General features: G+C 59.9%; 47 protein-coding genes (1 of these 47 cut by a window edge). 15 read left to right on the forward strand and 32 right to left on the reverse strand.

Annotation, left to right across the window (positions count from 1 at the left end):
* The 4 genes in view from Tel_05900 to Tel_05915 are tightly spaced (each overlapping or abutting the next) and all read right to left on the reverse strand, a layout consistent with a single transcriptional unit that may run on beyond the window.
* A protein-coding gene (locus Tel_05900) for a BatB protein (GenBank protein ID ALP52720.1) crosses the window boundary here: on the reverse strand, positions 1-764 show its 5' portion. Its footprint begins 238 nt before the window's first position; only the first 764 of its 1,002 coding nucleotides appear in the window; it begins with the start codon at positions 762-764; its stop codon lies off the left edge, out of view.
* Positions 761-1,234, reverse strand: coding sequence for a hypothetical protein (locus tag Tel_05905; protein ID ALP52721.1), 474 nt, complete (start codon positions 1,232-1,234; stop codon positions 761-763). Before Tel_05905 ends, Tel_05900 begins: the two co-directional genes overlap by 4 nt.
* Positions 1,231-2,166, reverse strand: a complete 936-nt coding sequence (locus Tel_05910; GenBank protein ID ALP52722.1) for a hypothetical protein — start codon at positions 2,164-2,166, stop codon at positions 1,231-1,233. The genes Tel_05905 and Tel_05910 overlap by 4 nt, the downstream gene beginning before the upstream one ends.
* Positions 2,163-3,128, reverse strand: a complete 966-nt coding sequence (locus tag Tel_05915) for an AAA family ATPase (GenBank protein ID ALP52723.1) — start codon at positions 3,126-3,128, stop codon at positions 2,163-2,165. The genes Tel_05910 and Tel_05915 overlap by 4 nt, the downstream gene beginning before the upstream one ends.
* Positions 3,129-3,387: 259 nt before the next feature.
* Between Tel_05915 and Tel_05920 the strand changes: the two genes are divergently transcribed.
* Positions 3,388-5,883 (forward strand): maltodextrin phosphorylase, encoded by a 2,496-nt coding sequence (locus Tel_05920; GenBank protein ID ALP52724.1) that lies wholly within the window; start codon positions 3,388-3,390, stop codon positions 5,881-5,883.
* 178 nt (positions 5,884-6,061) lie between these two features.
* On the opposite strand, the gene Tel_05925 is transcribed toward Tel_05920, so the two are convergent.
* The 4 genes from Tel_05925 to Tel_05940 all read right to left on the reverse strand — a co-directional run bounded on the left by Tel_05925 (position 6,062) and on the right by Tel_05940 (position 11,252).
* The gene (locus tag Tel_05925; protein ALP52725.1) at positions 6,062-8,074 is read right to left on the reverse strand and encodes an asparagine synthetase B; all 2,013 of its coding nucleotides are present in this window, start codon (positions 8,072-8,074) and stop codon (positions 6,062-6,064) included.
* 34 nt (positions 8,075-8,108) lie between these two features.
* Positions 8,109-9,194 carry an aspartate carbamoyltransferase gene (locus Tel_05930; GenBank protein ALP52726.1) on the reverse strand — a complete coding sequence of 362 codons (1,086 nt, stop codon included), beginning with the start codon at positions 9,192-9,194 and terminating at the stop codon, positions 8,109-8,111.
* Between the two features lie 88 nt (positions 9,195-9,282).
* Positions 9,283-10,014: an N-carbamoylsarcosine amidase gene (locus Tel_05935; protein ALP52727.1), complete on the reverse strand. Its 732-nt coding sequence runs from the start codon at positions 10,012-10,014 to the stop codon at positions 9,283-9,285.
* Entirely contained in the window at positions 10,011-11,252 is a 1,242-nt protein-coding gene (locus tag Tel_05940) for a Zn-dependent hydrolase (GenBank protein ALP52728.1), read from the reverse strand. Before Tel_05940 ends, Tel_05935 begins: the two co-directional genes overlap by 4 nt.
* Before the next feature lie 295 nt (positions 11,253-11,547).
* Here Tel_05940 and Tel_05945 point away from each other — a divergent pair, with 295 nt between their 5' ends.
* From Tel_05945 to Tel_05965, 5 genes are all read left to right on the forward strand, one after another.
* On the forward strand, positions 11,548-11,799 hold the full coding sequence (locus Tel_05945; GenBank protein ALP52729.1) for a hypothetical protein: 252 nt from the start codon (positions 11,548-11,550) through the stop codon (positions 11,797-11,799).
* A gap of 414 nt (positions 11,800-12,213) precedes the next feature.
* The gene (locus Tel_05950; GenBank protein ID ALP52730.1) at positions 12,214-13,266 is read left to right on the forward strand and encodes a cytochrome C peroxidase; all 1,053 of its coding nucleotides are present in this window, start codon (positions 12,214-12,216) and stop codon (positions 13,264-13,266) included.
* Between the two features lie 299 nt (positions 13,267-13,565).
* Complete coding sequence (locus Tel_05955) at positions 13,566-14,582, forward strand: metallophosphoesterase (GenBank protein ALP52731.1); 1,017 nt, start codon at positions 13,566-13,568, stop codon at positions 14,580-14,582.
* 16 nt (positions 14,583-14,598) lie between these two features.
* Positions 14,599-15,078 (forward strand): hypothetical protein, encoded by a 480-nt coding sequence (locus Tel_05960; GenBank protein ALP52732.1) that lies wholly within the window; start codon positions 14,599-14,601, stop codon positions 15,076-15,078.
* A gap of 38 nt (positions 15,079-15,116) precedes the next feature.
* Positions 15,117-15,662, forward strand: coding sequence for a hypothetical protein (locus Tel_05965; GenBank protein ALP52733.1), 546 nt, complete (start codon positions 15,117-15,119; stop codon positions 15,660-15,662).
* A 49-nt stretch (positions 15,663-15,711) separates the two neighbouring features.
* Here the strand turns inward: Tel_05965 and Tel_05970 are convergent, their stop codons facing one another.
* From Tel_05970 to Tel_05980, 3 genes are all read right to left on the reverse strand, one after another.
* Positions 15,712-16,860 (reverse strand): hypothetical protein, encoded by a 1,149-nt coding sequence (locus Tel_05970; GenBank protein ID ALP52734.1) that lies wholly within the window; start codon positions 16,858-16,860, stop codon positions 15,712-15,714.
* 132 nt (positions 16,861-16,992) lie between these two features.
* Positions 16,993-18,432, reverse strand: coding sequence for a deoxyribodipyrimidine photolyase (locus Tel_05975; GenBank protein ALP52735.1), 1,440 nt, complete (start codon positions 18,430-18,432; stop codon positions 16,993-16,995).
* Between the two features lie 25 nt (positions 18,433-18,457).
* Positions 18,458-19,372: a hypothetical protein gene (locus tag Tel_05980; protein ID ALP52736.1), complete on the reverse strand. Its 915-nt coding sequence runs from the start codon at positions 19,370-19,372 to the stop codon at positions 18,458-18,460.
* Between the two features lie 132 nt (positions 19,373-19,504).
* On the opposite strand from Tel_05980, the gene Tel_05985 reads away from it, so the two are divergent.
* The 8 genes from Tel_05985 (at position 19,505) to Tel_06020 (ending at position 27,437) form a co-directional block, all read left to right on the forward strand.
* Positions 19,505-20,062: a glutathione peroxidase gene (locus Tel_05985; GenBank protein ALP52737.1), complete on the forward strand. Its 558-nt coding sequence runs from the start codon at positions 19,505-19,507 to the stop codon at positions 20,060-20,062.
* Between the two features lie 2 nt (positions 20,063-20,064).
* A complete protein-coding gene (locus Tel_05990) occupies positions 20,065-21,009 on the forward strand; it encodes a hypothetical protein (protein ALP52738.1) in 945 nt (314 codons plus the stop codon).
* A 134-nt stretch (positions 21,010-21,143) separates the two neighbouring features.
* Complete coding sequence (locus tag Tel_05995) at positions 21,144-21,821, forward strand: hypothetical protein (GenBank protein ALP52739.1); 678 nt, start codon at positions 21,144-21,146, stop codon at positions 21,819-21,821.
* A gap of 175 nt (positions 21,822-21,996) precedes the next feature.
* Complete coding sequence (locus Tel_06000) at positions 21,997-22,284, forward strand: molecular chaperone GroES (GenBank protein ID ALP52740.1); 288 nt, start codon at positions 21,997-21,999, stop codon at positions 22,282-22,284.
* A gap of 33 nt (positions 22,285-22,317) precedes the next feature.
* The gene (groEL, locus tag Tel_06005; GenBank protein ALP52741.1) at positions 22,318-23,961 is read left to right on the forward strand and encodes a molecular chaperone GroEL; all 1,644 of its coding nucleotides are present in this window, start codon (positions 22,318-22,320) and stop codon (positions 23,959-23,961) included.
* A gap of 148 nt (positions 23,962-24,109) precedes the next feature.
* Positions 24,110-24,847: a hypothetical protein gene (locus Tel_06010; protein ID ALP52742.1), complete on the forward strand. Its 738-nt coding sequence runs from the start codon at positions 24,110-24,112 to the stop codon at positions 24,845-24,847.
* Between the two features lie 271 nt (positions 24,848-25,118).
* Positions 25,119-26,978: a phosphatase gene (locus tag Tel_06015; protein ALP52743.1), complete on the forward strand. Its 1,860-nt coding sequence runs from the start codon at positions 25,119-25,121 to the stop codon at positions 26,976-26,978.
* 240 nt (positions 26,979-27,218) lie between these two features.
* Positions 27,219-27,437: a hypothetical protein gene (locus Tel_06020; protein ID ALP52744.1), complete on the forward strand. Its 219-nt coding sequence runs from the start codon at positions 27,219-27,221 to the stop codon at positions 27,435-27,437.
* Here Tel_06020 and Tel_06025 read toward each other — a convergent pair.
* From Tel_06025 to Tel_06055, 7 genes are all read right to left on the reverse strand, one after another.
* Positions 27,434-28,279: a haloacid dehalogenase gene (locus Tel_06025; GenBank protein ALP52745.1), complete on the reverse strand. Its 846-nt coding sequence runs from the start codon at positions 28,277-28,279 to the stop codon at positions 27,434-27,436. The two genes, Tel_06020 and Tel_06025, sit on opposite strands and share 4 nt — an antisense overlap.
* A gap of 57 nt (positions 28,280-28,336) precedes the next feature.
* A complete protein-coding gene (locus tag Tel_06030) occupies positions 28,337-28,918 on the reverse strand; it encodes a hypothetical protein (GenBank protein ID ALP52746.1) in 582 nt (193 codons plus the stop codon).
* Positions 28,919-29,073: 155 nt separating this feature from the next.
* The gene (locus tag Tel_06035) at positions 29,074-30,255 is read right to left on the reverse strand and encodes an alanine--glyoxylate aminotransferase (GenBank protein ID ALP52747.1); all 1,182 of its coding nucleotides are present in this window, start codon (positions 30,253-30,255) and stop codon (positions 29,074-29,076) included.
* A gap of 29 nt (positions 30,256-30,284) precedes the next feature.
* Positions 30,285-31,496 carry a glycolate oxidase iron-sulfur subunit gene (glcF, locus tag Tel_06040; protein ID ALP52748.1) on the reverse strand — a complete coding sequence of 404 codons (1,212 nt, stop codon included), beginning with the start codon at positions 31,494-31,496 and terminating at the stop codon, positions 30,285-30,287.
* A 2-nt stretch (positions 31,497-31,498) separates the two neighbouring features.
* A complete protein-coding gene (gene glcE / locus Tel_06045; GenBank protein ALP52749.1) occupies positions 31,499-32,566 on the reverse strand; it encodes a glycolate oxidase in 1,068 nt (355 codons plus the stop codon).
* Positions 32,563-34,038 (reverse strand): glycolate oxidase subunit GlcD, encoded by a 1,476-nt coding sequence (locus Tel_06050; protein ALP52750.1) that lies wholly within the window; start codon positions 34,036-34,038, stop codon positions 32,563-32,565. Before Tel_06050 ends, glcE begins: the two co-directional genes overlap by 4 nt.
* 155 nt (positions 34,039-34,193) lie before the next feature.
* The gene (locus Tel_06055) at positions 34,194-34,622 is read right to left on the reverse strand and encodes a hypothetical protein (protein ALP52751.1); all 429 of its coding nucleotides are present in this window, start codon (positions 34,620-34,622) and stop codon (positions 34,194-34,196) included.
* Positions 34,623-34,810: 188 nt separating this feature from the next.
* Between Tel_06055 and Tel_06060 the strand changes: the two genes are divergently transcribed.
* Positions 34,811-35,608: a peptidase gene (locus tag Tel_06060; GenBank protein ALP52752.1), complete on the forward strand. Its 798-nt coding sequence runs from the start codon at positions 34,811-34,813 to the stop codon at positions 35,606-35,608.
* 1 nt (position 35,609) lies between these two features.
* Here Tel_06060 and Tel_06065 read toward each other — a convergent pair whose 3' ends face one another.
* From Tel_06065 to Tel_06130, 14 genes are all read right to left on the reverse strand, one after another.
* On the reverse strand, positions 35,610-38,051 hold the full coding sequence (locus tag Tel_06065) for a hypothetical protein (protein ALP52753.1): 2,442 nt from the start codon (positions 38,049-38,051) through the stop codon (positions 35,610-35,612).
* A 289-nt stretch (positions 38,052-38,340) separates the two neighbouring features.
* Positions 38,341-41,619 (reverse strand): hypothetical protein, encoded by a 3,279-nt coding sequence (locus Tel_06070; protein ALP52754.1) that lies wholly within the window; start codon positions 41,617-41,619, stop codon positions 38,341-38,343.
* A 288-nt stretch (positions 41,620-41,907) separates the two neighbouring features.
* A complete protein-coding gene (locus Tel_06075; protein ALP52755.1) occupies positions 41,908-43,077 on the reverse strand; it encodes a cell filamentation protein Fic in 1,170 nt (389 codons plus the stop codon).
* A 398-nt stretch (positions 43,078-43,475) separates the two neighbouring features.
* Positions 43,476-44,453, reverse strand: a complete 978-nt coding sequence (locus Tel_06080; GenBank protein ALP52756.1) for a calcium:proton antiporter — start codon at positions 44,451-44,453, stop codon at positions 43,476-43,478.
* 147 nt (positions 44,454-44,600) lie between these two features.
* Positions 44,601-45,617 carry a cell filamentation protein Fic gene (locus Tel_06085; protein ID ALP52757.1) on the reverse strand — a complete coding sequence of 339 codons (1,017 nt, stop codon included), beginning with the start codon at positions 45,615-45,617 and terminating at the stop codon, positions 44,601-44,603.
* Positions 45,618-45,836: 219 nt separating this feature from the next.
* Positions 45,837-48,791 (reverse strand): DEAD/DEAH box helicase, encoded by a 2,955-nt coding sequence (locus Tel_06090; GenBank protein ALP52758.1) that lies wholly within the window; start codon positions 48,789-48,791, stop codon positions 45,837-45,839.
* A complete protein-coding gene (locus tag Tel_06095) occupies positions 48,784-49,941 on the reverse strand; it encodes a hypothetical protein (GenBank protein ALP52759.1) in 1,158 nt (385 codons plus the stop codon). The genes Tel_06090 and Tel_06095 overlap by 8 nt, the downstream gene beginning before the upstream one ends.
* A complete protein-coding gene (locus Tel_06100) occupies positions 49,938-52,286 on the reverse strand; it encodes a serine protease (GenBank protein ID ALP52760.1) in 2,349 nt (782 codons plus the stop codon). Before Tel_06100 ends, Tel_06095 begins: the two co-directional genes overlap by 4 nt.
* Positions 52,287-52,292: 6 nt before the next feature.
* Positions 52,293-53,288 carry an AAA family ATPase gene (locus tag Tel_06105; protein ID ALP52761.1) on the reverse strand — a complete coding sequence of 332 codons (996 nt, stop codon included), beginning with the start codon at positions 53,286-53,288 and terminating at the stop codon, positions 52,293-52,295.
* 45 nt (positions 53,289-53,333) lie between these two features.
* Positions 53,334-54,872 (reverse strand): DNA methyltransferase, encoded by a 1,539-nt coding sequence (locus Tel_06110; GenBank protein ALP52762.1) that lies wholly within the window; start codon positions 54,870-54,872, stop codon positions 53,334-53,336.
* Positions 54,869-55,096 carry a hypothetical protein gene (locus Tel_06115; GenBank protein ID ALP52763.1) on the reverse strand — a complete coding sequence of 76 codons (228 nt, stop codon included), beginning with the start codon at positions 55,094-55,096 and terminating at the stop codon, positions 54,869-54,871. The genes Tel_06110 and Tel_06115 overlap by 4 nt, the downstream gene beginning before the upstream one ends.
* Complete coding sequence (locus tag Tel_06120; GenBank protein ID ALP52764.1) at positions 55,093-56,610, reverse strand: DNA methylase; 1,518 nt, start codon at positions 56,608-56,610, stop codon at positions 55,093-55,095. The genes Tel_06115 and Tel_06120 overlap by 4 nt, the downstream gene beginning before the upstream one ends.
* Entirely contained in the window at positions 56,607-56,816 is a 210-nt protein-coding gene (locus tag Tel_06125; GenBank protein ALP52765.1) for a transcriptional regulator, read from the reverse strand. The genes Tel_06120 and Tel_06125 overlap by 4 nt, the downstream gene beginning before the upstream one ends.
* 211 nt (positions 56,817-57,027) lie before the next feature.
* Positions 57,028-57,207, reverse strand: a complete 180-nt coding sequence (locus tag Tel_06130; protein ALP52766.1) for a hypothetical protein — start codon at positions 57,205-57,207, stop codon at positions 57,028-57,030.
* Positions 57,208-57,671: the final 464 nt, after the last annotated feature.

Below are 57,671 nucleotides of genomic sequence, written 5' to 3' on the forward strand. Positions count from 1 at the left end.
TCATCCAGGTCGGCCGAGGGATTGACGCGCTGCCGGCCGAACAGGGATTGCACCACCATCTCATCGGCGCCGATGCCGATGGTGTAGATCTTCAGGCCTTTGTCCGCCGCGAGTTCGGCGGCCTTGAGCGGTGACACCTCGCCGGCGGTGTTGGCGCCGTCGGTGAGCAGGATCATCACCTGGTCCGTGGCGTGTTCATCCCCCAAGCGTTTCACCATCAGGCCGATGGCGTCGCCGATGGCGGTGGCCTGACCCGCCAGGCCGATGACGGCCTCGTAGAGCAGGGTGCGCACCGTTTGGCGATCGAAGGTAAGGGGTGTCTGTAGATAAGCCTGTGCGCCGAACAGGATCAGGCCCACCCGGTCGCCGACGCGGCGCTGGATGAATTCACCGGCGATGGCCTGGGTCGCCTCCAGGCGGTTGACCACCCGGCCGCTGAGCTGGAAGTCGAGGGTGTCCATACTGCCGGACAGGTCCACCGCCAGCATCAGATCGCGGCCCGTGGTGGGCAGTTCGATGGGCTCGCCGAGCCATTGCGGCCGCGCCGCCGCCGTCACCAGAAATAGCCAGGCCAGGCTCGCCAGCAACAGCGGCCAGCGCCGTTGCTTGAAATGCACGGAGCGTTCGCCGATGACCTGAAAGTCTTCAATGAAGGGCACGCGCAGGGCGGCGTCCTGACGTGATTGGGCCGCCGGCAACAGCAGGCGCAGCAACAAGGGTAAAGGCACGAGTGCAAAGGCCCAGAGCCATTCGAACTGGATCATGCCGAGCCCCCGGGCAGTTGCTGCAGCCAACGGCGGCAGGCGTTCAACAAGGCCTGCGGGTTGCCGGTGATGTCTTTTTCATAAGGCGCGTGCAGTAGGGTGGCGGCGGCCGCGTCGTCGAACGGACGCGTCTTGCCGTGGCGGTTGAGAAAGTCCAGCCAGGCCCGGCCGGTGAGCCCCGCCACCTCTTGGCGCGGATAGCGGCTGATGGCGACACGGCGCAGTAGCACCGAGCACGCCCCCGCCAGTTGCTGAGTGTTCGCATGCTCGGCAAAGGCCTGTTCGATGCGTTGCAGTTCGTCTAGGGCCTGTCTGCGCAGGCGTTGGCGTTGCCGGGCGTGGCGCACGGCCCAGAGGATCATGCCGATCACGATCAATAATACCAGCAGCAGCCACCAGCCCGCTGCCGGCGGCCACCAGGGTACGCCCGCGGGCAGGTGGATGTCGCGCAGCGGTAACTCGCCGTTCATGGCCGCCCGCCGTATTGCAGCGTGGCCACGAGATCGGCATCGGTGGCGCAGCTGAGATAATGGATGCCGGGAAAACGGCAAAGTTGTTTGAGCATAGCGCTATGCTCACGGAAGTGCTCGCGGTGTTGGCGCTGAGTCGTTTTGTCGTCGCCGCTGAAGCGGCTGCTGCGTTCGCCCCAGGCGACACGATAGATGCCGTGCCGCGGCAGTTCGGCCTCCAAGGGGTCATAGATATGAAACAACACCACATCGTTGTGGCGCGCCAGCTGCGCCAGGTGGGATTCGGCCTGGGCGCCCAGCTTGCGGAAATCGCTCAATAGAAAGATCAGGCTGCCGGGTTTGGCGACGCGGCGCAGCCGCGCCAGGGCCTTGTCGGCGTCGGGTTCAGTTTCGTTGTATCGGCTTTGCCACCGGGACGTCTGACTCAGTTGGCGCAGCAGATTCAACACAGCCGACTTGCCGCGCTTGGGACGCAGTTCGTGATGCACATCGGCTGTGAACACCAAGCCGCCGAGGCGGTCGCCCTGCCGGTTGGCACTCCAGGCGATGAGGGCGGCGGCGCGGGCGGCGATCACCGATTTGAAGGCGCCGCGGGTGGCGAAGAACATGGTGGGGCGCATATCGACCCAGGCCAGTACGGCGCGTTCGCGCTCTTCGCGAAACAGTTTGGTATGCAGGGTGCCGCTGCGCGCGGTGACGCGCCAGTCCACATTGCGCACGTCGTCGCCGGGCTGGTAGAGGCGTGCCTCGTCGAACTCCATGCCGCGGCCCTTGAAGCGGGATAGATAGCCGCCGCTTTGTTGTGCCTTGATACGCAGGGTCTTGAGTGACAGCTTCTCGCCGGCGCCGCGCAGGGCGATCAGGGCCTCGCTGGACACCCGCACCAGGTTGTCGCCGGCGTCAGTGGGTTCAGGCGCGTGGAACAACGTCATGGTACGGCAACGGTGCGGATCAAGGCGTCGATGAATGTGTCGCTGGTGACGCCGTCGGCCTCGGCCTCGTAACTGAGGATGATGCGATGGCGCAGCACATCGTGGGCCAGCGCCTGGATATCTTCCGGCGCCACATAGTCGCGTCCCTGCAGCCAGGCAAGGGCGCGGGCGCAGCGGTCCAGGGCGATGGTGGCGCGCGGACTGGCGCCGAATTCGATCCATTGACTCAGCTCGCTGCCGTAGCCTTCCGGTTTGCGCGTCGCCAATACCAGTTGCAGCAGGTACTCCTCCAAGGGGTCGGCCATGTGGATCTGCAGCACCTCCTGGCGCGCGCCGAACAGGGCCTGCTGGGTGATCATGGTGGCGGGGGCGTGGTGCGCGTGTTGCGCCTCGCCGCGTACCAGGTGCAGGATGTCGCGCTCGGCGGCGGCGTCGGGATAGTCGACGGTCACATGCAGGAGAAAGCGATCCAGCTGCGCCTCGGGCAGCGGGTAGGTCCCTTCCTGCTCGATGGGGTTTTGGGTCGCCATCACCAGGAACAGCTCGGGGAGTTTGTGGGTCACAGCGCCGACGGTGATCTGGCGTTCGGCCATGGCCTCCAGCAGGGCGGACTGCACCTTGGCCGGGGCGCGATTGATCTCGTCGGCCAGCACCATGTTGTGAAACAGCGGGCCGGGCTGAAATTCGAAGCGGGCCTCCTGGGGCCGGAACACCTCGGTGCCGGTGAGGTCGGCGGGCAGCAGGTCGGGGGTGAACTGGATGCGTTGGAAATCGCCCTCGATGGCCTCGCTCAGGGTCTTGATGGCGCGGGTCTTGGCCAGCCCCGGCGCGCCTTCCACCAGCAGGTGGCCGTCGCACAGCAGGGCCACCAAGAGGCGCTCCACCAGGGCCTCTTGGCCGATGATCTGGCGGCTGATCTGTTGTTTGAGTTGTTGGATTTCGTTTTGATACGGCATGGGCATCCTTGACGTCGATTAACTGCATGAACCGGGGAATCTTAGCAAGCGTCGCGATGCGGCGAAAACACCTCATTGCAGAGTGAAGATATGACTCGACTGAAGCACGGGAGTTCATCCATAGCGGGTCCCGCTAACCGGATTAGCGTATAATTATTCAAATAACAAACAATTCATCGCTGCCGCCCCCCTGTCGAGTTGGAAACCGGGTGGCCCTGAACTTGCACGCCATATTCGTTAATCGAACAACAACAGAGTCTTTATCATGATCTTCGAACGCCTAAAAAACAGCGACCCCCTGCCGGAGTTGACCGAGGTCGCCGAGCTGGGAATGAGCACCGAGGACCTGGCGGAGGATTTTCGCCGCCATTTCAGCACCACTTTGGGGCGCGACCGTTTTTGCCGCTCTACCCATTATCCTTACACCGCCCTGGCGCTGGTGCTGCGCGACCGCTTGATGGAGCGCTGGAAGAACACCCGCTACGCCTACCAGGAGACCGATACCCGCCGGGTGCATTACCTGTCGCTGGAATTCCTGATGGGGCGCGCCCTGGGCAATGCCATGCTCAACCTCGGTGTCACCGATGAGGCCTCGGCGGCACTGGAGCGTTACGGTATCGAGCTGGAGGAAATCGCCGAGGCGGAGCACGACGCCGGGTTGGGCAACGGCGGTTTGGGACGTCTGGCGGCCTGTTTTCTCGACAGCTGCGCCACCCTGCAACTGCCGGTGATCGGCTACGGCATTCGTTACGAGTACGGCATGTTCCGTCAGGAGATCCTCAACGGTTATCAGGCCGAGGAGCCGGACCACTGGCTGCGCAATGGCAATCCCTGGGAGCTGGAGCGACCCGAGTTCACCCAGCGGGTGCACTTCGGCGGCCGCACGGAATCCTATCGTGACGCTCACGGCATCAACCGCATGCGTTGGGTCGATACCCAGGATGTGCTGGCCGTACCCTATGATGTGCCGGTGCCCGGCTATCGCAACGGTACGGTCAACACCCTGCGGCTGTGGAGCGCGGCGGCCACCGACGAGTTCAGCCTCGACGAGTTTAACGCCGGCGACTATACCGGTTCGGTGGCGAGTAAGAACGACGCCGAGCAAATCACCATGGTGCTGTATCCCAACGACGCCAGCGAGAGCGGTAAGGAGCTGCGCCTGAAACAACAGTATTTTCTCGCCTCCGCCAGTTTGCGCGACACCTTTCGTCGTTGGATTCGCGACCACGGCGCCGAATTCGAGCAGTTCGCCGAGAAGAATTGCTTTCAGCTCAACGATACCCATCCCACCATCGCCATCGCCGAACTGATGCGCCAGTTGATGGACAATCACTGCCTGGCCTGGGAAGAGGCCTGGCGCATTACCAGCAGCACCATGGCCTATACCAACCACACCCTGCTGCCCGAGGCATTGGAAAAATGGCCGGTGCGCGTGTTTCAACAATTGTTGCCGCGCCACTTGGAGATCATTTACGAAATCAACGCGCGCTTTCTCGGCCAAGTGGCGCGGCGTTGGCCCGGCGATACGCAGCGCCTGACGCGCATGTCCATTATCGAAGAGGGCGACGATCCCCAAGTGCGCATGGCCTATCTGGCCATTGTCGGCAGTTATTCCGTCAACGGTGTGGCGGCGCTGCATTCCCAGTTGTTGCAGGAAGGCCTGTTCCATGACTTCTACGAATTCTGGCCGGACAAATTCAACAACAAGACCAACGGCGTCACCCAGCGCCGTTGGCTGGCCTGGTGTAATCCGGACCAGAGCCAATTAATCAGCGATACTATCGGCGATGAATGGGTTACACGGCTGGAACACCTGGAGAAACTCAAACCCTATGCCGAAGATGCCGCCTTCCGCAAACAATGGCGCGAGGTAAAACAGGCTAATAAGCAGCGCCTGGCGGATCTGGTGAAAAAGGATTGCGGCGTGGATTTCAGCACCGATGCCATGTTCGATGTGCAGGTCAAGCGCATGCACGAATACAAACGCCAGTTATTGAATGTGCTGCATGTAATCCATCTCTACGACCGCATCAAGCGCGGCGATACCGATAACTGGACGCCGCGCTGCGTGCTCATCGGCGGCAAGGCCGCCCCCGGTTATGCCATGGCCAAACGCATCATTAAGCTGGTCAATAATGTCGCCTTTATGATCAACAATGACCCGACGGTGGGGGACCTGCTCAAGCTGGTGTTTTTGCCCAACTACCGGGTCACGGCCATGGAGATCATCGCCCCGGGCACCGACCTGTCGGAGCAGATTTCCACGGCCGGTAAAGAGGCCTCGGGCACCGGTAATATGAAATTCATGATGAACGGCGCCATCACCATCGGCACCCTGGACGGGGCCAATATCGAGATTCGCGAAGAGGTGGGTGACGATCACTTCTTCCTCTTCGGTATGAGCGCGCAGGAGGTGGTCGAGACGCGTGGCTATTACGATCCCGGCGCCATCATCCGCGACGACGCGGACCTGCTGCGGGTGATGAAATTACTGGAATGCGGCCACTTCAATCAGTTCGAGCCGGGTCTGTTCGATGACATCATCCAGTCCATTCGTAATCCGCTTGATCCCTGGCTGGTGGCGGCCGACTTCCGCAGTTTCGTCGATACTCAGCGGCGCGTTGCCGAGGCCTATCGGGATGAGGAGCGTTGGACGCGTATGAGCATTCTTAATGCCGCCAGCAGCGGCAAATTCTCCACCGACCGCACCATGCGCGAATACAACGAGGGGATTTGGAAGTTGGCGTCGGTGTCGCCGTGATTGATTATTGAGTCCGTAAATGAACGCAAATTAAGGCTCCCCTCTTCAATTAAAGAGGGGCTGGGGGAGATTTAAAGCTAAGCGTTTCAAATCTTTAAATCCCCCTCAGTCCCCCTTTAAGAAAGGGGGAGGCTGGGACGTGTATTTAATGTGTGTTCATTGGCCGGACTGATATCGATCAGGCCGCCCAGCCCAGTTCCTCGGCACGCGTACGCGCCATCTCGGGTACGTCGGTGGCGACGAAGTGGCTGTGCAACACCTGGATGCCGATCATATGATTGATGACGGCGTCGAGTTGGATCTTGGTGGAGGCGCTGGTGTCTTGCGCTTCGTGCAGATCAAACACCGCTTTCACGCCGTCCTTGTCCAACACGCCGGCGGCGTCGATGGCCTGGTCCGACAGATATTCATCGGCCAGTGCCTTCATCGCGTCCCATTTTTTGGGATCGGTGTGGGCCGGCGGCGCCATAAAGGCGAATTTTTCACGCTCATACAAGGTTTTGGGCAGGATGCCCTTCATCGCCTCACGCAGCACGTATTTCTCGGTGCGGCCCTTGATGCGCATGGTCGGCGGCAGCTTGGTGGCCGCTTCAGCCAGGTGGTGATCGAGGAAGGGCGGGCGTGCCTCCATGGAGTTGGCCATGTCGACGCGGTCGCCGCCCCAGGTGAGGATCTGGCCTTCGAGCATGGTCTTGATCCAGACGTACTGGGCCTTGTCCAGCGGGTGGCGATCCTTGAGCATGTCGCCGTCCAGGGCCTCGGCGATGGCCTTGCCCGGCTGGTAGCCTTCGGTTTGCTTGCGCAATTCGGGGTGCAGCAGGCCGGGCACGTGCTCGGCCGCGGCCAGCCACGGCTGCAGGCAGCTGGGCGTGAAGCCGACCAACGCATCCAGGGCCGGATCATGAAGTTCGTTTTCCGCCAGCATAGCACCCTGGAACAGCTTGTTGCTCTCATCCAGCAGTGCCTGCCACTCCTTGCGCTCCTCCGGCGGCAGGGTGTCCAGGCCGTGCAGGAACATGTCGCGGCGGAAGGCGGGATAGCCGGCGAACAATTCGTCCGAGCCCTCACCGGTCACCACCACCTTGTAGCCCGCCTGGTTGACGTGGCGACTCATCAACAACTTGGCCACGCCCAGGGTGTTGTAGATGGTGCGTTCGGTGTGCCACAGGGTCTCGACGAAGTTGTCGTAGAGGTGGTCGGCCTTGAGGCGCATGATGTCCTGATCGGCGCCCACCGATTCGGCCATCTCGGTGGCGATGACGCTTTCGTCGTAGTCGGCGTCGTCGAAGCCGATGGTAAAGGCCTTCACCGGTGACTGCTGACTGGCGGCGGCCAGGCCCAGGGTGGCGCAGGAGTCGATGCCGCCGGAGAGGTAGCAGGCCACCGGCACGTCGGCCTCCAGGCGCAATTGCACCGCCTCGAGCAGCTTTTCGCGAATGGCCTCGATATAGAATTCCTCCGGCTGCGACTCGTCGCGCTCGCCCATGAGCGGGAAGTCCATGTCCCAATAGCGCTCATCCTTGATCTCGAACTTGCCGTTGTTGCGCTCGATGATCACCACGTGACCGGGCTTGACCTGATGCACGCCTTCGAAGGCGGTAGTGCCGGGCACGATGGTTTGCATCAACTGGTGATAGACGCCTTGGGCACTGAACTGGCGCGGCACCTCGGGATGGGCGAATAACACCTTCAGTTCCGAGCCAAACACCAGCGTCCCATTGTGCTCGGTCCAGTAGAGCGGCTTGACGCCGAAGCGGTCGCGCACCAGCATCAGGCGGTCGTGTTCGCGGTCATAGAGGGCGAAGGCGTATTCGCCGCGGCAGGTCTTGAGCATTTCCTCGAGGCCGAAGCGCTCGTAGAGGTGCAGGACCAGCTCCGAGTCGCTCTTGGTTTTGAAGCGCGCGCCGCGCGAGGTGAGATCGGCACGGATGCGTTTGTAATCGTAGAGTTCGCCGTTCTGGGTCAGCATCAGATTGCCGTCGTTGGAGAAGAACGGCTGGCGGCCGCGGTCCTCGTTCAGGTCGATGATGGAGAGCCGGGCGTGGCTGAAACCGATGCCGCGGTCGTTCATGGTCTTGTAGCCGAAGCCGTCCGGTCCGCGATGGTGTTGGATGGCGGCCATGTTGACCAGGGTCTGTGGGTCTACCGGCCGGGCCGGGTCTGCATGTAGGTAGCCTGCAATTCCGCACATAATATTGTAGTTCCTCTGGAGTCTTGGTGATTGATTAAGATAATAGTTCGTCGGGTGTGTCGATGACATGCTGGACGCGCTGCACCACGCTGGTGAGCAGGGCCATGCGGATGTAAACGGCGCCGCGGGCCTGGGCGAAGTACCAGTTGTGCTCGGTGTTGTCCAGGTCGGTCGACAGCTCCTTGCCGCGCGCCAGCGGGTGCATGATGATGGAGCCGGGCTTGAGCGGTGACTTGGCGTTGAGCTTCAGGTCTTCACCCATTCGTTCGAAAGTATCGCCCACCCAGGCAATGGAGTTGATGTAGACCACGTCCAGCTGCGGCAGTTCTTTGTTCAGGGATTGGCTGACACGGATGTTGAGTCCCTCTTGCTGCAGTTCTTCCAATTGCCCTTGATCGTACGGATGGTCATCCTCGCAGATCACCACCACCTCTTCGAAGGCGTGGGCATAGAGCGACAGCATGATCAATAGGGAGCGCACCGTGCGCATCTTGTTGGGCACGCCGATGATGCCGATGCGCGCCTTGTCGCCGTCGGCCACGTGCTCGGCCAGCAATTGAGGGCGCCATTTGAAGATGGCGAACATGTCGGTCAGCGCCTGGGTGGGGTGCTCATCGACGCCGTTACCGGCATTGATGATGGGGATGCGCAGTCCGTCCAACATCTCATAGACGGCGTCTTCGTTGCGGTCGCGCAGCACCACCACATCACCGTAGTGATTGAACATCTCGGCCACGTCGCCGAGCGATTCACCCTTGGCGATGCCGGTGGTGGCGGGGTCCGTGATGCTCATTACGTCGCCGCCGAGGCGATGCCAGGCGCTTTCGAAGGATAGCCGCGTGCGCGTGCTGGGTTCGTAAAAGGCATTGATCAGGATCTTGCCCTTCAGCGGTGGGAACAGGTTGGGCGAGGTCTCGTATAGGGCCGCCAGGCGACACACCTGGGCGATCCTGTCACGCGTGAATTGGCGCGCCGAGACGATGGGCATGCCGGCCAGGTCGACCAGGTATCGCGGATCTTCCTCCACCTGATCGAGCAGGCGCTGCGGCCGCTCGATGCCGTCGCGCCATTTGGCGGGGATGACCGGGTTCCTGAGTAGGGGGTGAAGCGGTTTCACCAGACGTCTCCTTTTGTTCCAGCAATGAATCTACAGGTGAGTGATGACAACGCCGTCGGGCGTGTCGTCGTCAGTAATTCGCGAGTCTTGCTCATTGGCTTCTGGCCTTTACATCCGCCAGTTCCGCCAGCGCCTCTTGCGTGGAAATGACGCGGGCATAGCGGTCCTTCATAGTGGTGATGGTGGCCTGTTGCAGCTCGGGTGTCACGGTTGCGCAACCGTCTTCTATCAGTGTCACATAAAAGCCCAAATCGCAGGCGTCGCGGATGGCGGTGGAGACACATTCGTTGCTATACACACCGACCATGTACAGGCCGGTGATCTCCATATTGCGCAGGATGTACTCCACATTGGTGGCATTGAATACGCCGCTGGCAGTCTTGTTGATAATGATCTCGTCGCCCTGGGGCGCCACTTGGGGCAGGAATTCGGCCTCTTTCGAGCCGGGCGGCGCGTGCAGGTTGAGGCGCTTATGGCCGGGGCCGCGGTCGCGACCGTCCTGGGTCAATGACTGGATGCGGGTGTGAATCACCTCCAGTCCTTTGCGCCTGAAGCCGTCCTGCAGTTTGCGTACGTTGGGTAATACGGTCTCTTCCAGCCGATTGAAATAATATTCCTGCGCCTCTACCGGCACCCCCGATTTCTGCACGTCGGCGAACACGCCGTAACCGGGTGCGGCGTCGAGGAATTGCAGGTCGATGGTGAGCAGGGCGGTGTGGTATTGCTCCAGCGACTTGTGTACCGCCGGGGCGTCGGTGATCGATTCGCGATAGGTCTCGCGTAAGGGGTCGACATTGACATATTCTTCGTACTTTATCGTCATTTTTCGCTAGCCAGCTTGTGGAGGGTATTCAGTAATATATTAGCTCCGTTTTCGATGTCCTCCCAGGCGGTCCATTCGGCCGGTGAATGGCTGCGACCGTCCTTGCTGGGGACGAAGATCAAACCGGCGCGCGTCATGCGTGACATGATCTGGGTGTCATGCGCGGCGCCGCTGGGCATTTGCAGCATGGACAGGCCGTCGGCCTGGGCCGCCTCGCTGATCAACTGCATGACGCCGGGGTCGCATTTCACCGGGGCGATATCGCTCAGTACTTCGAATTCGAACATCAGGTCGCGGCGTCGGGCGATGGCGGAGATGGCACGGCGAAAGGCGCTGGCCAGCTGTTCCAGTTTTTCGTGATTGGTTTCGCGCACGTCGAGGGAGAATTCCACCATGCCGGGCACCACGTTGGCCGCGCCCGGCGACAACTCGACCCGGCCGACGGTGGCGACGCTGCTGGGGCTGCCGTGTTCCTCCAGGATGCGCGGGATCTCGCCGGAGAATTCCGCCAGGCCCTGAAACGCGTCCTGGCGCATGTCCATGGGCGTGGAGCCGGCGTGGGCGGCCATGCCGGCGAGCCTGACGTTCCATTTGAACAGGCCGGCGATGGCATCCACCACGCCGATCTTGATATGGCGGCGATCCAGCACCGGCCCCTGTTCGATATGCAACTCGATAAAGGCGTGAATGCTCTCCGCCGGCCGCGCGGCGTTCAGGGCGTCCATGGCGTTCATGCCCCAGTGCGCCATGGCGTCACTGATGGAGACGCCCTCCAAATCACGTGCGTGATGAATGCTCTCAGGTGTCAGGCGGCCGCATATGGCGCTGGAGCCGAAGATGCCGCCGAAGCGTCCCTCCTCATCGGAAAAGGCCACCGCTTCCAGCGGCCGGGCAAGATCGATCTCTTGTTCCTTGAGACAACGTAGGCACTCCAGGCCGGCGACCACGCCCAGGGCGCCGTCCAGCTGTCCGCCGCCGGGCACCGAGTCGATATGGGAGCCTGTCATGATGCTGGCCTTGCCTTCGCGCCAATTGAGCCGGGCGTGAACGTTGGCCGCACCGTCTATATAGTGCTCCAGCCCGGCGCTCTCGATACGTTGACGCAACCAGTCCCTGGCCTGCATGTCGGCGGCGCTGAAGGCCATGCGGTAAATACCTTGGTCTTCGGCTTTGCCGATTTCCGCAAGTGAGGCGAGATCGTCGCGCAGACGTGTGGCATTGACTTTGAGGTTACTCATAATCGACGGCTCCGATAGTGCTAAGGGGATAAAGCGGCGCGTCTGACGCGGCGCCGCCACGGCAGGGGCGGGGCTTTGCAGTTTGATGGTCGTGTATGCAAATTCGTTTCGGCTGTAAAGCGGCGACTGGGCGGCTTGTTGTGGGGTTGATCCATCCCGTCTCGGGATCGCTGGCAGAGAGCATATTGTCCTGTATCGAGTTTTCCGTCATCTGACACGGGGTGGCTTATCTCAACTCCGTTCACGGTACAATTATGAACGCCAACTATCATGTGCGAGTCAGGAGATTAGATTAATGGCGGCGGGGCATTCATCACGCAGTCACGCTGGCGCCGTCGCCGCGCCGTTCGGGTGTCTGGGTCGTATGCACATGTCGATGCGCGCCGGCATTTTTTCGTCTCATATCCAGGCCGGGGCCGAAAGCGAAAGCATGCTCCCGTGTCGGACGATATTCGCTAAGCTCTTATTCATTCAAAAGGTTTTGGCCCTGAATGTCAAATCAGGCGCGGCTTGTGCAGGCCCGTTGAGCGGTGCAAAGGGGCTTTGAAACAGTCGCTTATGCTGATGCGAACGGCACGTGATATTTCCAATGTTTGTGGCATGTGTGCGCGCGGCTCGGCCGCCACCCCGGTGAAAGACGCTTGGCGCACGTGCCGCGATCAAGCAGCCTTACCTCGTTGGGCCCGGATTGAAGTGCTAAATTATTCGGTTTTTCATTGCCTGCGCGCCGTGGCGCGCGTGGGATTGACACGTGTCGTCGCGGGCGTCTATTAAATCTTCGGTGAGATGAATCACCTTCTCCGTGTCGCGGTCGACGGCAGGCGGAAAGTGGGTATTGATAATTATCATACTCGAAACCTTGTTGCCCCGGTATGATAATCACTGATGCCCTGGACGAGGGAAAATAACAATCGTCAACCGGAAAAGACGTTTATTCACTGTTAAGAAAAAGGAGAGTCAGATGAGAGTGATGGCTGTTTTAATGCTGCTGGTCTTCGCTGCCGCGCCGGCTATGGCCGCTGAAGACCTTATGGACAGGGCGAAACAAGTATTCGAACCCATTCCGACCACGCCGCCCAAGGATAAAATCATATCGCCGCAATCGGTGGAGCTGGGCAAGATGCTCTATTTCGATCCGCGCCTGTCCAGCAGCTGGCTGGTCAGTTGCAACACCTGCCATAACCTTGGCACCGCCGGGGTGGATTTGCAGGAGACATCGGTTGGCCACGGCTGGAAGCGCGGCCCGCGCAACGCACCGACGGTGCTCAACTCCGTCTACAACATTGCCCAGTTCTGGGACGGCCGGGCATCGGATCTGAAGGAACAAGCCAAAGGCCCGGTGCAGGCGGCGGTGGAAATGAACAACACGCCGGATAGGGTCGTCAAGACGCTCAAGAGTATGCCGGAATACGTCAAGCGCTTTGGTGAGGTCTTCCCGGATCAAAAAGATCCGGTCACCTTCGAAAATATGGCCCGCGTCATTGCCGACTACGAAGTTACCTTGCTGACACCCAATGCGCCCATCGACAAATTTATCAAGGGCGATGACAACGCCTTGTCGAAGGCGGAAAAGGAAGGTTTGCGCTTGTTCATGGATAAGGGCTGCGCTACTTGTCACAGCGGCATCAATATCGGTGGCGGTATGTATCAGCCCTTCGGTGTCGTGGAAAAGCCGGGCTCCGACATTCTGCCGCGCGATGATAAGGGGCGTTTTGCCGTGACCGAAACGCCCAGCGACGAGTATGTATTCAAAGTACCGTCATTGCGCAATGTAGCCCTGACGCCACCCTATTTCCATTCAGGCAAGGTCTGGAGCCTGAGGCAGGCGGTGGGAGTGATGGGGACGGCCCAATTGGGTGTCGACCTTACGGACAGTGAAGCGAGCAAGATCGTTACCTTTTTGCATGCCCTGACGGGTGATCAGCCCGATGTGGATTACCCGATTCTGCCGCCTATCACAGATAGCACACCGAAGCCGGAGCTGGCGGTAACCCAGCAGGGGGGTGGGCACTAGCCACCGCCGGGTCAAGGTGAATGCGTCCAAGGCAAAGTCTGACTTTGCCTTGGATTTTTTTTATGTAAGGACGACGCTTGGGTTGACGTCTTTAGTGGCTTGATGGTTGGGCCGCAATGACTTCATACTTGGCAGTGTGTACATGCCCGGCAGTAACCGTTCCAGCGGATACGCCGCCGTTCTTGACAGTGTATGGCCCCCCGTCTACTTTTTGAAGGTGTCTTGGTTAAAGTCTCGAATAACAATGTGGTCTTTTGGCGGCCGTCGTCCGCAGCTTGATCCAGGGAGGGGGCAATGAAATGAAAAGAATCACCCGGCGTGAGTTTCTCGGCATGTCTCTAAAGACCGGTGCAGCGACAATGTTTGCAGGGATGTTCGCGCCATCGGCAACCAGCCTGATGGGCTTGGGCGGAGTGGCGCAAGCCACCACCAAAACCATTTCACCGTTTACCTTTGCCGTAATCACCGATTCACACCTTTACGATATTCCCGACCACAAGTTCGACGCCATTCTGGAAAAGGCCGTGGCCGATGTGAACGGCCTCAGGCCACAGCCTGACTTCGTGCTCTATTCAGGTGACCTGGCACAGTTCGGCAAGGAGGCCGAATTTGTCAAAGGAAAGCGCATTCTCGACAAGTTGAAGGTGCCTTATAAGATCATCCCCGGCGAGCATGACTGGTACCTGGATATGGGGAAGGCCTGGCGCAAGATGTTCGGTGATGAGTATTGGTCCTTCGATCATAAAGGCACACACATCATCGGTATGAACTCTATTCTCGTCGATGATTTCTGGACGCTGCGTGAACTGACCCCGGCCGAGCGCATGGGTTACATGGCGGAGCTGGAGTGCCATCAATGCGGCCTCTGGGGCGTGCATGATAAACAGCTCGATTGGCTGGAAAAGGATATCAAAAACCTGAGTCCGGATACGCCGGTGATTATCATGACGCATTCGCCGCTGTGGGATTACTACCCGCGCTGGAACTTTCAAACCATCGACGCGCCGGAGATCCGTCTGCTGCTGCGCAAATTCGAAAAGGTAATGGCGATTCACGGGCATATCCACCAGGTGGTTTACAACTCCATCGGCAATATCAGGTCGGCCGGGCTGCTGTCCACCTCCTGGCCCTGGCCTTATCCGCCGGTGGAGCTGCCTTATCCTCATATCAAGATGAACCGTGTCGATCCAGGCGATTTCGAAGACGGTTTGGGTACCCACGCCATCGATCTTGCCAAAAATTTTGACGGCGTCTTGAACTACCGCGCGTTTTCCGACTTGTTGCCGGACAACGTCAAACGCGGTGTCAAACTCTGATTCGGGGGACGGGACGATGAAGACGCACCAGCATCACGCCAACGCCATTTATATTCTGCTTGTGTTGCTTAGTATGACGACGCTTCAGGCCAAGGAGCCGCTTAGCAGCGCGGCAGCGGAAGATCAAAGAAATATGCTGATCGATTTCGTCGCGCGCGGCGATGCCCTTTGGCACAGTGAAGACTTGGGTACCAATGGTTTGGCCTGCGGTAATTGCCATCCGGACGCGAGCGCGACCAACCCCCATACCTGGCCCAAATATCAGACCAACCTGGGCAAGGTGGGAACCCTGCGCGAGATGATCAACTGGTGCATTGCGGTGCCCATGCTCGGCAAACCCTTGGCGCTGGACAGCGACGACATGATTGCCATGGAGGCTTATGCCACTTATATGCATCGCGGTGTCGCTATCGCGCCGGCCAAGGATGAGCAGCACGGCGGGATTCCCGTCATCAGTGGGCCGGGATATCCCACCGCCGTCGGCGGCAATCGTTAGTCGCCCTGGGCGAGCCAGAATCCATACGGAGTGTTGTCATGCTGAAGCGCATATTCGTGTTGCTGTTCATTGTTTCCTGCTGCTCATCGGCCTGGGCGGAGAGTTGCCGCGATGACCGGTCGGCCTCGACACCCAGTAGTCGTTTCACCACCCACGGCGATACGGTCACGGATCAGGACACTAAGCTGTCATGGATGCGCTGCGCCGTGGGGCAGCGTTGGAATGGCACAAGCTGTATCGGCACTGTGCAACACCTCGATTGGCAGCAGGCCATGGCGCACGTAGAGCGCATCAACGCCCTGCGGCTCGGCGGCCACAGCGACTGGCGCATGCCGGTGGTCCCGGAACTGGCCTCCATCGTCGAACGCAAATGCTTTAATCCGCGCATGAATACCGAGGTGTTCGCCGGTGCGCCGTCAGTGATTTTCTGGACCGCCATGGAAAAGATGGGGCGGCCGGACTATGCCTATACCCTGGATTTCGGCGCGGGCGCGGCGCGGGCAACGGATAAGCATCATGCCGCCGCCGTGCGCTTGGTGCGTGGCGGGCCGTGGTGGGAGCCGCCGCGAATGTCGCAGCGCTGATACCGGTGCCGTGCCCGGCGGTACAGGCCTTTAGGCGCCGCTTTCAGGATTATCGCAGCTCCCAGACATTGTTGTAATTGACGTGTAGTCTGCGTCGTCTGACGGTGTCGTCGTCATGACCGATGCCGTCGATGCTGTAACGTATGTCGCTGTTGACCGGACCCCAAAGGTAATAGCTGTGTTCCACCAGCCCACCGACTAGGACGGCGCAATCCACTTGGTGCGCCTTGCGGTGCAGTTGCGCCGGGCGAGCAGCGCCTTCATGGCCGAGCCGGTCCGGGTGGCCCTTGGTGTAGTCGGAAACATACATGGCCATGTCACCCTTGTTGTGATAAACCGTCACGCTGCGGGCAATCTCGTGCAGGTCGCACATCTCCTTGCCGGCCTCGAGCACATCATCATCCACGTCCGGTGCACACAAGAAGATATGGGAAAACAAGCGCGGAAGATTCTTGCCGTTGGCGAAGTCGCGCAGTCGCACCAGCGTGTTTTGTAATACATAATTGCCCATGGAATGACACAATAGGTGTAGATCCTGATCGCACAGCGGACTGCCGCTGCGGGCGCCGTCGGTCTTGAGCTCGGCGAGAAAATCGCGCAGCTTTAGTAAACCGCGACCGAAGGCATACCCCGATCCTTTGGCCTCGGAACGGTCGGATTTGTATGAAACAAAGGGTAGAGCCTGGCCGTCCGAGGGCCAGGTGAATAGCACCACCAGAACGTCTTTACCGCCTTGATATTTTTGCCGGTTGAGCATCAGCTGCAGGGACAAGGCCCCTCCCACAGCCTGATACCAGTCGACATTGAAGCCGTGGATATAGACCAGTACATCGGATCGCTTGAGCATGACCTTGCGCAGGTCGTCGAACATGGAGTTTGAGCCGAACTTGGCATTGGGTTGATGGGCGTCGGCGATATCGGACCTGATGCGTTCGTGGTAGGCCTTGATGGTGGAGGATTTCAAACAGCACTTGGCCAGATAGTCAGCGAGTTTCTCGCCGTCGCCTACATCGGTTTGGGCGCCCTTTTTGCGCTTTAAATGACGCTCGACGAGCGCAGAGTCGGCCTCCAGCGTGACTTGGCCGAAGCGCAGATTCTCCATGCCATCGCTGCTAAATTCGGCGCCGTATTCGTCCGGCGCCCAGCGGTTGTCGCCCCGATGCCGCCGATTGGTGGCATAAAACAGTCTCAATTTCATCCCCTCTCCTCCCAGTAGCACGTTGTGTTCCGTTACGCTCGATGTTGATTGTCTGCGGTCGCTGAAGCGCGGTCAGTCTGCCAATCCTTGTGGAAGTGTCGGGATGTGTCAATCGCGAAATGCCGCCGCGGGCTAAGCGTTGGTGACGCAGGGCAATTGCCTGGACAAGTTCAGTGCGCGCTTGCGGCTGCTGTTGAGGTCCAATATCGGTGCCGGATAGTCGCGGCCGATGCGCACATTGCAGGCGTGCTGAACATCGGCGGGCGTCAGCCAGGGGCGGTGCAGCCAAGGCAGCGGCAGCTGCGCCAATTCCGGCAGCCATTGACGTAGATAGTCGCCATGGGGATCGAAGCGCTCGCTTTGTCTGACCGGGTTGAAGATGCGGAAATACGGTGCGGCGTCGAGCCCGCAGCCAGCCACCCATTGCCAGTTGAAGCTGTTGCTGGCCAGATCGGCATCCACCAAGGTGTCCCAGAACCAGCGGGCCCCCGTCTGCCAGGGCTGCAGACCGTTCTTGGTCAAAAACGAGGCGACGATCATGCGTACGCGGTTGTGCATCCAGCCGCTATGCCAGAGTTGGCGCATGCCGGCATCGATGATGGGAAAGCCGGTCTTGCCTTGTTGCCAGGCCCGCAGCAGCGCTTTGTCGTCACGCCAGGGAAAGGCTTCAAAACGGGGGTTGAGCGGTGTGTCGGTGGCATAGGGGAAATGATGCAGGGTGTGATAGGCGAACTCGCGCCAGCCGAGTTCGCTGAGAAAACGATCCATGCTGTCGCCCTGAGTGGCGTGGTCCATAAATGCGTTAAGCACGGCGCTGACCACCTGGCGCGGGCTGATTTCGCCAAACGCCAGATGCGGCGACAGACGTGAGGTGTCGAGCCGGTCCGGGCGGTCGCGACCCGCGTCATAATGCGCCAGCGCCGCGTCGCAAAAACCTTGGAGCTGTTCCAGGGCATTGTCCTCTCCCGGTCGCCAGCTTGATGCCAGGCCGTGGTGCCAGGGAATATCGGGCAGCAATGCCAAGGCCTCGACGGCTTCGGACGCCAGTCTGCATTCGCCCAGCCGTTGCGGCACCGGCAACGGCGGCGCGCCTAGACCTTGTTGTCGGCAGGCGCGCCAGAACGGGGTAAAGACGCGAAACGGTTTGTGTTCTTTGGTGAGCACGCTGCCCGGCGTGTAAAGCAGGTTGCCGTGGTAGGTATGGACCTCGATGTCGTGCGCTCTGAGCCAGGCCGCGATATGCGCGTCGCGCCTGGCCGCCTGCGGCGCGTAGCGATGATTCCAGTAGACCGCACCGGCGCCGGTTTCGCGGATCAGGCGTTGCAGGACGTCCTGGCTGGCGCCGCGCCGGATGATCAGACGGCTGCCGCGGGCATGCAGCGCCTGCTGCAGTGTGCTGAGGCTGTGATGGCACCACCAGCGGCTGGCTGCGCCCGGCGCCCAGGGTTCCAATTCTTGCGGGGCATGGATGTATACCGGGATGAGGGTATCCGCCGCCTCGGCGGCGTGGTAGAGCGCAGGGTTGTCACTCAGGCGTAGATCCTGGTGCAACCATACAAGGCAGGTCTTCATCGATGCGACTCCTTCATCGGTTTGTTTATCGCGCGCTTGAATGGGTGACGAGTTCGGCTTCGATACGCTTCAGCGCCGTCGGAATATCGGTGCCGAGTGGAATAGCCCCGGCGGCGACAATGGCGTCGTTGAATTGCAAGGCCGTCTGGCCGCCGATAAAAACCGGCACCGTGACATCCTGCACCAAGGCCGGCAACTGGCGGTGCAACACCTCATCCGTCGGTATCATCGAGCCGGACAACAGCACGCCGCACGCCTCGGTACGCCGGCAGGGGTCGCGCAGTTCCGCCAGCGGTGTGTCGGCGCCCAGCAGTACGACGCGGTAACCCCTGGCCATGACCGACAGGCTGGCCAGTAGAATGCCGGTCTCGTGCTGTTCGCCGGGCAGGCACGCCGCGACCAAACGCGGCCCGCGGGCGCGGCTGGCCTCATGGTGAAAGCGGGCGCCCAGCTTGTTGCGCATGTAGGCGCCGAAAAAGTGTTCCTCGGCGATGCTGCCAGCGCGGCTGGCCCAGCGCTTGCCCAGGGTCTGCAGCAGCGGCACCACCAGGCGGGCGGTCACCATATCGATCGGGTGCAGGGATAAGGCCTCGTTGTAGGCGCCCTCCAGGGACTGATCGTCAAAGCGTACTACCGCATTGAGCATGCGCCGCTGGTAGTCCGGCCAGGGGCCCTCAAGCGCTTCCTGGGGTGCCTGCTGATTTAAATAGGACTTTGTCTGGCTGATGGGTACACCCTTGTGCAAAAGTTCTACAACCTGGTTGATCAGGTCGATGTCCTTGTGCGTGTAGAGGCGGTGTCCTTTGTCGCTGCGTAGCGGCGTGAGCAGGCCGTAACGGCGTTCCCAGGCGCGCAGGGTGATGGGATTGACGCCGGTGAGGCTGGCGACCGTGCGGATGGGGTAAAGTCCGGACTCGGGTAGTCCTTCTGCGCTATCCATGATATTCGTACCTAATTGATTTGTACATAAATTGTATAGTTGAATTTTATAAAAAACATCCGATAATTGCTAGTGAATGTTATGATGTATAATGTTTGTATAAGTTCATTTTGAGTTTCGAGGAGCGCGCAAATGAAGCACAGCAGCAAAATATTTTTCACCTGGGTGGCTGGCTTGGTGTTGGCCGGCACGGTCAGTGCCGCCGATACGGTCTGTTCTGAGGTTCTGGATTTCGAGCGTAAGCCGCTGGCGGGCGAGGGCAGTATCAATCTTTGTGAGCACTATCGGGGCAAGGTGATCGTGGTGGTCAACACCGCCAGTAAGTGTGGGTACACCTATCAATACGAGGGACTGGAACAGCTGTACAGCCGCTACGAGGCGCAGGGTCTGGTGGTGCTCGGGTTTCCGTCCAATGATTTCGCCAATCAAGAACCCGGTTCGGCCGACCAGATCAAAACCTTTTGCCGCCTGACCTACGGCGTGAAATTCCCCATGTTTGCCAAGACCCGCGTCGCGCGCGGCACCGATGACCCGCTGTTCCGCGCCTTGGCCCGGCATGCGGGCGAGTACCCGCAGTGGAACTTTCACAAATACCTCATAGATCGGCAAGGCCGCGTGGCGGCCAGTTATGCCAGCAAGGTGGAACCCTTGGGCGGTGAATTGGAAGCCGCCGTCAAGGGCTTGTTGTAGTCATGGAGAAGATCCGTCTGGGCGTCAGCAGCTGCCTGTTAGGTCATCCGGTCCGCTTCGATGGCGGGCACAAGCACCAGCCCTTTATTACCGCCACCTTGGCGCAGTACTTCGACGTGGTGCCGCTATGCCCCGAACTGGCCATCGGCCTGGGCGTTCCGCGCCAGTCTTTACGGCTGGTGGGGCGGCCCGAGCGGCCGCGCGTGATCGGCAACAAAGATCCTGGTCTGGATGTCACCGATACCCTGGCGGACTACGGCCGTGAGGTGGCGGCGCAGCAGGATGACATCTGCGGCTACATCGTCAAAAAAGATTCCCCCAGTTGCGGCATGGCCCGGGTGCGTGTTTACGTGGACGGGCAGATGCCGCAACGCGCGGGGGTGGGCGCCTTTACCCGTGCCCTGATGGCGGCCAAGCCCTGGCTGCCGGTGGAAGAGGAAGGGCGTCTCAATGACGCCGTGCTGCGCGAGAACTTTTTCGAGCGGGTCTATGTTTGCCATCGCTGGCAGAGGCTGCTGCGGGTGGGCCTGACACCGGCGGCGCTGGTGCGCTTTCACACGGCACATAAATACCTGTTGATGTCGCGCGCTCAGGACCCATATCGGCAATTAGGGCGCATGGTGGCGCGCGCCGGTTGCGCCGACATACAGCGCCTTGGCGAGGACTATTTTCTCGCCGTGATGACGGCCCTGAAGCGCCCGGCCAATCGCAAGCGTCATTCCAACGTGCTGTATCACCTGCTGGGTTATTTCAAACGTCAGTTGCCGGGGCGGGACCGGCAGGAGCTGGCCGGGCTGATCGAGGCCTATCGTCGGGGGCGGGTGCCCTTGGTGGTGCCGGTGACCCTGCTCAAGCATCATCTCGGCCGCAACGGTGACCGCTATCTGGCCGGGCAATACTATTTTGATCCCTATCCCCCGGAGTTGAGCCTGCGCAACTCTATCTAGCCGGGATTTCTCCCCGGGATCGCGGCAGCAGAAAATAATCACCCGCCGGTACGAAACCATACCCTTCAGTGAACTATAATCCAGGCTGAGACTCGACCGTACCTATTCTTTAATTTTCAAGAGGAGCTTTTGTAATGACCCAGGGTGATCCGCTAAATAAATCGACATACGAGTCCGCCAGGGCGTATCTCAAAGATGCGCTGGAGCAAATGCTTGCCGCCGGTCGCAGTACGCGCGAGTTCGGTGAGTTCGCACTGGAAAAGTTCGGCGACAAGTTCATACCCTATTTGCAGGAGTTTTCGCAGGATGTCAGTAAGGGAAAAATCAAGATAAAGGGGCTCGGCCAATCCGCCAAGACCGCGGTGTTTGGACGGCACGTCACCCTTGAAGAACGTAACCAGCTGATACGCGAGGCCGCCTATCTGCGCGCCGAGCGGCGCGGTTTCGTCGGCGGTTCGCCGGAGCAGGACTGGTGTCTGGCCGAGCAGGACGTGGATCAACGCTTGGCACAGGAGACGGGGTTGGTGGAGAAAGGGCGTCAGGCCTTGCATTCGGCGAGCGCGGTCATGGAACGGGAGTTTGATGATATCAAGCACGTGGTCGGCCGCTGGCTGGAGGGCCGCCCTGCGGCCCCTGACGACACGCCGGCGAAGAATAAGGCCGGCGCCAAGAAAAAGGCCGTGAAGAAGGCCGTGAAGAAAAAGGCGGCAAAGACAGCCGAAACAAAGGTCGTAAAAAAGAAAGCGGCAAAGAAAAAGGCGAGCAAGAACAAGAAAAAGCCGGCAAGCGGCACGGCGGCGCCCCCGGCCTGATGGCGCGCCCCGGCCTCCGGCCGCTGTAAAAAAATCACACTCGTCCCCCTTGAAATCCTGAAAAGCGTCCCAAATATCACTCTCGGCGCTCGCCCGTGCATCGGCCGCGAGCGCCCCCTAACAATTATCGGTAACAATAACTTTATTAATTTGTTTCTTTAGGAGGAACGCAACAGTGAATATTCGTCCTTTGCATGATCGCGTTGTGGTAAAACGCCTGGAAAGCGAAGAGAAGACCTCCGGCGGCATCGTGCTGCCGGGGTCGGCTCAGGAAAAACCCATCATGGGTGAAGTCGTGGCCGCAGGTGCGGGTCGTGTGCTGGATAACGGCGACAAGGCAGCCCTGGATGTCAAAACCGGCGACAAGATATTGTTCGGCAAATTCGCCGGCACCGAGGTCAAGGTCGAAGGTGAAGACTATCTGGTGATGCGTGAAGACGACATCTTCGCTATCGTCGAATAACTACTTATTTAAAGTATTTGGAGGAATCAAGTAATGGCTGCTAAGGAAATCAATTTTTCTTCAAAGGCACGTCGCAAAATGCTGGACGGGGTCAACGTCCTGGCCAATGCGGTCAGAGTGACCCTCGGTCCCAAGGGCCGCAACGTGGTGTTGGAAAAGAGCTTCGGCGCGCCCACCGTCACCAAGGACGGTGTTTCCGTCGCCAAGGAGATCGAACTGGAAGACAAGTTCGAAAACATGGGCGTGCAGATGGTCAAGGAAGTGGCCTCTAAGACCGCCGACATTGCCGGGGACGGCACCACCACCGCCACCGTGCTGGCCCAGAGTATTTTGAACGAGGGTATGAAAGCCGTCGCCGCCGGTATGAATCCCATGGATCTGAAACGCGGCATCGACAAGGCCGTCATCGCTGCTGTGGAAGAGCTGCAGAAGCTCTCCAAGCCGTGCACCGACAACAAGTCCATCACCCAGGTGGGCACGATCTCCGCCAACTCCGACACCGTGATCGGCGAGCTGATCGCCCAGGCCATGGACAAGGTCGGCAAGGAAGGCGTGATCACCGTCGAAGAGGGCACCGGTCTGCAGGACGAGCTGGAGGTGGTCGAGGGGATGCAGTTCGACCGTGGCTATCTGTCGCCTTACTTTGTCAGCAACGCCGAGAAGATGCAGGTCGAGCTGGATGATCCCTACATCCTGATCTGCGACAAGAAGGTCTCCAACATCCGCGAACTGCTGCCGCTGCTGGAAGGCGCCGCCAAGGCCGGCAAGCCGCTGATGATCATCGCCGAAGACGTAGAAGGCGAAGCCCTGGCCACTCTGGTGGTCAACAACATGCGCGGCATCCTCAAGGTGGCCGCGGTCAAGGCCCCGGGCTTCGGCGACCGCCGCAAGGCCATGCTGCAGGACATCGCCATTCTTACCGGCGGCCAGGTGATCTCGGAAGAGGTCGGCCTGTCCCTGGAGAGTGCCACCCTGGAGCAGATGGGGAGCGCCAAGAAGATCGTCATCAGCAAGGACAACACCGTGGTGGTCGACGGCGCCGGTACCAAGTCGGAGATCGACGCCCGTGTGGGCCAGATCCGCGCCCAACTGGAAGAGACCAGCTCCGAGTACGACCGTGAAAAACTGCAGGAACGCGTCGCCAAGCTGGCCGGCGGCGTGGCGGTGATCAAGGTCGGTGCCGCCACCGAAGTGGAAATGAAGGAGAAGAAGGACCGCATCGATGACGCCCTGCACGCCACCCGTGCCGCGGTGGAAGAGGGCGTGGTGCCCGGCGGCGGTGTCGCCCTGATCCGTGCCCTGCAAGGCATCAAGGATCTGAGCGGCGCCAACCACGATCAGGACATCGGTATCAAGATCGCGCGCCGCGCCATGGAAGAGCCGCTGCGTCAGATCGTTGCTAACGCCGGTGAAGAACCCTCCGTCATCGTCAACAAGGTGGCCGAAGGCACAGGTAACTTTGGTTACAACGCTGCCACCGGTGAATACGGCGACATGTTCGAAATGGGTATCCTGGATCCCACCAAGGTGGCCCGTTCGGCGCTGCAGAATGCCGGCTCCATCGCCGGCCTGATGCTGACCACCGAAGCCATGGTGGCCGATAAGCCGCAAAAGGATGGCGGCGCACCGGCCATGCCCGATATGGGCGGCATGGGGGGCATGGGCGGCATGATGTAACGCCGCCAAAATGCCGCAAAACAAAGGCCCCGCCGGCAACGGCGGGGCCTTTTGTTTTTGACCGGCTTCGTCGCAGCCACATGGGCGGGGTTTGGCTGGCGCATGGGCGGTGATAAAGTGACGGCTCTACACCGAACAGGAGGCGGCGGTGAGCAGCGCCCAGGCAGGTTTGATCATTATCGGCGATGAAATCCTTTATGGCAGCCGTCGCGACCGCCATTTCGACCATGTGCGCGAGACCCTGCGGCCCATCGGCTGGCAATTGACCTGGGTGAGTATTCTCCCTGACGAGGAGGACGCCTTGATTGCGCAGCTCAGCCGAACCCTGGCGGCCCAGCAGCCGGTGTTCTGTTTCGGCGGCATCGGTGCCACCCCCGATGATGTCACCCGCCGCTGCGCGGCCCTGGCCGCGGGCGTCGAGCTCCATGCCCATGCCGGGGCGCTGGCTGAAATCGAAGCGCGCTTCGGCGCCGCGGCCTATCCCCACCGCGTCAAGATGGCGGACCTGCCCGTCGGCAGTCGCCTGATCCCCAATCCGATCAATCGCGTGCCCGGTTTCAGCCTGCGGCGGCATCACTTCTTCCCCGGGTTTCCCGAGATGGCCTGGCCCATGCTGGAGTGGGTGTTGCAGCACGAGTACCGCGCCGAACTTGAACCGCTGCAGGAATTGTCGCTCAAGGTCTTCGACGTGGGCGAGAGCGAGCTGGTGGAACTCATGGAGAGGCTGATCGACCGCCATCCCGGGGTCAAACTGTTCAGCCTGCCCCATCTCGGCAGGGGCCGGCATATCGAGCTGGGTTTTCGTGGTCGGCGCGGTGTTGAGCAGGCCATGGCGGACCTGACCGCGGGCCTGCGACAGGCGGGCTTGACGTTCGAAGCGCCGTAGTGCGCGGAGTCACATCTTGCCAAACCTCACCCATATTCCACCGTGTTTTCATTCGTCGTCTGAGTCCGCGCTCAAGCGTGTCTTCAAGCATGAGATTGAAGCGCGTCGCCAAGACAGAGTCCAGGGTGAAGATGGGGCGATGACTGTAATTTCCAGCCTGTTCTTGTGCAAGTTAATCGTTGTTTAATGTCACCGAGTCGCAATATTTTGCTGCTAACTTCGTCCTTGATCTTATACCCACCCATGCGATATCAAGGAGCGGAGGAACACCATGAATCACGACGACGGCATTAGTAACAAATCAAACAACCGGCCTTTCGCCGACGTGCTCAACGTCCATATCTCGCGGCGCAAAGTGCTGGCCGGTGGTCTGGCCATGGCGGCCAGCAGCTTCTTTGCCGGCTCGGGGCTGGCATTTGCAGCGCCGCCGCCGTGGGCGGGCAGACCGGAGCGTGGCGGACCGCATGCGCAAGGGGGGCCATTGATGGATTTCACCCCGGTTCCCGTCGCCGAGGGCAGCGGCCCCTGGCCCAGTATTTCGCCGGATTATGAATTCGATGTCCTGATTCCCTGGGGCGAGCCCCTGGAGCCCGGTGGCCCGGCCTTCAGCTATCCGCCCACCGCCGCCGACCAGGCGCAACAGATCGGCATCGGCCATGACGGCATGAGCTATTTTCCCCTGCGGCACGGCAAATTCGGCCGCGGCGGTGACGATCACGGCCTGCTCTGTATCAATCATGAGTTCGGCGGCAACCGGCATGTGCTCGGCAAGCCGGCACCCACCAGCCTGGAGGATGTGCGCGTCTCCCAGCACGCTCACGGTGTGTCCGTGGTTGAGATCAAAAAAATCGGCGCCAAGTGGCGCCAGCTGCGCAGCCACCGCGCGCGCCGTATCCACGTCAACACCCCGGTGAGTTTCAGCGGCCCGGTGGCCGGCCATGGCTTGCTCCAGACCCCTAACGGCAATGTCCCGCTGGGTACGGTCAACAACTGCGCCAACGGTGAAACCCCCTGGGGCACCTATCTTACCTGCGAGGAAAACTTCAACGGTTACTTTGGCGCGACCAATCAACAGACCACTTGGGTGCCCAGCGAGGCGCAGGCGCGTTACGGTTTCAGCGCCGGCGGGTTCGGCTACGGCTGGGAGACCTTCGACCGCCGCTTTGATCTGTCCGATGCCGATTACATCAACGAGGAAAACCGTTTCGGCTGGATCGTGGAAATCGATCCCATGGACGCCACGCGAACCCCCGTCAAGCGCACCGCTCTGGGCCGTTTCAAGCACGAGGGCATCGCCCTGACGCTGGGGCGCGGCGGCCGCGTGGTCGGTTACATGGGCGATGACGAACGCTTCGACTATATCTACAAATTTGTTTCCGACGATAATTGGCGCGCCATGCGCGCCCAGGGCCAGAGTCCGCTGGACCATGGCCGACTCTATGTCGCCAAATTCCACGACGACGGCAGCGGCGAATGGCTGGAACTGAGCATTGACAATCCGGCCCTGGCAGCGAAATTCGCCGATCAGGCCGAGGTATTGACCTTCGCCCGCCTGGCCGCCGATATCGTCGGCGCCACTCCCATGGATCGTCCCGAGTGGACCACGGTAGCCCCCAACGGCGATGTCTATTGCACACTGACCAACAACAGCCGGCGCGATACGGCCACCGGTCCCAATCCGCAGGCGCCCAATCCCGACGGTCATATCATCAAGTGGCATGACAGCGACGACCACCTGGGCACCACCTTCCAATGGGAGATCTTCCTGATCGCCAGCGACAGCCACGGAACGGAAGACAGTTACAGCGATCCCGACGGCCTGTGGGCCGATCCCGACGGCCGCCTGTTTATCCAGACCGACGGCGGTCAGAAGGACGGTTTGAACAATCAGATGTTGGTGGCCGATACCGCCACCGGCGAGCTGCGCCGACTGCTGACCGGGGTCAGCGGCGACGAAATCACGGGCATTGCGGTCACCCCGGACCGCCGCACCATGTTCGTCAACACCCAACACCCAGGCAACGGTGATCCGAGCTTGACGAATTTCCCGGCGCCGTTCGACGGGGTGACGGTCCCCCGCGACTCAACGCTGGTCATCACCCGCAAGGACGGCGGCGTTATCGGTTCGTAAGCAGCGGCCCGCCGCGATACCCCACGCCCCGGTCAGCGCCGGGGCGTTTTCGTTTGACTCGCCCCATCCAGGCCGCCACGCGCCTGTTTTCCTAAAAGTCAGGTGGCTGCGGCGTTGAAAACATATTGTAATAATCCGCGTTCTACCTTATAAAACTTCCGCCGAGACCGGCCAGGTGCCGGGGAACCACCCTGTCACGGCAAGGGTCTGAGATTTATCTCGCAGAGTAAGGAGAGAAGTATGCGTGATGACGACGACGATGAAGAGGGTCTGGTCTCTGACGAGGATGACGACATGTTCGATGACGACGACGCGAGTGAAGCGGCGGTCACCGCTGCGGAGAGTAACCTGACCAAGCTTGAGGTGCGCCGCAGACTGGAGCGTTTGTCCGAGCTCAAGCGCCTGCGCCAGCAATTGGGTGACGACTGGTCAGACGACCTGTTCGACGACGATCTTTAGTCGGCCGCAAGCCAAGCCCTGGTCCACGGCATAAAGTGGACCAAGCCTTCCACAATCCCGGCGCTGTAGTTGCCGTTCATCCCGAGAAAATCCCCCCGCGCCACGTAGAGATGATCCGTGTTGCCGTGTTGCGCCGCCTGTTCGCGGGCCTGTTGCCGCACGTCTGCGCGGGCATTGGCGACCAGGACTGAATTCACCTCACTGGCCATCACCGCCAGGTCATTGCCGCTGTCGCCGGCGAACAGGGTTTTGTCGTGGGCGTAGCCCTTGCGCTGCATTAGAAACTCGACGGCGTGCAGTTTGGTGGCGTTCTGCGGCAGCAGATCCAGCAGGCCCACGTGTTCCAAGTCGTCGACGCTCCAGATCAGGCTGGCGCGAATGTTGTTTCGCTGTAGGCGTTGCTGCATGTCCTGCAACAGGGCGTCCACGTCGGTTGTTTCGGGTACGTAATAGCTGAGTTTGAAGGTGTTCTGTTTTTCGGGCTCCTGTTGGGTGAGCAGTTCCATGTCCTCGAACAGCGCGGCCAGGCGATCATGGGTATAGCCGGCCCAGCAGGGGGCGATTTCGTCCTGCCACTCCTGCCAGAGACGCCATTCGCCTGATTGAATTTCGTAGATGGTGCTGCCCACGTCGCCCAGGACGTAATCGGGTGTGGGGAGTCGGTATTCTTCGATGGCGGCGAGCACCAGCGCCTGGTGGCGGCCGGTGACATAGGCCACATCCACATCGGGACGTTGCACCAGCGCGGCGAAGTGCGCTCTGGCGGCGGCGGACTCGGGTGCTTCGCCATTGGGCAGCAGGGTACGGTCCAGGTCGGTGCAGATCAGGAGTTTGTCAGACACGGCGGATTCCCTTGGTCAGCGGTCGATCGCCACAGTGTAAAGAAAAAGCGGGGCTGGTTAAAACTTGGCACCGATATACAGCCCCAGGCTGTCGGCGTCGATCTGGGTATTCCCCGTTTCGTAGTCCATGGCGCGCAGCTTGACCGCGATATAGGTATCGGTGGTATAGCTGGCGGTTTCCGCCCGGGAAAAGATGTAGTGGTATGCCAGAAACACGCCGGTGGCGTTATCAAAATCGACTTCGCCATTCAGGAGCGGACTGCTGGATGAGATCTGGTAGGTGGGGTTGATGTGGATGCTGGGGCCGACACCGAATTCGTGCCGGTCCCAGGTCTTGAACAGCCCCAGCTCTAGCGGAAAACTGTCGGCCTCGGCGTCACCGTCGGGTGAGTTGAACTCGACGCTATTAAACAAGTAGTGCAGTACCACCCGCAGGCTCATGGTCGAATGGTCGGGTGTGAAGCTGAGTCCGGCACCGAAGCTGATGCCGCCGCCGGCATTCAAATCGGTGGTGGTGGTTTGCACCAGCTCGTCGCCGCCGAATTCATAGCCGGTGGTCAGGATGGGTTCGACCGCGGCATGGGCGCTAGCGCTGGCAAGAGTGAGGAGGGCGAGGATAGAAGCCTTGCGTAACAGCATAAATAATGACCCCTTATAATTTTTTTAGATAGGCGCGCAAATTATAGCATTGATCGGCGTGTTCCCTGCAGGCACAAAAAAGCGGACCTTGTCGCCAAGGTCCGCTATATCAGAGCGGCGTAGGTGTAGGGTGCGCACTGCGCACCATGACCGGCTTAACCGGCCAGCACCTGCTGCGCCGCTGCGAGCGCCACGCCGTGTTCCACCGGCGCCTTTACGCGGCCCAGCACGTCGTCCAGGGCGCCCAGGCAGAGGTAGACATTGCGCGCGTTGCAGGCATGACCCATGAGGCCGATGCGCCACACCTTGCCGGCCATGACGCCGAGCCCGGCGCCGATCTCCAAGGAATAATCCTTGAGCAGGGTGGTGCGCACCGCCGCATCGTCAACGCCCTCGGGAATGGTGACGGCGTTGAGCTGGGGCAGGCGCTCCTCTGCGTGGACCACGAAGTTGAGGCCCATGGCCTCCAGCCCGGCGCGCAGGGCCTGGTGATGTTTGGCGTGGCGCGCCCAGGCGTTTTCCAGGCCTTCCTCTTTGAGGATCACCAGTGCCTCGTGCAGCCCGTACAGGGCGTTGATGGGCGCGGTGTGATGGTAGGCGCGCTTGCCTGCGCCGCCCCAGTAGCCCATGACCAGATTCAGGTCGAGGAACCAGCTCTGCACTTTCGAAGAGCGCTTGCGGATCTTCTCCAGGGCGCGTTCGCTGAAGCTCACCGGTGACAGGCCGGGGGTGCAGGAGAGACACTTCTGGGTGCCGGAGTAGATGGCGTCGATGGCCCAATCGTCCACCCGCAGCGGCGTACCGCCCAATGAAGTCACGGCATCGACGATGGTGAGGCAGTCGTGCCGGTGGGCAATCTCGGTGAGGGTCTTGGCATCAGATTGTGCCCCGGTGGAGGTTTCGGCGTGGACAAAGGCGACGATCTTGGCATCGGGATTGGCCTTGAGCGCCTCCTCCACTTTGTTGGGATCCACCGCCTTGCCCCAGTCGTCCTCGACCATGACGGCGGTGCCGCCGCAGCGTTCCACGTTTTCCTTCATGCGGCCGCCGAAGACGCCGTTTTGGCACACGATCACTTTGTCGCCCGGCTCGACCAGATTGACGAAGCAGGTCTCCATGCCGGCGGAGCCCGGCGCCGAGACCGGCATGGTGAGTTCGTTCTGGGTCTGAAAGGCGTATTTCAGCAGCTCCTTCATCTCGTCCATCATGGCGACGAAGACGGGATCGAGGTGGCCGATGGTGGGGCGTGACATGGCCTCCAGGATGCGCGGGTTGACGTCCGAGGGACCCGGGCCCATCAGGGTGCGCTGCGGGGGATGGAAGGATTTTGTGGTCATGATGTTTGTCTCCGTTGCGTTTATCGAAATTAAGCTTGATCCAATAACTCTATCCAGTGTTTTACAGGAATCCCTGCCTCGCTCTCCAGATGCAGCTGGCAGCCCACGTTGGCCGTGGCGATGACATCGGGCTGGCCGCCCTGCAGTGCTTCGAGTTTGTTGTGCAGCAATTGCTGCGACAACTGGGGTTGCAGAATCGTGTAGGTGCCGGCGGCGCCGCAGCACAGATGGCTGTCGGGTACCGGCGTTAATGCGTAGCCGCAGCGCTGCAGGATGGCTTCCACCGCGCCGCCGAGCTGCTGGCCGTGTTGCAAGGTACAGGAAGAATGATAGGCCGCCTGGATGCCCTTGCCGACATGCTTGAATTCACTCAGATCCTCGTCGCGCAGCACTTCGCTCAGGTCGCGAGTCATGCTGCTGATATGCCGGGCCTTGCCGGCATAATCGGGATCATTCTTTAATACTTGGCCGTACTCCTTCACCATCAGGCCACAGGCGCTGGCGCTGAGCACGATGGCCTCCGCGCCGTCTTGCACCTGGGGCCACCAGGCGTCGATGTTATTGCGCATGCGCTGTTTGGCGGTTTCCGTATCCGACAAGTGCTGATTGACGGCGCCGCAGCAACCGGCCCGCTCGGCGCTGATGAGCGAGATGCCGAGCCGATCCAATACCCGTGCCGCGGCGGCGTTGGTGTTGGGGGTGGTGAGTGGTTGCACGCAGCCCTCCAGGGTCAGCATGCGGCGCGCGTGTCGGGTGGTGGGCCGGGGCGCGGCGGTCTTTTGTGGCGGCAGTTTTTTCTTCAGCGTGGCGGGCAGCAACGGCCTCAGCAGGCGTCCGATCTTGAGCACCAGATTGAAACGCTTGGTGTCGGGCAGGACTTCAAGCAAGGCCTTGCGCAGTATGCGTTCGCCCAGCGGCCGCTCGGTCTTTTCCTCCACCAGGTCACGACCGATCTCCACCAGTCGACCGTAGCGCACACCCGAGGGGCAGGTGGTCTCGCAGGCGCGGCAGGTGAGACAGCGGTCTAGGTGCAGGCGCGTCTTCTCCGTGGCCTCTCTGCCTTCAAGCAGATCTTTGATCAAGTAAATGCGGCCGCGCGGGCCGTCCAGCTCAGAACCCAGCAGTTGATAGGTGGGGCAGGTGGCGGTGCAGAAGCCGCAGTGGACGCAGGCGCGCAGGATGGTATCGGCCTCGGCGACGTCCTCGCGTTGTTTTAAGTCGGGATCGATACGGGTCTGCATGCTTATAACTCTGCGTACATGCGGCCGGGGTTGAAGATGCCGTTCGGATCGAAACTGTGCTTCAGGCGTTGCTGCAACGCGCGCAGCGGTTGCGCCAAGGGCTGGAAGATCTCAGCGTCGCGGTCGCCGCCGCGGAACAGGGTGGCGTGGCCGCCGTGTTGCTGCACCTTGTTGCGAATCTGTTGCGCGTCCAGGTCGCTGATCAGCCAGCGCTGGGCGCCGCCCCAGTCCAGCAGCCAGTCGCCGGCGAGGGGCAGCGGCGGGGTATCCGGTTTCACCACGATGCGCCACAGCGGGGTGTCGCTGTTGAAAAAGGAGAGCTGCTGCTCGCGCAGCCGCTGCCAGAAATGACTGCGCGCATTGAGGCTTTCGCCCGGCAGTTTGCGCTGGGCTTCAACGACCGACTGGGCGCTGCCCGCCAGTCGCACATAACACTGGCCCTTGTAGTAGCAGGCGCCATCGACGGGCAGGGCCTGGCTCAACAGACCGCTCATGAGTTCAATGGCACGCGCGGCGCTGCATTCGTGAAACAGGGTGGCGCTGGCGGCGGGTCGGGGCAGTACCTTGAGACTGATTTCCAGCAATACGCCCAGGGTGCCCCAGGCGCCGGCCATCAGGCGCGAGACGTCGTAACCGGCGACATTTTTCATCACCTGGCCGCCGAAGCGCAGGATCTCGCCCTTGCCGTTGAGCAGCTGGCAACCGAGTACGAAATCGCGCGCCGCGCCGACGTAGGGGCGGCGCGGGCCGGAGAGGCCGCAGGCGACGGTGCCGCCCAGGGTGGCGCTGGCGGCGAAATGGGGGGGCTCGAAGGCGAGCATCTGATTGTTGTCGGCGAGGGCCTGCTCGATCTCTGCTAAGGGCGTGCCGGCGCGGGCGCTGAGCACCAGCTCGCGCGGATCGTAATCGACAATGCCGCGTTGGCCGCTCACATCCAAGGTCTCGCCCGCGGCGATGCGGCCGAGCATGGCCTTGCTGCCGCCGCCGACGATGTTCAAGGGGCGCTTTTCCTGCGCCGCCTGCTGCACCTGCTGTTGCAGCGCCGCGCTCAGATCGTGTTCGACCATCAAAAACGCTCCAACTCGGGGTGGGGCAGCTGGCCCTTGTGGACATGCATGGCGCCGAATTCGGCACAGCGGTGCAGGGTGGGCACGGCCTTGCCGGGGTTGAGCAGGCCGTCCGGATCGAAGGCCGCCTTGAGGGCGTGGAACTGACTCAGCTCGGCGCTGCGGAACTGGACGCACATCTGATCGATCTTCTCCATGCCCACCCCGTGTTCGCCGGTGATGGTGCCGCCCACGTCCACGCACAGTTCCAGGATTTTACGGCCGAATGCTTCGGTGCGCTCCAGCTCGCCGGGCTGGTTGGCGTCAAACAGGATCAGCGGGTGCAGGTTGCCGTCGCCGGCGTGGAAGACATTGGCCACCGGCAGCTGGAAATCTTGTGAAAGTTGGCTGATGCGGCGCAGCACCTCGGGCAGCTGGCGCCGCGGGATGGTGCCGTCCATGCAGTAATAGTCGGGCGCGATGCGCCCCACCGCGGGAAACGCCGACTTGCGTCCCTTCCAGAACAGCTGGCGCTCGGCCTCGTCGCGGGCGGTGCGCACCTCGGTGGCGCCGCGTTCCTTGAGCACCCGGCGCACGGTCATGATCTGTTCCGAGACCTCGGCATTGGTGCCGTCCAGCTCGCACAGCAGGATCGCCTCGGCGTCGCGCGGATAGCCGGCATGGACGAAATCCTCGGCCGCCTGGATGGCCAGCCGGTCCATCATCTCCAGCCCGGCGGGGATGATGCCGGCGGCGATGATGGCGCCCACCGCCTCGCCCGCTCGGGCCACATCGTCGAAGGCGGCCAACACCACCTGGGCCCGTTCCGGTTTGGGCAGCAGTTTCACCGTCACCTCGACGATGACGCCGAGCATGCCTTCCGAACCGGTCATCAGTGCCAGCAGGTCGTAGCCGGGGCTGTCCAGGGTCTCGCCGCCGACGGTGAGGAGTTCACCGTCTACGGTGACGATCTTGAGTTGCAGGATGTTGTGCACCGTCAGGCCGTACTTGAGGCAGTGCACGCCGCCGGAATTCTCCGCCACGTTGCCGCCGATGGTGCAGGCGATCTGGGACGAGGGGTCCGGCGCATAATAGAGGTTATGAGGCGCGGCCGCCTCGGAGATGGCCAGGTTGCGCACCCCGGGTTGCACCGTGGCCATCGCATTCCGGGCATCTAGGTCGAGAATCTTGTTGAACTTCGCCAGGCTCAGCAGCACGCCTTCTTCCAGCGGCAGGGCGCCGCCGGACAGCCCAGTGCCCGCGCCACGGGCGACCACCGGCACCTGGAGTTGGTGACACAGACGCATGATGCGGCGCACCTGGTCCACGGTGTCCGGCAGCACCACCACCATGGGCAGGCGCCGGTACATGGACAGGCCGTCGCATTCGAAGGGTCGCAGCTCTTCAGGTTCGGTCAGTACCGCCTCATGGGGCAGCAGTTGTATCAGCGCCTGGATCAGACGATCCTTGGGCGCAGCATGGTCCTCCCCGCTCATCGACTTCTCGTAGTAACTGACTAAATTGGTAGGGTGGGCTATCTCACCAGAGTTGGACCCTAAATGCAAGATAAGACCCTGTTTAGTGTGTGAGTATTGCGCACAAAAAAGCCCTCGACTGAGAGGGCTTTTGCGGCGCAGGGCGGCGCCCGATGCTATTGCGCTGCGGTATCCGTCGCCTCCCCGGAGGCTTGCTCAGAGCTTTGTTCGGGCGGAGCCTCGGCCGCTGGTTCAGGTTTCGGTTGCGGCGGCAGCAGCTTCTGCAAGCGTTTGCGCAGCCCCGGATTGGCGTTGGTGTCGAATTGGTTGAGGACCTTGGCCAGCTCCTTTTCGCCCTCGAAGGCGCCGACGTCGCGCAGTACCCCCCAGACCAGGTCCTTGTCCTCCGCTTTGACGCTACCGTTCATGTTCAACATGGCCTTGGCCAGCGCCTGTTCGTTAGCGGTGACGTTGGTGCCGTCGGCGATCTGTCTCAGCACCTCGTGCTGCGCGGGTGTGGGCGTGTTTTCCATGTTCAGCAGGATCTCCGCCATTTGTTGAATCGCCACGCTGGCCGCCGAGGCGGGTTGAAGCGCCAGGCTCATGGGGATGAGTAAAGACAGGATTAAGGCCTTTAACTTCACTGTGATCTCCTCCGCATTGTTGTTGTCGGTGTGCGCTTTACCTTACGTGCCTGGTGTTCCCGTGTCCACTGTGACGCCTGGCGCGCCATTCTTTAAGGTGCCGATTGGGGGTATAGTTGCTGCAGTGAGTTTTATCGGAGAGCAAAGCCGTGACCAGAATACTGTCGCTAGTTGTGTTGTCGTTGAGCTTGACCGCGTGTGCCGTTTCCCCCACCGGCCGTAAGCAATTGGCCTTTATGCCCGAATCCCAAATGGAGACGATGGGCATGCAGTCCTTCCAGCAATTGAAGCAGGAAACGCCCCTGGTTGAGGACCCCGCCATCAATCGCTATGTCCAGTGTGTGGCCGATGCCATCACCGCCTTGCCGCAGGTGCAACAGTACAGCCGCGACTGGGACGTGCAGGTATTCGACCAAGACATGGTCAACGCCTTCGCCCTGCCCGGCGGCCATATCGGTGTTTACAAGGGGCTGTTGTCGGTGGCGGAGAACGCGGATCAACTGGCGGCGGTGATGGGACATGAGGTGGCCCATGTGTTGGCGCAGCACGGCAACGAACGCGTCTCTCAGAACCTGGCGGTCAATCAGACCCTGGCGCTGCTGGAAAATTGGATGGCGGCTAACAATACCGCCTATCGTCAACAGGCCATGGGGCTGCTGGGGGTGGGGGCCCAGGTGGGGGTATTGCTGCCCTTCAGCCGGGTGCATGAGAGCGAGGCCGATGAGATCGGCCAGACCTTGATGGCCAAGGCCGGTTTCGATCCGCGCGCCAGCGTCGCCCTGTGGCAGAACATGGCCAAGGTGGGCGGCGATGCACCGCCGGAGTTTCTTTCCACCCATCCCACGCATGAAACCCGCATCGATCAATTGCAAGCGGGTATGGATGCCGCCATGCAACACTATCGGGCGGTGAGCGATAAGCCCGCGTGTACGCCACCCCCATTGTGAGTCAGGGCCGCGAGCGCGTCTTCGCGGTATGCCAGTCGTTGTTGTTGATCCAGGCCTCGAGCTCTGATTGTGGCAGCGGCGCGGCGATGAAATAGCCTTGCGCCACGTCGCAGCCGCAGCCGCGCAAGGCATCGAAGGTGGGGCGATTCTCCACGCCCTCGGCGACCACGGTCAATCCCAGGTTATGGGCCAGGTTGATGGTCGATTTGACGATGATCTCATCCTGTTTGTCCTGCAGCATGTGGGTGACGAAGGACAGGTCGATCTTCAGGGCGTGCAGCGGCATGCGTTTCAGATAGGCCATGGATGAATAGCCGGTGCCGAAATCATCGATCGCCAGTTGTGCGCCGGTGCGATGCAGACGGTTGAGGTTTTTCAACACCCGTTCCGGGTCCTTGATAAGCGCGCTTTCGGTGATTTCGAACTCCACGTATTCGGGGGCGAGTCCGTATCGGTCCAGCAGGGTCTCGAGCTTTTCACTGCAATCCTGGTTTAACAGATTGCGGGTAGAGAGATTGACCGAGACGGAGATCATATGGCCGCGTTGATGCCATTTGCGGCATTCGCGTATGGCATTTTCCATCACCCAATAGGTCATCGGATGAATGGACTCGCTGAGTTCGGCGAAGGGTACGAACTGGGCCGGCGGGATTAAACCGTGTTGCGGATGTTGCCACCGCACCAAGGCCTCGAAACCGATCAGTTCCATGCTGTCGAGGTTGATCTTGGGTTGGAAGCAAAGCCGCAGCTGGTCGTCGCTGATGGCGTTGCGCAGTTCCGATATCAAGGCCAGCCGGCGCGTCGAGTGACGATCGATGTCGGTCTGGTAAAAGGAATAGCCGTAGCGCTGCTCCTTAGACACATACATGGCGACGTCGGCGCAGCGCAATAGGGTGTGCGTATCGCGGCCGTCCTCGGGAAAAAATGCAATGCCCAGGCTGGCGCCCAGCTCCAGGCGCATGCTCTCGAAATAGAACGGTTTTTCCAGCGCCTTTAGGGTCTCAGCCGCCGCCGATGCGACATCGTCTTGGTTGCATGTATCGTGCAAAACCATGGCGAATTCGTCACCGCCTAGGCGTGCCAGCTCGCCGTTCAGATGTTCCAGGGTGTGTTTGAGCTTGGGACCGACCTGCTTAAGCAAGTGATCGCCGGTGTGATGTCCGAGGGTGTCGTTGATTTCCTTGAATTGGTCCAGATCCAGTATCAACAGGGCGAATGGGGTGTCCCTGGCGACCAATTCGTCGATGCGCGTCTTGAGCCAGTTACGGTTATACAGGCCCGTGAGGGGATCATGGGTGGCCTGATATTCCAGTGCCCGGGTGATTTTTTTGGTATCGGTAATATCCCGCGTAACCGAGACCAAACATCCCTCGCCATTGAAGTCGATCACCTCGGCCGAGGTGAGACAATCGCGGATCTCGCCCGACTTTATCCTGATCTTGGTCTCGAAGTCGCGCAATGAGTGATGTTGACGAATGATGCTCAGCATTTCATCACGCTGCATCGGGTTTGCCCAGATACCCAGCGTCAGGGTGCTTTTGCCAATGGTTTCACCGATGCTGTAGCCGGAAATCTTGGTGAATCCTTCGTTGGCCTCGAGAATGGTGCCGTCCTCGATCCGGGTAATGATGATGGCCTCGGGGCTGGCATGAAAGGCCTTGGAGAATTTCTCTTCGGAAATCCTTAAGGCTTCTTGCGCCATCTTTTTATCGTGTATATCGCGACCCACCGACTGCAGCGCCACGATGTGGCCCGCGTCATTGAAAAAGGCCCGGTCGAGCCAGTGGTGCCAACGCAGCTCGCCACTGGGCGTCACGGCTTGGTGTTCGTCCGAGGCCAACGGTTGTGCCGGGGTCAGAGCCGCGATCTTGTCGCGCACCGCCTGTTGTTGTTGCGGCGGAATTAGGGGGAAAAGGTTCTCGCCGACGAGTTCCTGGCGTGACTTGCCGAAGTAGCGGCAATAGGCGTCGTTGACGAAGGTTCGGGTGCCGTCCGGCAGCCAGCGGACGATGAAGTCGAGCTGGTCCTGAACGATACGACGGTATTGTTCCTCGCGCTCTTTCAGTGCATTTTCGATACGCTTGCGTTGGGTGATGTCACGCAGATGGCAGAGCAGTGCGGCCTGTCCTTGGTGGGTGATTTTGGAAAGACTGACTTCGATATCGATCGGACTGCCGTCGCCGCGAGTGTGGATCCATTCGAAGATTTGGCGTTCGCCTTTCAATCCGCGGCTGACGTAATCGCGGGCCTTGGTCTTGCTGTCCTGGCCGTCAGCCTGCTGCGGCGGTGAGATGTCCGCGGGGGTGTGGCCGACCACTTGCTTACGTTTGCGCCCCAGCAATTGCAACAGGCGTTGATTGCAGTCTACGAAGCGACCATTCTGCAATAACATGATGCCGTCGTTAGAGTGCAGGTACAGCGCGCGATAAAACGAATCTTCCAATTTTATCGGTCCGCTCTGAACAGTTTGTGTCCCCCCCGAATTTTTTGTAGAACCCATAGCTTTATTCCCGCAGCGCTATTCTTTAACTGTAATGAGCACTCTGTTTGCATCTTTTTGGCGCGCGCTGATTCAGGATCACGATATCCTAATAATTCCACTATAGTCCAAAAATACTGAGTAAACTTCTCCGGTTTATAGGGGCATGGATAGGCGCGGCCGGCAACGCCGCCAGGCGGGCGAGGGGGTGGGCCAATGATCTGTTGGCGTCGGATTCGGCGTGGGCTGGGGCCTACTGCTGCGCGGCGGGATGGATATGGCTGCGAATGGCGTCGAGCAGCTGGCGCGGCGACACCTTGGACTTGGTCAGCACCGCGTCTACCCGCTGGGTGTCCTCGCTTGTTACATCGTAGCCGGACAGGATAACTATCCGGGCACCCGGAAGTTGTCGGCGTATTTCCGGTAACAGGTCCCAGCCGGAGCCGTCCGGCAGGACCAGATCGAGGATGACCACATCGAAGCGATCCAAGGCCAGTCGTGTGCGGGCCTGCGCCAGTGTCGCCGCCCGGGCGAACTCGAACTCGGGGCCCGCCATGCTGCGCACCACTTGCAGCAGGTTGGTGTCGTCCTCGACGTGCAGCAGCCGCGGACGTTGACTGCTCGGTGCGACCAGTCCGGCCAAAATTGTCAGTAAGTGGCTTTCGTCGATGGGCTTGGCCAGCCAGGAGAGATTGGTGAAGTCACCGTTGATCGCCAGGCGGCCGTCTTCCATCTTGGCCGATATCACCACGACGGGCAGTTCCGCGGTGTCCGCGTGTTGGCGCAGGCGGCGAATGATTTCCAGGCCGCTGATATCCGGCAACAGCAAATCCAGGGTGACGGCGGCGTAGCGCTGATTTTTCAGCGCCGCCAGTGCCTCCTTGCCGCTACCTGCAATATCCACCTTGTAGCCGGCGCGACTCAGTATCAGGCCCAGCATGCGGGCCACATCGGCTTCGTCTTCCACCACCAGAATGCGTGCCGCGTCCAGCGCCTGGGGGGTGTGTGCTTCGAAGAGGGAGGCGGCCGCGTTCTCGTCCCACAGCGGCAGCTCAAAAAAGAACGTCGCGCCGCGGCCTGGGGTCGAATCAAAGCCGATCCTGCCGCCCATGCGTTCCACCAGTTCCTTGGTAATGGCCAGGCCCAAACCGGTCCCGCCTTTTTGGCGTGTATCCGAGGAATCCGCCTGAACGAACTTCTCAAAGATGCGATCACGAAACGCCTCAGGCACACCGGGGCCGTGGTCGCTCACCGTGACGCGGACCGACTTGCCGCACCGTTCCATGGCGATCTCCACCGTGTCTTGCGGGGGTGAATATTTGATGGCGTTGGAGAGCAGGTTGGACATTACCTGCATGAAACGTTGGCCGTCCACGCTCACCTGTACGTCGTCTTGGCTGCTTGTCAAAGTGAGTTTGACCTGATGTTCCGCACCGTAGCCGCGGTTCGCTTCAAGGGCTTGATCGATCAACGGCATCAGTGTCTGCACTTGCATGTCAAACGGCATTTTGCCGGCCGCCAGTTTCTCAATGTCGAGCAGGTCATTGATAAGGTGGGTCAGGCGCTCGCCGTTTTTGCGGGCGATATCGACCATGTGCTGCGCTTGGGCGGGAAGTTCACCGAAGGCGCCGCCCGATACCAGACCCAGCGCCCCACCGATGGCGGTCAGCGGCGTGCGCAGTTCGTGGCTGACGGTGGAGACGAACTCGCTCTTCATGCGTTCCGCCCGCTTGCGCTCGGTAATGTCGCGCACCATGCCGACATACATGGGCCGCTCCTGACGCGTGATTTCGGAGACGGCCAGCTCCATGGGAAACAGGCTGCCGTCTTTGCGTTGGCCTTCCACTTCGCGGCCGATGCCGATGATGCGCGCCATGCCGGTGGCCTGGTAGTCGCGCAGGTAGCTGTCATGGGCGTCGCGATGGGGCGCGGGCATGAGCATCTTGATGTTGCGGCCGAGGACTTCGGCGGCCAAGTAGCCGAAAATGCGCTCCGCCGCCGGGTTGAAGGAGTCGACCATGCCGTCCTGGTTGATGGTGATAATGCCGTCCACCATGTTGTCGAGCACGGCCTGGGTCTGCTCGGCCTGATCACGCAAGGCGGTTTCCGCCTGCTTGCGCTGCGTGATGTCGGCATGGGTGCCGGACATGAGCAGTGGTTTGCCGTCCTCGGTCCAGCTCACCACACGGCCGCGATCGTGCACCCAAATCCAGTGGCCGTCTTTATGGCGCATGCGGCACTGCACGTCGTAATAATCCAGTTCGCCGGCGAAATGCGCTTGCAGCGCGGCGTTGGATTTTTCCAGATCGTCAGGATGGGCAAGGTCCATCCAGGTCTGAATGCTGATCGGTTCCAGCTCGGCCAGGGAACAGCCGACCATCTCGGCCCAGCGTTCGTTAAACACGGTGGTGCCGGTCTGCACGTTCCACTCCCAGGTGCCGATGTTGGTGCCTTCGATAATGGCGCGCAGGCGTTGTTCGCCGTCTTGATGTTGTTGTTGCACCCGCGCCGCGACGGTCAGTTGTCCAAGCGTGGCCAACAGCGGCTGCAGAAAGTCGAGTAGCTGCTGGTCATAGCCCTCGGGCCGATTGGCAATGCCCAACATAGCCACCAGTTCACCGCCGTGATGCACCGGTACGCCGAGAAAGGCATTGAGCGGGGGGTGTCCCTCGGGCAGGCCGCCGCGGCGTGGGTCATGCGCCGGATCATTGGCGATAACCGGCTCGCCGCTGCTGAGGGCAGCGCCGAACAGGGAATTGAGATTGAAAAACTCCGCGTCCTGCGGGGCGTTGTTCTGGTAAAACGCGCGGGTGTCATCGTCCCAGGTGATATTGGAAATGGCGTAGGTCTTGAGGTAAGGATCGCCCGCGGCCGTGTAGCGCACCTCGCCGAGAAATCCGTAGTCACTCTCGGTCAGATTCAAAATATCCGAGAGTAAGCCGTCGAAGGCGCGGTGGCGATCTGTCTCACGGATAAACTGCAACTGGGCACGGGCGAGGATTTCAAGCTGCTGGGCCTGCTTGAGCAGCTGCCGCTCGTGTTCCACTTGAATCCGATTGATTTGCTCTTCTGCGCAATCGGCGAGATCGCGCAAGGCGCGCAACTCCCGGGTCGACAATTGGCGTGGCTTATCGTCGATGATGCAGAGGGTGCCGATGCGCAAGCCGCGCGATGTCTTAAGCGGCGCGCCGGCATAGAAACGGATATGCGGTGGCCCGGTGACTAACGGATTGTCGGCGAAACGCGGATCAAGACGGGCGTCGGCGACGTGAAAGATATCCGCCCCCAAGATGGCATGGCCGCAAAACGACACATCCCGTCCCGTTTCGGAGGCCTGCAGACCCTGACAAGACTTGAACCATTGGCGCTTGGCGTCGACCAGGGAAATCAGCGCGAAAGGTACGCCGAACATATGTTGCGCCAGGCGCGTAATGCGGTCGAAACGTTCCTCAGGCGGCGTGTCGAGCAGGCCGCGTTCCTGCAGCGCCTGCAGTCGTTGAATCTCGTTTTGCGGCAGTGAAGGGGCTTGCATTGCGGTCAGCTCGCTTGGGCGCAATCGGGGTGGCAGCGTCTGCGGCGGTAAGCCACAGACGCTAGGCGCGGCGACAAGCGTCGAGTCGAGATGGGCGGGTAATACGAAACAGACTCGGGCACGGTGTGTATTCCCAAAGACCAGGTGTGGAGACTATGCAGGATATCGGCAAGCTTGGGTGACCGTGCAACAAAGCGGTCGCGTTTTGCGCTGAATATAAGGCAGATTTAACAAGATTTAACAATAAATGGCTGTGCTGCCGATTCCGAAAACGGGAATCGAATCGACCTACCTGCCCGGCAGTTCCGTGCCGCGACTCATGATTTCGATATAGCCTGCATAGCTGAACAGGCGGTTGCGTTTCTGGGCGGTCAGCTCCTTGACGATGCCGAGTTGCTCCAGGTGGCCGAGCGCCTTGTTGACGGTCGCCGGAGTAATGCCGGTCTTCTCCACCAGCGAGCCCGAGGTGGCGATGGGATGCTCCATGAGCGCCCGGTGGACCTGCAGGGTGGATGGCGCCGCCCGTCCGAGGCCGCTGATCTTGTCACGGTCCTGGTTCGACAGATCGAGAAGTTGCTGGGCCGTTTCCACCGCCTGGGTGGCGGTGACAATGACCGCCTCGGTAAAGAAGCCGAGCCAGGCTTCCCAGTCGCCGGTTATGCGCACGTTATTGAGCAGCTCGTAGTAATACTGACGGTGCGTCTTGAAGTAGAGGCTCAGATAGAGCATCGGCTCCCGCAGCACCTTCTGTTCACACAACAGCAGCGCGATCAGCAGACGCCCCAGACGGCCGTTACCGTCGAGGAACGGGTGGATCGTCTCGAACTGCACATGCGCCAGCGCCGCCTTGAGCAGCACCGGCGTCGGCTCCGGCTGATCATGCAGGAAGAGCTCCAGCTGGCTCATGCACGCCAGTACCTCTTCGGCCGGAGGCGGAACAAAGGCCGCGTTGCCCGGCCGGGTGCCGCCGATCCAGTTCTGGCTGCGCCGGAACTCACCCGGGGTCTGGTTGCTGCCCCGCCCCTTGGTCAGCAGCACGCCGTGAATCTCGCGGAACATGCGCAGCGACAGCGGCAGCCCTTCCTTCAGCAGGCGCAGACCATGGTCGAGGGCGGCAACATAGTTGCTGACCTCCCGCACATCATCCAGCGGCACGCCGGGTTCCTGATCCAGCTCGAACAGCAGCAGGTCGGACAGGGACGACTGCGTTCCCTCGATCATGGAGGAGAGCACGGCTTCCTTACGGACGTACATGTAGAGGAACAGCGAGGTGTCCGGCAGCAGAGTCGAAACGCTATCCAGCCTCCCGAGCGCCAGCAGCGCCTGATCGAACTTGCTGCGCAGTTCCGGCGTCCAGTCGATGGGCGGACGCGGCGGCAGCGGCGCGGGCACGAAGGCCTGAGCCTTTTCACCCACCGTCGATAGGGTTACGTATCTGCCTTGGCGTTTTCGCTTCATCCTGCCTGCCTCGAACCTAAAATAAGACGTGTCTTTATTTTATCTTTACTGAATATCCTAAAATAAAGAGCCGGAAAGGATAAATCAAGCGGATTCCCCGATTGGCCGTTTCGATTTCCTCAGACGGGCGCTCGACGCTGCAACGCCTCTGCTAAAGCGAAAAACGTAACGACCGCGGCTCCGATTTTTCGGTTGCCGGAAAGTTCCTGTTATCGAAGGGTTTCGTCATCTTGCATAACCGCTTCCCGCCAACCCGGCCAGAGAAACGAATTTCTCCCCTGATTTCCCGGGCGAGGGTGACGGGTTCGCAGTAACACCGGATACCAGGCGTCGAGCCGCAACACCTTCGAATCCGGTTTTCGGACGCCGGTTCGGTTGCCAACGTGGAATTGAATTGGCTATGCCTGCCCGCCGAAAACCGTGCTGATCAGGTAGGCCGTGTAGCCCACGTAACAGGCCAGCAGCACCGCGCCCTCGATGCGGTTGATACGTCCCGGTCCCCGGAACCCGTAGCCGATGACGAACAGCGACAGCGTCAGTGCGGCCATCACCAGCATGTCCCGATTGAAGACCTCCGGCCCAACGGCCAGCGGATGAATCGTACCGGCGATCCCCACCACCGCCAGCGTGTTGAACAGGTTGGAGCCCAGGATATTGCCGAGAGCGATGTCATGCTCTCCTTTGCGAGCGGCAATCACCGACGAGGCCAATTCCGGCAGCGAGGTACCCACCGCGACGACGGTCAGGCCGATGATCAGGTCGCTGACTCCGAACCCATGAGCGATCTCCACGGCGCCCCAGACCAGGATGCAGGAGCTCACAATGAGCAGCACCAACCCCACCACCAGCCAGAAGACCGCCCGGCGGATGGGTATGGCGCGGACGTCCATTTCCTGCTGCATCTCGCTTCCCAGCGCATCCTCTTTCTTGCGCAGCCCCTGCCAGATGGTCCAGGTCATCAGCCCGCCGAAAACAGCCAGCAGCACGACGGCATCAAGCCGGGTGATCTCACCATCCCAGAGTTGCCATGCCGCCAGCGCAGTCACCGCCGCGAGGATAGGCAGCTCCTTGCGCAGCACCTGCGAATGGACGGCGATGGGGCTGATCAAGGCCGTCACCCCCAGGATCAGGGCGATGTTGGTGATGTTCGAGCCGTAGGCGTTCCCCAGCGCAATGCCCGGGTTGCCCTGCGAAGCGGCCAGCGCCGACACCACCATCTCCGGCGCGGAGGTGCCGAACCCGACAATCACCATGCCGATCAGCAGCGGCGGCATACCGAAATGGCGGGCGGTGGAGGCTGATCCCTCCACAAAACGGTCGGCGCTCCAGACGAGGAGCGCCAAGCCAAAAATTACAGCGACAAAGGCAAGGGTCATACAGTTCCAGTTCTCATATACAGTCCGGATCATCCGGATTGCCTAAATTTCACCCAATGTGGGGTGTGAACCTACTTGGTCGGTACTTGATCGCTGCGTCAGTTATGCCGCAAGCTGTGTCGCGAGTTTGTCGCAAGTATGCCTCTATTACTCGTCGGCATGATATTGCAGCCAACGATGGCCTTTATCGGTCAACCGATAGCGCTGAGTCGGGCTGCGCGGGGAATCGGGTTGTGTGCGTTCGATCCATTCGTCTTCCATGGCCGGATTGAGGTAGTTGTTCCGGAACGTGGGACGGTGTGACAAACCCAAAGCCTGCATCAAATCGTTGCTGCCCAGTTCGCCGTTCCCAATCGCCTGAATCAATGCCGCTACTTGGTCGGTTACTTGGTCGCCTACATGGTCGGTCGACACAGCTTCGCGCACGGCATCACGCAACGCACCCAGCATGAACTCGACAAAAGGAGTGGCATCCGCTTGGCTGTCGGCCGCCGCAAGTACCCGGTAATAATCCTCCTGACGATCACGGATCACTGTCTCCACCGGCAGGTAAGCCAGCAGCGGCTTCCAGTTTCGGAGAATCAGGGTTTGCCACAACCGACCCATGCGGCCGTTGCCGTCGGCAAAGGGGTGGATGAATTCGAACTCGTAGTGAAAAATGCAACTGGCCACCAAGGGATGCTCGCGGGTAGTTGCAAGCCAATCCAGCAGATCCGCCATCAGCTTGGGCACGCGTTCAGCGGGGGGAGCCATGTGAACCAGTTGTTCTCTCCGGAAGATGCCGACCCCGCCGGATCGATATCGACCCGTTTCATCCACCAGCCCGCGCATTAACAACTCGTGCGCCGCCAGCAAATCATCCTCGACACTGGCGTCCCAGTGCTCCATGGCCTCGTAGGTCGCAAAGGCGTTTCGCACCTCCTGAATCTCGCGGGGGTGTCCCAACACCCGTTTGCCCTCAATCACGGCGGTCACCTGTTCAAGGGTGAGCGTGTTGTTCTCGATGGCCAGCGACGCCTGGATGGTACGGATGCGGTTCTCCCGGCGCAGGCGCGGAGTCAGGTTCTGTTCGGCCAGCACGGTGTAGCGGCCGATGGTTTCGCCAATCTCTGCGACCAGATTCACTATCGCCGGGGTGATGGTGTAGGGTGGCTGATATTTCATATTGCATCCCTCGCTGATTGAAATATCCGAAACCATGTCGTGAAGTTGTCGAAACTTTGACCCGGTTCAACACGAAGCCAAACAGACCGAGCCCACTCGATGCGGGTGATTGCGGAGGTCTGCCGCCTGGCACTGGTGAACTCGGGCTGAAATATGGGCTTCCTCAATAGTTCTTGTAAAACGCTTCGGCGTTGAACTTGACGAACTCCTCATCCCTTCTCAGTAGTACTGCCGGATATATCCGAACGCCTTGTCGAACAGATCCTGGTCTTTAACCTTGTATTTTACGTAGATCACCTTCCGAAGATGTTGCTGAATGAGACGCTCGCCTTTGAGAGTATTCTGCCATCCATCGAACCTGACATTTCTAACAATCTCGTCAATATCATTGACAATCCGCTCGACTACTACCGGCGTTTCCCCGTTCTTCACCTCGGCGAACAGTTCGGTCAGGGCCGCTTTGGCCTTGGCCTGTTCATCGACCGGGTCCACCTGCTTCTCGGCCTGGACGACTTCCTTGGCCAGGGTCAGCAACTCCTTGAGGAAGTCGAGGCTGTGGAGCAGGCCCTGTTCGTGCCGTTCCTTGAGCTTTTCGAGGCGTTCGCCCAGGGCGACAAACTTCGGATTGTCCTTGTGCTTGCGCAGGCGGGCGATGAGCTTGATCTCGATTTCCTTGGATTTCTTGTCCGCGTCCTTGGCATCGAGCAGCCCTTCGAGGACCTCGGCGTCCATCACCAGGGTGTCCAGATCGTCGCGCACCGTTTCCAGATGCACGTTCTCATGCACCAGTTCGATGGTCTTGGCCCCCAGGGCGTGCCAAAGCAGCTTGCCGTTACCGCTCGGCGGCTTCACCGACTCATAGACCTGGGTCAGCCACTTGTAGTCCTTTTCATAAAGGCCGAGACAGGGGTCGGGAGACAGCGCCTCCCACAGACGGGAGAGCACCGAGTATTCCGCCGCGAATTTGTCCCGGGTCTCGTTATCCGGCAGGCAATCCTGCGCCGCGATCAGCCCCTCGTAGCCGCCAACGGTGCGGTCCACGCCAGGGAAGAACGCCAGGCATCTCGCCACCACGCCGGGCAGCTCCTTCTTGAGCTCGTCCAGATTGCTGATGACCTTCTGCACCGCCTTTTCATCGAAATCGAGGGCCGTGGCCACGTCATCGAAAATGCCCAGATAATCGACGATCAGGCCGTGGGTCTTGCCGGGGTAGACACGGTTGGTGCGGCAGATGGCCTGCAGCAGGTTGTGGTCCTTCATCGGCTTGTCGAGGTACATCACCTGAAGAATGGGCGCATCGAAACCGGTCAGGAGCTTGGAGGTGACGATCAGGAACTTGAGCGGGTCAATCGGATCGCGGAAACGGTCGAGGAGTTTTTCCTCCTCGTCCTTGGCCAGCTTCCATTCCGCGTACTGATCGGACTTGCCGCCCTGGGTGTGCATGACGATGGCGCTGGCCTCCGGGCCGACCAACTCGTCCATGGCCTTCTTGTTAAGCACGCAGCACTCCCGGTCGAAGGTCACCACCTGGGCCTTGAAGCCGTTCGGCTCCACCTTCTCCTGGAAGTGCTTGACAATGTGTTGGCAGATGGCGTTCACTCGCACCGGGGCCTTGATCAGCACCGCCATCTTGGCGGCCCGCTTGGCCAAATCGTCACGATCCAGCTCGCTCAGCTCATCGGTCATCTGAGAGTAGGCTTCGTCGATGGCGTCCTTGTTAATGTGCAGCTTCACGTCCACCGCCTCGAAATGGAGCGGCAGCGTGGCCTTGTCCCGGATCGAGTCCTGGAACGAGTAGCGGCTCATATAGCCTTGCTCATCCTCGTCCGCGCCGAAGGCCCAGAAGGTGTTGCGGTCCCGCTTGTTGATCGGCGTGCCGGTCAGGCCAAAGAGAAAGGCGTTGGGCAGCGCGTCGCGCATCTTGCGGCCTAAGTCGCCTTCCTGGGTGCGGTGCGCCTCGTCCACCATCACGATAATGTTCGAGCGCTCGTTCAGGCGGCCATCCGCCTCGCCAAATTTGTGAATGGTGGTGATGATGATCTTGCGGGTATCGGCCGCCAGCAGGCTTTGCAGTTCCTGCCGGGTGGCCGCTCCGATCATGTTCGGGATATCGGCGGCGTTGAAGGTGGCGGTGATCTGGGTGTCCAGATCGATGCGGTCCACCACGATCATCACCGTGGGGTTGCCGAGCTTGCGGTGCATCCGCAGCTTCTGCGCCGCGAACACCATTAGCAGCGACTTGCCCGAACCCTGGAAATGCCAGATCAGGCCCTTCTTGGGGTAGCCCTTGACCACGCGGGCCACCATCAGGTTAGCGCCTTCGTACTGTTGATAGCGGCAAATGATCTTGATGCGCCGGTGTTTCTTGTCGGTGGCGAACAGGGTGAAGTTCTGCAGGATGTCCAGCACCACATGGGGGCGCAGCATGGAGCGGATGGAACGCTGCACATCCGCAAGCGTCCCCTCGGCCTTGTTCTCGCCTTCGTGCCACGGCCCCCAGATATCGATGGGCATGCGTACCGAGCCGTAGCGATAGCACTTGCCCTCGGTGGCAAAGGAGAGGACGTTGGGCACGAACATCTGTGGCACGCTCTGTTCGTAGCCGTTGTGGATGTCGCTGGCCCCGTCCATCCAGGTCACCGCCGGGCGCACCGGCGTTTTGGCCTCGCCGACCACCAGCGGGATGCCGTTGACCAGCATGACAATGTCGAAGCGGCGGCCGCCTTCCTTGACCGGGTAAACCCACTGGTTGGTGACCACGTAATCGTTGTTGCTGAGATTCTCGAAGTCGATCAGGCGCACCGGCGTATGTTCGCCGCGCTCACCGAAGGGCATGGACTTCTCGCCCCGCAGCCATTCGGCGAACAGCTCGTTGGCCCGCACCAGGCCTTCGCTCTGTACCGACAGCGGAATGGTTCGCAGGCGGTAGAGCACCTCGTCGGCGCGGTCTGGCTGGGCCTTGATTTCCGGGTTCAGGCGGATGAGGGCGTCGCGCACCATCGACTCCACCACCACGTCGGAGTGCTGGCGGGGCAGCTCCTCGGCGGCCACGAAGCGCCAGCCTTTTATCTCGCCGCCATAACTGGCAAGCTCTTCGGCAACCATGTTCGAAGTCACGCCGCCGCAGAGCGTGTCGAGAACCATCTGTTCGACCGTATTTTCTTCGTTAAACACAGAGTGCCTCCTCGGAGAGGCCAGTATTGATTATGGATCGCCTCAATTCAGACAGTGCGTCGATATGTACTGCGATAGCTTGCCTGGCCTTATCCCACTGGCAAGCTATTTTCTCAATATTATTTCTCTCTTCCTCTGGTGGGACGGGAATAAGATGCTCCGTAAGCCACGATTTTCGTATGTGAACTAGCTCCTTCTTAAAGCCATGTGCATCCTTTTCTACTTCGGACGTTATGAGCTGCAAAATTTCAAACAGCCATCTTTTGCCGATACTTGAATTTGGCTCAATCTTAAAAATGTGCTGATTGAGACCACCGGTAGGCCCATCCCAGATACGAGGACCAAAAGACATTCCTTTAACACCGGCCCAGGCGTATAAAAGCTGGCCGGGTCGTACTAACCATCGTTCTTCCAGCTCACCATCAAAATGATTAAATTCTCTAGAACCATTCAGGTTCTGGATTCTGATTATCGGGTACCCACTCTGTGACCACTCGGACGACTTAAACCCTCTACCATTGCTAAAAGAACAGAGTTGGCCAATTGGCTTTTCTTCCCATCCTCGCCCCCCAGCTTTCAGTCTTACAGCAATATCCAAGCGGTAAGCATTCTCAGCTTCGGCTCTGCATGTTTTCCAGTATTCAAACGCCTCATCCGCCGCCAACAGGATCTCGGCAATGCGCTTCTGTTCATCAAGCGGTGGCAGCGGGAATTCAAAGTCCTTCAATGCCGTCCAACTGGTTCTCGGTGACAGCGAACCGGCTGAGGTGCCAAGTGCATGATCAAAAAAGGCATCGCTCTGGCAGATAAATGGCAGAAGCTCGGGCAGTAGAACCTTTCTGTTTTTCGGCTCGAACGTCAGGATGTCCCCGGAGCAAATGCCTTCAAACTCGGCATAGGCGACCTTGCGTTGATAGGCCCGGCGCTTGCCGAAAAGCGTCTGTCCCGGTACGAATTTGCGGGTAAACGAGGTGCCATCCGCAACGGAGTTCCAGCGACGGATATGCAGATTCTCGGGGTCGATGTGTTCAAGCCCGACGATTCTTTCAACGCCATTGGTCTCGGGATCTCGCTCCACAAGATTGGCGTTCTTCACCACCTCGCCGAACTTGACCATCTTCCAGCCGGGCTTGAGTTGGCTGCCTGTCATACCTTGACCCTCACAGGCAGTCTCGCCTCTAGTTGCATCTTGACTCTTGAATAGAGTCGCGCCTCCTCATTTTCCTGGTCACGCAGGCTGACCACCAGAGAATACGCTTCTTCGGTGTCGCACAAATTGTCACCCCAGGGAAAGTCATTCCGGGTCACGACGACAAAGAGCTTCTGGTTGCGCAGTTTGGATTTGGCGTTGAATTGTCGGAAGCGCCAGAAATCGGCCTGGACCGTGCCCTTGCTGCGTGCCTGCTGGCCAATGGTGGCGGTCTTCAGTTCGGGGATGTTCTCGTAGTCATCCTTCTCGGTTGCCTTGTTGAACATGGTGGTGACGTGCTCCAGATCAGGCGCAGTGACCAGGCGGAAATCAATGCGAGTTGCACGGTATTTGACCCGGGTTGATCGAACCGGCGGCGTGTAGGCGAGCGCAACGGCAATTTCTCTCAGACGGCGTTTGCCACCACTGACGAACTCATCGGGAATGGGAATTTCATAGAAGTGGTGGCGTTTGTTCCCGATGGGACCGCGCGCAATCAGCGTCACGGCATTTTCCAGTGAGCGATGAAGAGATTCCTCATTCACTTGTCCATAGCCGCAGACGCTCCTGAACGACTTGTCCTGTTTGATCAGCTTCTGGCTGGCCTCTGGCATAAAGGCGTTCAGACAGAGCAACGCCCGGATGAAATTGGCGTCGGCATCGGGATGTTCAAGAAGAATGGAGGCGGCCAGATGCGCGACCTGTGGCGCGGCCATGCTGGTGCCAATATCAACGGCGAAGGGATGACCTTTTGCGAATTGATGGTTCGTTGAAACGACGCCCAGTCCAGCGACACGCTCCATAAGCGAATGGCTGGCCCGCGTATTGATGGCCCAGTTGCCGCCGTGTGCCAGAAGCTCTGGCTTGATGGCACCGTCAACGGAATATCCGCCTCGGGTGAAAGGCGATGGTTGCTCAGGTTGAGCAATCGGCACCTCTGACGGATCGTGGGTGTGGGTCTGACTGTTCCAGCTTTGGTTATGCCGCGCCAAGCTGCCCACGGTGAGAGCATTTAATGCGGGAGCAGGATCAACGATTCGCCAGGCATCGTCCAGCAAGTAATTCGGGTAGTTGTCCCGCCACTCCAACCCATCAGGAGACTCCTCACCAATGCGATGGTTGCCCGCAGACACCACGAACAGGACGTTCAGTTCCCGAGAGAGGGTATCCAAGGTTACGGAAAGTCCTTTCAGATGGCTGCCGTTATAAGGTTTGTTCGCATCACCCAATGAGAGATTGAAGATTCGGCAGCCGTGTTGTTCTACAAAGTGACGTACTGCCTTTTCAATGTGGTTCTCAACAAAACCGGTTGCATTGTTGTCTTTGTCGAGGACTCTGCCGCTGAACAGGCGCAGAGTTGGGACGAAAGCACCGGCGCGCAAGTGGCGCTCGAAGTCCCCATAGAGAGCCAGACCTGCGACATGGGTGCCATGGCCATTCTCGTCATGGGCTCCTTCTCCTGGCAGGAAGCTCTGTGCATCCCCGATGGCAGAACCCAACAGAGGATGACCGGTCGCAAGCCCGCTATCCAGGACAACGATGCCTGGTGCTTCCTCACCCGGATCGGGAATCTCTGAGAAATTCTGTATATCCTGAAAAACAACTGATCGTTCCAGACCAAAGCTGGGAGGCAGGTCAACCGTACGTACATCGCGGTGGCGGAGGAGCTGTTCTGCCTGATCGGGGTTGCAGAGAACGCGGCAAAGGGTCAATCCTGGCTGCTTGACCTGATCCTTTTTCTCAATGCCTTGCCGCTTCAGCCATTCTTCGAACTTGGCCCACTCCTGATCGCGTCCCTGGTGGTTATCTTCAAGGGGCCAGAGTTCGACATCAATCAGGAACTCATCGGATTCCGGGAATCCCTGCTTTCTGAGAGCCCACCCTCTGCGATCCTCGGCGCTCCAACCATCGATACTTTGCAGGGCATAAATAACCTGCTTATTCGTGACATCGCCACCACTAGCCATAGTGGAAAGTCGCGCTTCAAATTGGGCAAGAGCGGCATTGCTGGCAAAACCAATAACAACCGTTTCATCCTCTTGGCTGACAAATTCGATCTCGGTTGAAATCTTTCGAAGATCCTCGGGGTTGAATCCCTTATGTACCGTAAACCGGAATAATTTACGGTCATCGAAACCGCCCACATCACTGGCAGACTGCTCTTTGGCGTTGGCGAGCTTCTGCAACAGCCCTCGCCCGTGTCCACGGACATCGCTTGGAGGCGGCGGTGGCCTATACTCGCGAGATCGCTTCTCGTTGACCGGCGCTTCCCGCTGGATGGTGAGGTGGGGAAAGGTCTCTTCCATGATCGATTAGCTCCTCTTGGTACGTGCTCTACGAGCATCCTCGCGTTTGATGGCCGATTGCAGGTGACGCTCACTGAGGAACTCTTTCCCCGCCAGAACCATATCTTTCGCGGCACGGCGCAAAACGCGTTCCACGTCGGCGTGACTCATGCCTTTGAACAACGTTGCTATACGGGCATCGTCAATTTCGAATTCCCTACGAAGCCCGCGGAGCTTGACTGACAATAAGCGACGCAACTGTTCAAGGTTTGGCGATTCAAAAACCAGCACCTCATCAAATCGCCGCCAAACGGCGGAATCGAGAATACGTTCATGGTTGGTTGCCGCCACCAGAATGCTCTTACCCTCATACGCATCGAGCATCTGGAGGAAAGCATTCACTACGCGCTTCAGTTCGCCGTGTTCCGCCTCATCTGAACGTTCCTTGGCCATTGCATCAAATTCATCGAACAAAACCACCATTGGCACGGTAGAGACGAAATCGAAAACTTGCCGCAGATTGGCCGCTGTTTCGCCAAGGAGTGACGAAATCACGCTGTCAATGCGCACGATGGCGAGGGGTAAGCCAAGCTCACTAGCGAGGACTTCAGCAGTCAGGGTTTTTCCGCATCCCGGAGGACCGCAAAACAGTATTTTGTCTGCTGGGTGCAAGCCATAACTCTGCAATGTCTCGACCCGGTGATGCTCCTGCAGTAGTTCATCCAGGAGTGAGGCGTTTTCATCTGAAAGCACAACGTCTTCCAGACGCCTTACCGGCTCCTTGATCTGCAACAGTGGAAGGTTCCGGTCTTTATCTTTAGGCAAACGGTCGTTTAACACAGAATGCAGTGGCGCGGAGGTGCTACGACGCCCATAAAGAATTTTTTCCAGATCATTCGCCAGCAGGTGATGGTTCTTGGCTCGCTCTTCCAGGATCAGTTGCTCGGATACGCGCTTGAACGCTTCATGGTTACCTTCCGATCCTGTTTTAACTAGCTGCCTCAGTAGCTTAGCTGTTGCCATATTTGTTCTCCTGTTTCACCTATTCTCCCATGTCACGCTATTGTCTTACTGGATCATTTTCGTGGCATCACGAAAATGATCCGTTTGTTGTTCAAGCACCTCAAAAAGATCATCCATCGACTCCCGCAAGGCCATCGAGCTTTGCTGCCAGTTTGCTATGGCCTGTTTGAGGCTGACGGTTTCGGTCGCGCCGTTGCCATTGCCATTTCCGTTGTCCGCCCGCACGTAGAGCGGGATGCTGAGGTTGCTGGCTTTCTCCCGGATCTCGTCATTGCTGACCACCCGGGCAAAGCCGTCCTCGTCGTCAAAGGCCTGATAGGCGGAGACAATGCGCTGGAGGTGGTCGTCGGTGAGGAAGCTCTGTGCCCTCTCGCGGGTCACCTCGTTCACCGCGTTGATGAAGAGCACCTTGTTTCTGCGCTCCTTGGGCTTATTCATGCGGCAGATGACGACGCAGGCTTCCATGGGTGAGTTATAAAAGAGGTTAGGACCGAGGCCCAGCACACACTCCACCACGTCGTGGGCGACCAGTTTCTCGCGCATGGCCGACTCTTCGTTGCGGAAGAGGACGCCATGCGGAAACAGGATGGCGCAGCGGCCACTCTTGGCCTTCATGCTCTTGATGATGTGCTGCCAGAAGGCGTAGTCGGCGCGGCCCTGGGGCGGGGTGCCGTAGATGTTTCGGCCCCACGGATCGGCGGACCAGGCATCGCGGTCCCACTGTTTGATGGAGTACGGCGGATTGGCCAGGACCACATCGAACTGCATGAGCCGGTCGCCTTCGACAAAGGCGGGATTGGCCAGGGTGTCGCCACGGACGATACGGAAGTCCTCAATGCCGTGCAGGAACAGGTTCATCCGGCCGATGGCGGAGGTGAGCAGGTTGCGCTCCTGGCCGAACAGCCGCAGATTCCGCCACTCCTTGTGCTGCCGTTTCAGATGGGCGACGGCGGACAGCAGCATGCCTGCCGAACCACAGGTGGGATCATAGATCGACTCACCCGGTTTGGGTTCGAGCATCTCGGTCATCAGATGAACCACGGTGCGGTTGGTATAGAACTCCGCAGCGGTGTGGCCGGAATCGTCGGCGAACTTTTTGATCAGAAACTCGTAGCCCACGCCCAGCTCATCCTCCGGGCAGTTGGAGAGCGAAAGCGTCTGCGAGCTGAAATGCTCGATGAGCTCGCGCAGCATGTGATCCGGCAGGCGGTCCTTGTTGGTCCACTGAGCATCGCCAAAGACCCCATACAGGGTGTCGGGGTTGGCTGTTTCAATCGCCCGCAGAGAGTCCTGGATAGCCTTGCCCACGTTCTTGACCTTGGTGCGGGTAACCTTCCAGTGGGCGTCCTCCGGGATCTGGAATCGATGCTGCTCGGGAAGCGCGGCGTATTCCTGATCGCCGCCGGACTCCTCCAGCGCATCGGCCAGCTCCTCGTCATAGACGTCGCACAGGCGCTTGTAGAACAGCAGCGGGAAGATGAACTGCTTGTAGTCCCCGGCGTCAATGTATCCGCGCAGCAAGGTGGCCGCGCCCCAGAGGTAGGATTCCAGCTCCGATTGGGAAATGTGTTTGCTTTTCTTCATCGCGCTACTACTTCCCATTCAGAAATGTCCGTTGGAATATCGACGCCATCCAGGGAGTCCCAGTCGTAATCGCCGGTCGCCTGCATGTAGACGTCATCGGCGGCCGCCATGGCCGAGTGATAAGAGCCGAGCAGGTCATCCTTGAACCACAGCCCCCAGCGACCGTTGGCTTGCGGTTTAATGAGGAAAAGACCGATGGGCGACCTGTACTGATACACCTTCATAGCAGGCCCTCCCGGATCAGCAGTCCTTTCAGGCGATCTTCAGCCGCATACGCCGCCTGCAACGATTCCTTGAGGTTGACGATGGCCTGATCGATGGTCATGGATTCTTCCTCGATCACCGGCTCCACGTAGCGGGGGATGTTCAGGTTGAAATCGTTCTCGCGGATCTCGTCGAGCGTGACCACCCGGCAGATCCCTTCCACATCCTGATAGCCCTCGTACCAGCGATGGATGTTGTCCACGTGTTCCGGCAGTAGCTCGTTCTGGGCGCGACCGGTCTTGAACTCCTTGGAGGCGTCGATGAACAGCACCTTCTGGCGGTGGGCCTTGGGCTTGCTGTCGCGGAAGACCAGAACACAGGGCGCGAGACCGGTGCCGTAGAAAATGTTCTGACCGAGGCCGATCACCGCTTCGAGCATGTCCATCTCCAGCAGCTTGCGCCGAATCTCGCCCTCCTTGGACATGCGGAACAGCACGCCATGGGGAAGCACCACAGCCATGCGGCCGGTCTTGCGGGCCATGGACTTGATCATGTGCTGGACCCAGGCGAAGTCACCGGACTTGGCTGGCGGCAGCCCGGCAAAGTTGCGGCCGTAGGGGTCGTTGATCCAGACATCATCTCCCCACTTTTCCAGGGAAAATGGAGGATTGGCGATGACGCAGTCAAAGGTGGCGAGGCTGTCGCCTGAATAAAAGGCGGGCAATCGCAGGGTGTCGCCGCGTTCGATATGGAAATCTTCCGCGCCGTGGAGAAAAAGGTTCATCCGGGCGATGGAGGATGTGGTCAGGTTCTTTTCCTGGCCGTAGAGCTTGCCCAGCATGAGGTTCTCGTCGCCGCCATGCTCTTTGACATGATGTAGAGCTTCGAGGAGCATGCCGCCGGTCCCGCAGGCCGGGTCATAAATGGTTTCTCCGGCCTTGGGCGCAAGGATGCGAACCATCAGCGCGACCACAGAACGCGGGGTATAGAATTCACCGGCCTTCTTGTTGGTCAGGTCGGCAAATTTCTTGATCAGGTATTCATAGGCCTGGCCGAGAATGTCCGCCTTGCAGTGCTCATTGCCCAGGTTGAGCGACGAGAAGTGTTCGATCAGGTCCTTGAGCAGTGCGTCCGAAAGGCGGTCCTTGTTGGTCCACTGGGCATCGCCGAAAATGCCGTGCAGGGTGTCCGGGTTGGCCTGCTCGATGCAGCGCATGGCCTTCTGGAGAGCATGGCCGATATTGGCGCTCTTGGCCCGGACATCTTTCCAGTGGCAGCCCTCCGGAACCTGGAACCGGTGGTTCTCGGGGAACTGGGCAAATTCCACATCGCCGTCGGACTCTTCCAGTGCCACGGCATACTCCTCGTCGTAGACATCGGAGAGCCGCTTGAAGAACAAGAGCGGGAAGATGTAGGTCTTGAAGTCGGCCGCGTCGACAGGGCCGCGCAGGATATTGGCCGCCTCCCAGAGATGCCCGGAGAGGGTCCCGATATCCAGATCGACTGAATTATTATTTCCGTTCTTCCTGCTCATTCAGCTTGATCCTGTCTGCTCTTGTCCGCCGCACCGCCAGCCTTCACCCACTCGTCAACCTCGTCTTTCTTGAACTTCCAAAGACGGCCCATGCGATGGGCGGGCATCGCATGCTTGTCGATCCAGCGGTAGACGGTGTCACTGCTGACACCGAGGTACTTGCCTATCTCGTCTACTGATAACCAGCGGTCTTCTATCTCGGCCATATCTCTATCCTCATGGGCGATTGGTTTTCTTGCCACGCCAGAGGCGGTAACGGGGGATGCTGAGCGCAACTTCCCCAACTTAAAACGTCGTTTAATATATTTAGGCAATGGCCGATTGTAAAACGATTTCGTCCGGATAAGACCGCAAAAGTCGGCTCACGGGTGTAACCAATGGCGGCTGATTTCCCGTTCAGCGGGATGAAATCCCACTTCACCTATCTCGGCGTAGTGCGATGACGATCCCGGCGCGGATGGGATGGTTGTTGCAGTTATTGACCTCGTTGCCCCGGGTGCGCCTGCGGATATGCATCATGAAGATGGTGGTCTCATTGGCGATCTGCCCGAGCAGCTCCTGGAACGGCTTCTCGCACACCAGCTCGTGCGCCCGCATCGGCCGCTTGAGATCCGGGCCAGAGTAAAGAATGGCTGGAGAATAGGGAGGATTGATGGTGCGGCGAGGTGCTAGGGAAAGATGTAAAACGGGCGCAACCCCCTTTGGAAAAAAGGAGAAAAAGAAAACCCGTTACCCCGGCGAATGGCCCCGGAGAGACGGATTTGTCTTTTTTTTAAATAGTGGAGGCGGCGGGGATCGGCACTTAGAATCCCTTCGGGCTTCATCAAGTGTACCTCAACCACTTCCAGTGGTTCGAGGCAACCCGGAACGCGGGCTCTCACCCGGCACCACCGCCACCAAATAAAAAAGGGCTGCCTGTCGGCAACCCTTGTTTATTTGGTGGAGGCGGCGGGGATCGAACCCGCGTCCGCAAATCCTCTGCCTTCGGCTCTACATGCTTATCCCGGTCTATTCATTTAACCGCATGCTACCCGACGGGCAGGGAAAACATACGGCGAGTT

Source organism: Candidatus Tenderia electrophaga (assembly GCA_001447805.1).
Taxonomy (GTDB): domain Bacteria; phylum Pseudomonadota; class Gammaproteobacteria; order Tenderiales; family Tenderiaceae; genus Tenderia; species Tenderia electrophaga.

Excerpts from the sequence above, each read along its gene's own strand:
- Tel_05905 (ALP52721.1), bottom strand. The coding sequence starts at position 1,234 with ATGAACGGCGAGTTACCGCTGCGCGACATCCACCTGCCCGCGGGCGTA.
- Tel_05910 (ALP52722.1), bottom strand. The coding sequence starts at position 2,166 with ATGACGTTGTTCCACGCGCCTGAACCCACTGACGCCGGCGACAACCTG.
- Tel_05915 (ALP52723.1), bottom strand. The coding sequence starts at position 3,128 with ATGCCCATGCCGTATCAAAACGAAATCCAACAACTCAAACAACAGATC.
- Tel_05920 (ALP52724.1), top strand. The coding sequence starts at position 3,388 with ATGATCTTCGAACGCCTAAAAAACAGCGACCCCCTGCCGGAGTTGACC.
- Tel_05925 (ALP52725.1), bottom strand. The coding sequence starts at position 8,074 with ATGTGCGGAATTGCAGGCTACCTACATGCAGACCCGGCCCGGCCGGTA.
- Tel_05935 (ALP52727.1), bottom strand. The coding sequence starts at position 10,014 with ATGACGATAAAGTACGAAGAATATGTCAATGTCGACCCCTTACGCGAG.
- Tel_05940 (ALP52728.1), bottom strand. The coding sequence starts at position 11,252 with ATGAGTAACCTCAAAGTCAATGCCACACGTCTGCGCGACGATCTCGCC.
- Tel_05945 (ALP52729.1), top strand. The coding sequence starts at position 11,548 with ATGGCGGCGGGGCATTCATCACGCAGTCACGCTGGCGCCGTCGCCGCG.
- Tel_05950 (ALP52730.1), top strand. The coding sequence starts at position 12,214 with ATGAGAGTGATGGCTGTTTTAATGCTGCTGGTCTTCGCTGCCGCGCCG.
- Tel_05955 (ALP52731.1), top strand. The coding sequence starts at position 13,566 with ATGAAAAGAATCACCCGGCGTGAGTTTCTCGGCATGTCTCTAAAGACC.
- Tel_05960 (ALP52732.1), top strand. The coding sequence starts at position 14,599 with ATGAAGACGCACCAGCATCACGCCAACGCCATTTATATTCTGCTTGTG.
- Tel_05965 (ALP52733.1), top strand. The coding sequence starts at position 15,117 with ATGCTGAAGCGCATATTCGTGTTGCTGTTCATTGTTTCCTGCTGCTCA.
- Tel_05970 (ALP52734.1), bottom strand. The coding sequence starts at position 16,860 with ATGAAATTGAGACTGTTTTATGCCACCAATCGGCGGCATCGGGGCGAC.
- Tel_05975 (ALP52735.1), bottom strand. The coding sequence starts at position 18,432 with ATGAAGACCTGCCTTGTATGGTTGCACCAGGATCTACGCCTGAGTGAC.
- Tel_05980 (ALP52736.1), bottom strand. The coding sequence starts at position 19,372 with ATGGATAGCGCAGAAGGACTACCCGAGTCCGGACTTTACCCCATCCGC.
- Tel_05985 (ALP52737.1), top strand. The coding sequence starts at position 19,505 with ATGAAGCACAGCAGCAAAATATTTTTCACCTGGGTGGCTGGCTTGGTG.
- Tel_05990 (ALP52738.1), top strand. The coding sequence starts at position 20,065 with ATGGAGAAGATCCGTCTGGGCGTCAGCAGCTGCCTGTTAGGTCATCCG.
- Tel_05995 (ALP52739.1), top strand. The coding sequence starts at position 21,144 with ATGACCCAGGGTGATCCGCTAAATAAATCGACATACGAGTCCGCCAGG.
- groEL (ALP52741.1), top strand. The coding sequence starts at position 22,318 with ATGGCTGCTAAGGAAATCAATTTTTCTTCAAAGGCACGTCGCAAAATG.
- Tel_06015 (ALP52743.1), top strand. The coding sequence starts at position 25,119 with ATGAATCACGACGACGGCATTAGTAACAAATCAAACAACCGGCCTTTC.
- Tel_06020 (ALP52744.1), top strand. The coding sequence starts at position 27,219 with ATGCGTGATGACGACGACGATGAAGAGGGTCTGGTCTCTGACGAGGAT.
- Tel_06030 (ALP52746.1), bottom strand. The coding sequence starts at position 28,918 with ATGCTGTTACGCAAGGCTTCTATCCTCGCCCTCCTCACTCTTGCCAGC.
- Tel_06035 (ALP52747.1), bottom strand. The coding sequence starts at position 30,255 with ATGACCACAAAATCCTTCCATCCCCCGCAGCGCACCCTGATGGGCCCG.
- glcF (ALP52748.1), bottom strand. The coding sequence starts at position 31,496 with ATGCAGACCCGTATCGATCCCGACTTAAAACAACGCGAGGACGTCGCC.
- Tel_06050 (ALP52750.1), bottom strand. The coding sequence starts at position 34,038 with ATGAGCGGGGAGGACCATGCTGCGCCCAAGGATCGTCTGATCCAGGCG.
- Tel_06055 (ALP52751.1), bottom strand. The coding sequence starts at position 34,622 with ATGAGCCTGGCGCTTCAACCCGCCTCGGCGGCCAGCGTGGCGATTCAA.
- Tel_06070 (ALP52754.1), bottom strand. The coding sequence starts at position 41,619 with ATGCAAGCCCCTTCACTGCCGCAAAACGAGATTCAACGACTGCAGGCG.
- Tel_06075 (ALP52755.1), bottom strand. The coding sequence starts at position 43,077 with ATGAAGCGAAAACGCCAAGGCAGATACGTAACCCTATCGACGGTGGGT.
- Tel_06080 (ALP52756.1), bottom strand. The coding sequence starts at position 44,453 with ATGACCCTTGCCTTTGTCGCTGTAATTTTTGGCTTGGCGCTCCTCGTC.
- Tel_06085 (ALP52757.1), bottom strand. The coding sequence starts at position 45,617 with ATGAAATATCAGCCACCCTACACCATCACCCCGGCGATAGTGAATCTG.
- Tel_06095 (ALP52759.1), bottom strand. The coding sequence starts at position 49,941 with ATGACAGGCAGCCAACTCAAGCCCGGCTGGAAGATGGTCAAGTTCGGC.
- Tel_06100 (ALP52760.1), bottom strand. The coding sequence starts at position 52,286 with ATGGAAGAGACCTTTCCCCACCTCACCATCCAGCGGGAAGCGCCGGTC.
- Tel_06105 (ALP52761.1), bottom strand. The coding sequence starts at position 53,288 with ATGGCAACAGCTAAGCTACTGAGGCAGCTAGTTAAAACAGGATCGGAA.
- Tel_06110 (ALP52762.1), bottom strand. The coding sequence starts at position 54,872 with ATGAAGAAAAGCAAACACATTTCCCAATCGGAGCTGGAATCCTACCTC.
- Tel_06115 (ALP52763.1), bottom strand. The coding sequence starts at position 55,096 with ATGAAGGTGTATCAGTACAGGTCGCCCATCGGTCTTTTCCTCATTAAA.
- Tel_06120 (ALP52764.1), bottom strand. The coding sequence starts at position 56,610 with ATGAGCAGGAAGAACGGAAATAATAATTCAGTCGATCTGGATATCGGG.
- Tel_06125 (ALP52765.1), bottom strand. The coding sequence starts at position 56,816 with ATGGCCGAGATAGAAGACCGCTGGTTATCAGTAGACGAGATAGGCAAG.
- Tel_06130 (ALP52766.1), bottom strand. The coding sequence starts at position 57,207 with ATGCGGGCGCACGAGCTGGTGTGCGAGAAGCCGTTCCAGGAGCTGCTC.